Below are 57,671 nucleotides of genomic sequence, written 5' to 3' on the forward strand. Positions count from 1 at the left end.
CGCATTCGGCGATTTCAGGATGAATGAATCCGCTATTGCAGTGCTCGGCAAGAATGCGTATTTCACGGACGACTCGAAGTGTATGCGCTATTTTTAGTTTAATCGGTGCTGAAAAGGTGTTGTTTTGGTCTGAAAAGCGCCCAAGGTAGGTCATGAATGTTTTGTGTAGCGACGAAAAAAGTTGGGCTGTTTCTTGTTTCTGCATCACATCTCCGTTGTGTTGGATCATCCGTAATAACAATAATCGCTCGATGCAGGTAAAAGGTTCACATCTGAACTTCCTATGTCCTACATTACAAAGGATGTGCCGTGTTCACCGAAGTTTATTGTTGTAAACCGGAAGATGATGTGTCGTTTGACTTTTTTTCCTCATATTTTTCTGAAATGTTGTTATAACAATGTGTTATGGATAGGTGTGTATGAACGAGAGTAACAGATTTACGATCAGGATATCTTCCTTGTTACAAAAAACAGTTGCTGTTATTTGCATCGCTACCGCTGTCGTGCTTGTGACCGGTGCCGATGCTTTTTCTAACCCGGAAATCGACAAGATCATGAAAGAGCGGAAAAAGCTCGAGCAGGATCTGACAGGTTTGAAAAAGCAGCTGCAGGAATATCAGACAAAACTCAAACAAACGAAAAAGGAAGAGGCGCAGTCGATACAAGCGCTGGAAAATTATAACACACAACTCAAGTTGCTCGAGGAAATGATCGCAAAGAATAACGCCAAGCTGCACAGTCAGGATATGGAGATCAAACTTCTCAAAGATCAGTATGCGAAAAACCAGAGCAGATATGAGCGGATTGCAGATGATTTCAGGCGTATAGCTGTGGCTGTTTATAAAAGTGGATCGAAACATGATATAGAGTTGCTGTTTGCTGCTACATCCATTAACCAGGCTATTGTCAGAACGCGCTATATCGGTTTTTTTTCCGAGGCTGTTGTACGGACGGTGAGCAACCTCCAGCAGACGGCGAAGGAACTCGAAAAAAACAGGATGGCCCTCGAGAGAAGTTACCGTCAAAGGTCCGGGGTCGTGAAAGAGCAACAGACCCAGGCAAAGAGCTTCTCGAAAAAGAAAAAGGAAAAGCAGGTGGTGCTCAATACTCTGCAGAAAGACAAGAAAAAGTTCACGGGAGAAATACAGGCTAACCGGAACAAACTGCAGAAGCTTCAGGCAAAAATCGAAGAGCTGATCAGAGCGGAGCAGGTTGCGATTGAAAAGGAACAAGAGCGACTGAGACTCGAAGCCGAACGCAGAAGAAAGGCTGGCCAGGTTCCTCTTGACAGTTCTTCAGAAACGGATCTGGCAAAAATCTCCAAAGATTTCGATAAGGCTGTCGGTTTGTTGCCCTGGCCGGTTGACAATGGTGTGGTTGTCAGGAAATTCGGTAAGGTTCATGATCCTGATCTACATATTGTTACGACAAACAATGGTATCGATATCTCGGTACCTTCAGGGGCTCCGGTTCGTGCTGTTTCTGGAGGAAAAATCGCGCAGATTGCATACCTGCCGACCTATGGGAATATTGTTATCATGCGCCATACCAAATCGTATCTGACAGTTTATGCTAATCTTGCTAAAATCAATGTCGCTAAGAACGACGTCGTCGCAAGTCGTGAAATCATAGGTTTATCAGGGTCCATGCCCGAAGGAGGTTCACTGGTTCATTTCGAGATATGGAAAGGAAAAGTGAAGCAGGATCCTCAGAAATGGCTTAAAAAATAGAGTACCATGAATTCACAGTGCCTACATCTCAGTTATGCTTTGGTTGAGGATATGTTGCTTGCATTTATCCGTAACGAGATCAGTAAATTCGGGTTTCGATCGGCAGTTTTCGGGCTTTCCGGAGGGATTGACTCGGCTGTTGTTTGCGAACTTGCTGCAAGAGCTCTTGGGCCAGAAAATGTTCTTGGAGTACTCATGCCTTACAGGACAAGCAGCCCTGAAAGTGTTCGGCATGCTCGCATGATGGTCGAGAAAACAGGGATTCTGTCTGAAGAGGTTGAAATTTCTCCTGTTGTCGATGCTTTTTTTCAGGGGATTCCCGATGCCGGTAACCTGCGAATGGGAAATGTGATGGCAAGGGCGAGGATGCTGTATCTCTATGATATTTCGGCAAGGGATGGCCGGCTGGTTGTCGGGACGAGCAATAAAACCGAGTTGTTGCTTGGTTATGGCACGCTGTTTGGCGATATGGCATCCGCTGTCAATCCGATAGGTGATCTTTATAAAACCCAGATATGGGGATTAGCACGCCACCTGGAGTTGCCTGAGGAGATCGTGGCCAAAACACCATCCGCGGATCTTTGGGAGGGACAAAGTGATGAAGACGATCTTGGTTTCAGTTATGGAGAAGTGGATTTGTTACTCTACCTGATGCTTGAAAAACGAATGGATAAACTTGCAATCCTTCAAGAAGGTGTCGAACAATCATTCTACGATACCGTCAGAAAAATGGTGGTGAGAAACCAGTACAAACGGATGATGCCGGTTATTGCGAAGGTATCCGCTCGAACACCCGGTATTGATTTTCGTTATGCCAGGGATTGGCAGGAGGTGAAGTAATGAATGGCAAAAGTGAGAGGGTAAAAGTCAATGGGTAATGGTGACGGAGAAAAATAGAACTTTGTGAGGTCAAGAGGCTGCTTCAAAAACGTCAAAAAGGCTGTGGGTTGTTTATTTGTCACTATAGATGCCGCATAAAGTGCGGCATGACTTTGGTGGAAAAAGACGCTGTATCCCCGTGAAATCCGAAAACCTGTTTCACGGGGCAGGATGATGAGGGGGGACATTTTCAGAACGATCGCTGCTCGGTGTCTGTGAGAAAATGCTTGTCATCGGTTTTCGGGTAGTCGGTCGTATAGTGTAATCCTCTTGATTCTCGGCGCATGATTGCTCCGTCTATAATGAGGTTGGCCACTTTGATGATGTTGCGGAGTTCGAGTATCTGGGTTGTAACCTTTGTTTTCTTGTAGTACTGCTCGGTCTCTTCCTTGAGAAACTCGATCCTTCGTTTGGCCCTCTGAAGTCTGAGGTCACTGCGTACGATGCCTACATAGTCGTTCATTACCTGCTGAGCTTCTTTTTTGTTGTGTGAAACAAGGATCCACTCTTCCGGGTTGACGGTTCCACTGTCGTCCCAATCGGGGAAAGGCGTGTCGTTATGGAGTGTTATAACAGCTTTCCTGATATCGGTATAGGCACGGTGGGCGAAAACAAGTGCTTCGAGAAGTGAGTTGCTTGCCAGTCTGTTTGCACCATGCACTCCTGTACAGGTTGTTTCTCCACAGGCATAAAGACGGTTGATGCTCGTTCTTCCGATGGAATCTGTTTTAATGCCTCCACATGAGTAATGTGCGGCCGGTACAACCGGTATCATCTCTTTTGTAAGGTCAATGCCATATTCAAGACAGGTTTCGTAGATATTGGGAAAATGCTCGATGGTTTTCTGAGAGTCGAGGTGCGTAACGTCGAGAAAAACACACTCGTCACCGGTTTTCTTCATTTCCGAGTCTATGGCGCGTGCAACGATATCTCTTGGTGCAAGATTTTCCCGTTTATCGTACTTGTGCATGAATTCCTGGCCGTTTTTCAGCTTGAGAACCCCTCCAAAACCACGGACTGCCTCTGAAATAAGAAATGATTTTGCCTTCGGGTGATAGAGTGACGTCGGGTGGAACTGAACGAACTCCATATTTGCTATTGTTGCCCCTGCCCGGTAGGCCATGGCGATGCCATCTCCGGTGGCAATGGAAGGATTTGTCGTATGCAGATAAACCCGACCCAATCCGCCTGAGGCGACCATGGTTATTTTGGCAAGTATTTTTTTCAGTTTCCTTTTTTTCGAGTCGAGCGTATATGCGCCATAACAGTTGATATCGTTGGTTTTGATGCCAAGATGGTGTTCCGTTAGAAGTTCTACGGCGAAATGGTGCTCGAGCAATGTAATGTTCTTATGAGCGTTGACTCTTTCAAGCAATGCCTGTTCGACTTCCTGGCCGGTGAGATCTTTGGCATGGACGATTCTTTTTCTTGAATGTCCACCTTCTCTGCCAAGGTCCAGGTTTTCATCATTCGTTGTCGTGAAATCGACGCCGAGCTCAATCAGCTTTTTGATATGCTGCGGGCCCTCTCTGACCATGAGAGAAACCATTTCATAATCACACAGCCCCGCACCTGCATCGAGTGTATCCTCTATATGAAGCTCGGCACTGTCGTTTTCTCCAACAGTCGCTGCAATACCCCCCTGGGCCCAGTTGGTATTCGAGGCACAGCTTTCTTTTTTTGTGATAATGGTTACACTTGCGTGGTCGGCGATGTGCAATGCAAAATACAATCCTCCGATGCCGCTGCCGATGACCAGCACATCGGTTTTGATTTCTTCTTTCATAAATGGTTATGAGGATATGTTACGAGGAGTAGTCAGCGAGGCTGTTGTGTGTTTTCGCTGATATGTATTCCAGTAAAAACACCATGATCAGTCCTACTGCCATGAATGTCATCGCGGAAATGACCATGGGATCGGATCCGGTAGTTTGAAGGTAGGTTTCCGGCATTACGTTGGATGAAAAGAGAATGGCTTTCTTGCCGTCGACCACTGTATCCGTAACAGCTACTTTCCATGGCCATACTTTTGTTAATGAACCGATCATGATACCGGCAAGCAGCATCATTGTCTGGTCATGGTAACGTTGTAAAAGCTTTGAAAGAATTCTGACGAAACCAAGCAGCCCAACAAGGCATCCCGTCCCAAAAACAGCAATGACGGCTACGTTGAACTCTTTGATGGCTTCAAGAATAAATGAGTACTTCCCCAAGAGCAGTAAAATGAAACTGCCGGATATTCCGGGAAGTATCATGGCACATATGGCGATTGCGCCTGAGAGAAAGACGAACCACCAGCTTTCGGGGGTTGTTACGGGAGAGAGGCTCGTTATTACAAGGGCTGAAAGCATTCCCAGGAGTCCGGCAGTCCAGGCGATGAGGGAATGAGTTTTTACTTTTCGAACGATAACCACTGCTGATGCGATAATGAGCCCGAAAAAAAACGAGAGCAGCAGCAGCGCATGGTTTTCGAGAAGAAAAACTATCGTATTTGACAAGGTGATGATGCTCATGAGGATACCGAGAAACAAACTCAGCAGGAAAGCTCCGTTGATGGTTTTCCAAAAAGAGTGGAACTCGAAACGGGATAATTTTCTCAGTGCCGAGCTGTTTATCGATTTGAGGGAAGCAATGAGGGTTTCATAGATTCCGGTGATGAAGGCAATGGTACCGCCGGAAACGCCAGGAATCACATCTGCCGCTCCCATCAGGATGCCTTTGATGGTTACGGGAAGGTAATATTGTACGATTTTTGAGACCATTTCGTTAACCGGTTCCGGCGCCAGTTCAGGTTGTTGTTTTTTTCTTTCTGATATATTTCAGTGAGTTGGCAACGATGATAATGATACCCACGAGAATAATATAATGTACAAAATCAACCAGATCGGGGAACAAGGCTGCAAGAAAATAACCTGCCGAAGTAAAGCAAAGTACCCAGACGACAGATCCCGATATGCTATAAAAAAGAAAAACCGGATATGGCATGTTGGCAACGCCGGCAAGTGTTGCGGTAAAGCTTCTTACCACTGGAACGAAACGTGCGAGGAAAACCGCTTTTGAACCATGCTTTTCGTAAAACCGTTCTGTTTTGTCGAGGTGTTCTTTACGGAAGAACATCGTTTCCTTTTTATTCAAAAAGGCTCGTTGAAGCTGTGAACCGATAAAGTAGCCGGTTGAATCTCCCATAATTGCTCCGAGACTGAGTGTAGCGATAACAAGTGGGAAATCGAGCTGGCCGGAGGCTGCTATCAGCCCTGCCGTAATAAGCAGAGAATCACCGGGCAGGAAAAAACCTGCAAAAAGTCCTGTTTCTGCAAAAACGATCGCAAACAGAAGTGCGTAGCCTCCCCAGATGATAAGTTCTTCAAGCGTATGAATGTCTTGCATAAAAAATAAGCCGCCATCATGGCGGCTTGGGTTTTGGTTCAACTTTCCGAGGTATCAGGGTAACAATACTGCGCAGGCGATTACGGTTGTCCATAGTCCGTTTTCACCCTCCGCTGATTGTGTGATATTGAATGAATTGATAATTTTGCCGCTCATTTTATAGATTCCTTCCCGTTCATCCCAGTCCTTGTTTGGATCAAACTCGATACCGAGAGTGGTTGCAAGCATTGTTGCGGCTAGATCTTCCGCGTACTCACCAGATTGTTCGGAAGTTTGACCGTATGGGTGGTGTTCCGAAAGGTAGCCGTAAAGTGATTCATCTGCCGGCAGTGCAACGCCAATGGATGATGCTATGAGGCGGCCATGCTCATTCGTGGAATTCCTTGCCATGACTGCAAAGGTGATTTCACCGGGAGAGAGCAGTTTCAATCCTTCTTCGACGTTCAGCCGCTTGCATTTCGGGGGAAAAATGCTCGATACGGTTACCAGATTGCATTTTTCAATTTTTGCATCTCTCAATGCGAGCTCGAAAGAGGAAAGATACTCTTTGTGTTTTCCTACACCTTTGGTGAAAAATACTCTTTCAGGTACAAATGACAACGCCGTTACCTCCGGATAATATTCGTAAATGGTACTATAAAATTCTGCAAGTATAGGAAAAAGCCGGGTTATTCTAAATCATTTTTTCATGGCAACCTTGAAAAATTTTCGTTTTCCTGCTTTCAGCACCTTCGGTTCTTTTTCTAGAGGAACCTCGAAGTTTATGTCATTGATTTTTGCTTCGTCGATCTGGATGGCGTTCTGGCTTATGAGTCTGCGCGCTTCACTTTTCGATGAGGCAGCTTTCAGTTCTACCAGCAGTTCCACCAATGGAACCGACTTGGATTCGAATGCAAATACCTCTATGTCGGTCGGTGCTTTTTTATGAACGAAAACCCTGTCGAAATGATCTTCCGCTTTTCGCGCGAACTCGGCAGAGTGATAGATCGATACGATCTCTTTTGCAAGTGTCCTTTTTGCTTCTCTCGGATTTTGCTTGATAATTTCTCCGAATAACTCGGGTGACTGTTTCGAGCTTGGTAGAAGAAGGGTGAAATAGGTTTCGATCAATTCATCCGGGATAGAAAGAATTTTTCCGTAGATATCTTCAGCGGTATCGTTGAAGCAGATCGCATTGCCGAGTGATTTCGACATTTTTTCCACTCCGAATGTGCCGATAAGCAAAGGCATGGTGATACAGATCTGAGGTTGGATGCCATACTCGCGTTGCAGATCCCTGCCGACAAGCAGATTGAATTTTTGATCTGTTCCACCCAGTTCGATATCGTTACGTAAATGGACCGAATCCATACCCTGGGCAAGAGGGTAAAGAAACTCGTGTATCGAGATCGGCTCACGCTGCTTATAGCGTTTTTCAAAATCATCCCTTTCAAGCATTCTCGCTACTGTATAATGGCTGGAGAGCCGAATGACGTCATCGAATGTCATTCGGCCGAGCCATTCCGAGTTGTAGCAGATGGTCGTTTTCTGGCGGTCGAGAATCGTTGAGGCTTGTTCAAAGTACGTTTGGCCGTTTTGTTTCGCTTCTGTTGCTGAAAGCTGTGGCCTTGTCTTGCTTTTACCGGAAGGATCGCCGATCATAGCTGTGAAATCACCGATAATGAGAATGGCCTCATGGCCCAAATCTTGAAAGTCTCTCAGTTTTCTCAATACGACTGAGTGCCCGAGGTGCAGGTCGGGCCTGGATGGATCGGCACCGAGTTTGATTTTCAGGGGCTTTTGGGTTTCAAAACTTTTGGTCAGTTTCCGTTCGAGTTCTTCTTCGCTTATAACCTCGACGGTATTACTGACAATAAGATCGAGCTGTTCTTTGACAGGTGGGAAACTCATGGTTGAAATCGTTCTTTATCTGGATTGTGACTGGTTTACATTACTCTGAAAACTAATGATAGGAGACGCAGTAATGTTCGTTGAATTACAGAAAAATGTCGGGTCGATCGGTGAAATTGTCTCGTTGTTTCACTGATGGGCATGACGATGAAGAAGATGGGTTACGCTTGGTTCTTTCCATGGTCTTTTCGGGTTTGATCCTGAAAATGACGGTTCCAGGCAGAGAAGGACCACAGGCGACCGCTGAATATTGTATAGCTGCATAATTGTGACTTTTTCGATCATTCGTTACTGATCTTTTGTTATGTTCACGGGTAGTTCCACGCGTATCAGTACTGTTGCTTCAATCTCTGTAGTTGGCGTTCGGTGTCCCGGGATTTCATGCTTTCACGTTTGTCGTAGAGCTTTTTCCCTTTTGCGAGCCCAAGTTCCAGCTTCAGAACACCTCTGTTGTTGAAAAACGCTTTCAGCGGTACCAGCGTCAACCCTTTTTGCTGCAGCTTCAATCTGAGTTTTTCTATTTCATCGCGTTTAAGAAGCAGTTTGCGGCTTCTTTTTGGATCAAGCTGTTCGATATGGTTGTGTTCGTATGCCGATATCTGCATGTTTTCCAGCCAGACCTCTCCCCTGTGAATTATCGCATAACTTTCATTGAGGCTTGCTTTTCCCTGGCGAACGGATTTGACTTCACTGCCTTTCAACGCAATACCCGCTACCATTGTATCGAGTATCTGGTACTCGTGTCTGGCTTTGCGGTTGAGTATCGTTGTTACGTATTGTGCTTTTTTTTGCTCTTTTGTCACGGCTCGGTTTTCAACCTTTCTTGAAAAAATACTGTATTGACAATGCTGAATTCACGGTTCAGGTTTGGTAGTAGTCTTCCGGAATCAGATTTCCCATGTTGAGGACAAGATGCGGGTCGAGAATCTTTTTTATTCTTACCATTTCCTGTATACCATCGTTTCCAAACATCTTGACAAGATATCCCGCCTTGAGCTTTCCAATACCGTGCTCGGCCGAAAGCGTTCCACCCAGTTCAAGGGCTTTTTCGACAAAATCGTGATAGAGTGCTTTTGCAGTAATAAACTCGTCATGGTTGGCCGGCAGAATGTTGAGATGGACATGTGCATTTCCTATATGACCAAAAATTATATAACGAAAACCATGATTTTCACAAGAATGCCGGTAAAAATTGTAAAGTTCGATGAAGGATGTGTCGGGAACGGCCATATCTGTACTGATCTTGCTTTCAGCTTGTGTACTGAGCCACTCGTTGACCTGGACCGGAAGTTCATGCCGAAACGCTTTCATCGCTCTTTGTTCATCGACGTCGAGAGCAATCCAGGACTCATCTGTCATGGCATTGAAACGTTCCATGAGTTCAAACCATGCCTCGAGTGTTTCGTCTTCTCTTTCCTGCGAGGTTTCTTCCTCGAAGAAAACAGCTCCGGCCGTATTTGCAGGGATCTCCGGGTATACCTTGCGAAGAAAACCCAGAGAGTTACAGTCGAAAAACTCCAGTGCTCTCGGGTCGACCCCCTTGGTTTTCTTTTTTGCATTGTCCACAAAATGAAACAGGTCATCAAGAGTGCTGAAATAGACAAGGCACGAGATGATTTTTTCCGGGATCGGAATGAGCTGCAGGTCAGCTTCTACAATAACGCCGAGGGTTCCTTCGGATCCTATGAACAGATCGATGAGGTCCATATCGCGGGTAGAATAATAGCCTGCGTTATGTTTCGAGGTGAGAGGGAGGTTATAGCCGGGAACTTTGATCTCCAAAGCGCCTGCGAAAGGCAGGTCGAGATGGAATGTATCATCTTTTCCGGCGCAATATTTTCCTCTCGGAATATCCACAATGTCTCCGGATGTCAGAACAACGGTAATGCGTGCTATGTGATTTCTCGTAGGTCCGTACTTGTAAGTGCGCGCACCCGATGAGTTGTTGGCGATGGTACTACCTATAAAGCATAATTTTTCTGTAGGGTCCGGAGGATAAAGCCAACCGAAGCTTTCGGCTTTTTTCTGGATATCTTCAAGCAAAGCTCCTGCTCCAACTGTCATGATGGCCTTGTTGCCGTCAGAGGTGACAGGCTTTTCTATCCAGTTGAGCTTTTCCATGGCGATCACATAGTCACCGAAAGGTATTCTGCCTCCAGTGGTGCCTGTTCCGTTACCTGCTATCACGAACTTTTTCCCGGAAGCAGCGCTTTCTCTCAGCAGTTTTGAAACATCCGTGACGTTGTCGGGAAAATACACGCCAGGCGTGTGACCGGTTTTAATATTGCTGGTATCTTCCAGAAACCCTTGAATAAGAGCAGGATCGTTTTTATAAATCATTTCTTTGCGGTTCATTGACACGGCTGTCAGTGTTTTCTGCGGCCAACGATAGACTGTCAACGGCAGTGGTGTCAGGACCGTTAACATAATAATTAATCAGTTTTCCGGCTATAGGTGCGGAAACACTTCCGCCATACCCGGCATTTTCAACAAGTACGACAATGGCAATAGATGGTTCTTCAAAAGGGGCGAATGCAACGAACCATGCATGATCTTCACCGTGCGGGTTCTGTGCTGTACCGGTTTTACCCGCTACCTTGACGTTTTTCACCGCAGCAAGTCTGCCTGTGCCTCTTTCTACAACGCCAAGCATTGCCTTGCGAACCGTTTCAAACGTTTTTTCAGAGATCGGCAGTTTATTCTTCCTGAAATCGAACGTTTCGATAATATCACTCTTGTCAGAAAGGTAGCCCTGAACGAAATGGGGTTGATACCAGGTTCCCTTGTTTGCTATTGTAGCGGTAAATGCTGCGAGCTGGAGTGGCGTAGTGTTCAGTTCGCCCTGGCCTATAGCCAGACTGACAAGATAACCCTTTGTCCATTTCCCCTTTCCATATCGCTTGTCGTAATAGTCAACCGACGGTAGGGGAGATGAACGTTCTCCGGGCAGGTCGATACCGCTGGTTTTTCCGAATCCGAACATTCTTCCATACTCGGTCCATTTTTCAAATCCGAGATCGAAGATCAGATTATAGTAATACGTGTTACATGACTCGATAATCGACCGTTCCAGATTGACCGGACCGTGTCCCTGGCCTCCATGGCACAGAAAGCGGCCTCTTCCCAATTTGAAAACTCCTGAGCAGTAAATCGTTTTTTCAGGTGTTATGGCTCTTTCTTCAAGAGCGGCAATTGCAAGCAGTAGCTTGTATACGGAACCCGGTGGATACGATGCCTGCATCGCGCGATTGAACAGCGGTTTGTCCGGGTCACGAACGATCTCGAGCCATTTTTTGCCGTCTGTCGTGCCGTTCAGAATTTCAAGGTCGTAATCCGGCTGGCTCACCATCGCAAGTATCCCGCCGTTACGGGGATCAACGGCTACCACGGCTCCTGATTTTCCGGTTTCTTTCAAAAGATCTTCGGCGAGTTTTTGAAGGCCGGCATCGAGAGTTAGATACAAGTCGTTGCCTTTGATGAACGGTCGATCCCTGGCTCCGTTTTCAAATTTTCCCGCGGACTTGCCGATTGAATTGACCAGTTCGAACCGTATGCCTTTTTCTCCTCTCAGATAGTCCTCGTATTTTTTTTCCAGCCCTTTGCTGCCTGTTTTGTCATCGGGTGTATACCCTTTTTGAGACATTTCTTCAAGCTGGTTTTTGGAAATGAAGTTCAGATACCCGAGGATGTGCGAGGCTCCAAGTTCCAGTGGATATTTTCTTTTATTTTCAACCTCTATCATCACTCCCGGCAGCTGCCAGAGATTTTCGCTAAGACGCATCATCTCCTGCGGTTCTATATCCCTTCCAACAGCAACAGGTGCGAAACGGTTGTACTTGAATCCTTTCTGTATCCTTTCCGAGAGTTCTTCGAAGGTAATGTCCAGTAGACCGGCAAGCATATTTTTTTTCAACGAGTCGGTAAACTCGGCAGGGACGACCTTAACCGAATACAGCGGTTGATTGTCGACGATCACTGTACCGTTTCGGTCGATCATCCGCCCTCTCGGGGGCTGTATCCATACTCTTCTCAGGCTGTTGGCATCCGAAATGGAACCAAGCTCCTTGTATTCGAAGATTTGAAGATAAATGAGGCGCATAAACAGGACAGCAAAGACCGCTATGACAACCAGCGAGACAGTGAGTGCTCTTTGCCGAATTTTATCCATGAGTTAAACCGTGCATTTCATTTTTTTTGAAACAGAGTAACAAACGAAGGGTAACGACATGACCGGTACAGTAAGTTGGTCAGCGTTGACCATGAATTGTCACCGCTTTCATCGTTTCTTGGATATGAACTAATTGTTGACAAGGATTTTCTTGAAAAACATTTGATAGGCAAATACTGCAACAATCATCGTCAACAACGTTGCGACTCCTATGGAATAGGTCATATGCAATGTTGTCGGTAACGACAGTACATTGATCATGAGTGTATACAATACTCTGCCGATCACGGAGGCAAGCAAAACGCCTTTGTAGTACATTTGTTTTTTCTGCCGTGAGGAGGCATGACTGTCCTCCGGGATGTAAAAATAACCGGCAACGAAACCTTCTATGGTTTTTGTAAGTGTTTCGGTTCCGATGCTGCCGCTCAGGATTCCGGTTGCGATACCTGCCATGAAACCGTAGGTTGTGCCCTGTTTCTGACCATATCTGATAGCCGTGAAAGCGATGTAGATGGTAACTATATCGGGAAAAACACCGAAAATAACCAGGCGTGATACCGCATACTGTTGTATTATGCAGAGCACGATGAGCAGAAAGGTGTCGAGGATGGTATGTTTAAACACTTTTTTCTTATTGTTTCATACGTTTAATGATCGTTTTCCACAGCTTACTGGTTCAAGGATTCGTTTGGTCAGTCTGTGAACTGTTTATCCCTGTATCCGTGGCTTCTCTCATCAAGTCAACTTTTTCCGAATCCACAGTTTTTTCGGCTACCATGACGTGAGTCAATGATGAAAAATCAACGCCCAATTCGATATTGATTCTGTAAAACTGTTTTTCAGGAATGACTTCAATGACTTTTCCCACAGGTATACCTCGAAGGGCAAACGTGCTGAAATCGGCAGTAGAGATCTTTTCTCGTTTATACATCGAGCTGCTGAGTGGAACGTAATGCATTTGTGCAATCTGTTCCTGTTCTCCGTTCCATCTGAGTATGCCATGTGTATTACTGCTGTCGGATACCACGCTGACGCTGAATTCAGAGTGAATCAACGGCATTACCTTTGCATAATTTCTCGAAACCTGAATAACCCTTCCCACCAGGCCATCGGGAGTAAGTACCGCCATATCTTTTTCTATACCCTGTTTGTCGCCAACATCGATGATCATTACGTTTTCACTTGTGTCGAACCTCCGTTCAACGACTCTTGCAGGAATAAGGTGAACAGGAGCATTATTCATAAAGGATGCTGCACGGTCGATACTGGCCGTATCCCGCAAGGCGTTGCCTTTGACAATAACGTCGGCAAGCAGTGCCGAGTTCTGCAGCGTCAATTTTTCGTTTTCCTGTTTGAGATTGATATACAAGCTTATTTCGCTCAAACCTTGTGACAATGTCGCTCTCACTTCAGTTCCTCTGGACAAGAGGCTTTTCAGTGAGTAATGTTCCTCGAATTTGATGAGGAGGCCCGCTATACCGCAGTAAAGCAGGAGCAACAGGTATGCGTTGTTGTTACTGAAAAATTTAAACAGATTCGGCACGTTATCGGAAGGTTGCTCTTGTTATTCTTTCGTCTTTTCTTTAACGAACCGTTCGTCTTCGAGCTGGATCGTTACATGATCAATATTATACTTTTCCTTCAACTCTCTATGGATGGGAGTCAGAAGTTTCTGACCTTCCTGAAGATTGTCTACCTGAAGGTGGCAGCTTAGTGCATTGATGCCGCTCGTGAGGGCCCAGACGTGAAGGTCATGGAGGTTTTGAACATGATCGAAGTTCAGTAACGTGCTTTCTATATCTCCAATGTCCAGTTCTTTCGGGACAGATTCCATAAGGACATTGACCGCTTCTTTTATGATGCCGAGTGAACTTCTCACAATGAGTACTGCAATGAAGAAACTGATAAAACTGTCCAGTGCCATCCAGCCTGTCAGCTGAATCAGAAGTGCTCCTCCGACGACACCGACCGATCCTGCAAGATCACTCACAATGTGAATATAGGCGGCCTTTACATTGACACTGTTACTCTTTTCTTTTCTCAGTGAGAATGCATTGATGCAATTTGCCGTAAGACCAATCACACCGAAAAAAAACATCTCTATTGTTTGGATTTCTTTCGGCATTGCGATACGCTTCCAGGCCTCTATGGTGATAAAGAGTGCGGTGACGCAAAGGATCACTCCGTTTATCAGTGCCGCAATGATTTCGAGCCGAAAATAACCATATGATCGTTGTTTTGTCGATGGTTTCACACTGAATTTAATGGCAAGAAAACTGATCAGTAGAGCGAAAAGATCAGTAGCCATATGCCCGGCGTCAGCTATGAGAGCAAGGCTTCCGGAAAGCCACCCTCCGACAAGTTCAACAAAAAAAATAACAGCAGTGATTACAACTGCATATTGCAATCCTTTTTTAGCTTTACCGCTCCTGAAGGTTTGTTCCGAGCGAACCCTCTCGTTATGTTCCATTCTAGATCAGAAGTGGCTTTCAACAATACGGTTGCGGGAAAATGAATATTCGAGTCATGTTAACCCGGCCGATTTGGCTGGCACCTTGATTTTATTAAATTTACCGGTTTATAGCAGTATTCAGGAATGAATTAAAATTATGAGTTTACACGTAACTGACAAATTTGTTGTTGTCGGAGACCGGGTGCTGATCAAACCTCGATCAGGCGATGAGAGAACGAAATCCGGAATCTACCTGCCGCCCGGCGTTCAGGAGAAAGAGAAGATACAAAGTGGTTACGTGCTGAAAATCGGGCCGGGATATCCTGTCGGCCCCCCTCCGGAAAGTGATGAGCCATGGATGGAGGAGATTTCAAGTCCTCAATACATTCCCCTGCAGGCAAAGGTCGGTGACCTGGCGATATTTATTCAAAGCAGCACTCATGAAATCGAGTACGAGGGGGAAAAATATCTCATTGTTCCTCACGCGGCGATATTGTTGCTCATCAGGGAAGACGATGAGCTCGAGTATTATCTGAAGTAACTGAACCTCCGATTTGAGTTTCACGTTTTTTTGAGTTGTATCGAACATAGCCGCTCCGGAAGGACCGGGTTCTGAAGAATTTTTTTTGGTTTATCATGATAGCTTTTGGTGGAAATAACGATATATCAACCGATGCGCAGGCAAAAGAGTTCGTTCGGCGCATTGAAAAACTGAAACAGGAAATGCGGGCAATAATTCTTGCCCACTATTATACGGTTCCCGAAGTGCAGGATGTAGCGGATATCGTCGGGGATAGTCTTGCTCTTGCCCGTGCTGCGGAGAGTACCAAAGCCGATGTGATTGTTTTTGCAGGTGTGTATTTCATGGGAGAAACGGCAAGTATTCTCAATCCCGGCAAGCTTGTGCTCATGCCGGATGACCATGCAGGGTGTCCACTTGCAGACAGTTGTCCAATCGAGGAGTTCAGGGCGTTCAAGAGTGAATATCCTGAGGCATTGGTCATAAGCTATATCAACTCAACTGCTGAAATCAAAGCTGAATCGGACATTATCTGCACCTCTTCCAATGCAGAGCATATCGTTCGGCAAATTCCTGAAGATAAGGAGATTATTTTCGGCCCGGACAGGAATCTCGGCAGTTACGTCATGAGGAAACTCAACAGAAAAATGATTCTCTGGCAGGGCTACTGTTATGTTCACGAAGCGTTTAGCTGGGGGGTCGTTAAAGAAACGGTCGAGGCACATCCCGGAGCTGAACTTATCGCTCATCCTGAATGCCGTGAGGATTTGCTGCAACATGCTGATTTTATAGGATCTACCAGTGGATTGCTCGAGTACGCAAGGCGGAGTTCGAGCAAAACGTTCATTGTTGCCACAGAGCCGGGTATTGTCCATGAAATGCAGAAACGTTCACCTCAAAAAACATTTGTTCCTGCTCCCAAAGATGCTTCTCAGCCCTGGAGTACCTGTACACAGATGAAACAGAATACTCTTGAAAAACTTTGGCGCTGCATGGAAACCCGTCAACCGGAGATAGTCGTTGAAGAATCTCTGCGCCAAGCAGCCCTGAGGCCCATCCGGCGTATGCTCGAAATGTCCTAGGATTCCTTGAAAATGGTCCTTTTTGCCCATTTTTGTGTCGTGTTCAGACTTCCTTTCCAACGCATTCAAACATACGCTCTGCTTCGTCGTCTGAACACTCTTTGATCTTGAACGAAAAACCTCATTTTTGAGGCATCCTCGCTCATTGTGCACTACGGACTATTTTCATGTCACTTGTTTCTCACTTGCCCTTGAACCCTTCGCTGCTGTTATTCAAGGTGATCGTTTTCATCTCGTCACTTTTCATTTGTTTCTGCTTCTCCATGCGCATAAACGAAACCACCTCTGCCGAGTGTATCGACGACCTGCTGGATTTTAGCGGGATTGACCACAAAGCAGCCGTTGCTTCGGCCGATTCTGGGCCCGTTGAACGTCAGAAGGTTCTCGAAAATGACGGGTATGGAGACGTAGCTTGCCGAGTGGAAGACAATGTCTCTTTTGAACGCGTTGCTGTTTTTCAATGAGTCGAGCCCGTGAAGCCTTATGGCAAGTCCGTGATCTCCCTTGTACACGTTTCCTGTTTTATAGAGGCCGAGGCTACTCATGTTCGAGCCGGAGATGTTTGAAAATTTCCGTGCTTTGAGAGTGCCGCTTTTTGCTGCATGTGCAACGTGATAAAAGCTTTTCGATTCGAAGCTCGTGTCGATAATGAGCATACGTTTGAATAGGGATGGCTTTGTATAATCCACGATAGCCAGGTACTGTGGGGCACTATCATGGGGATGAGTGCTTCTGTATTGAGATACAGCCCTGTATGCCGACTGGATTGCTTCATCCGAAACAGCAGGTAGGGAGAACAGGAGCCCGAAAAGTATGACTGTGGAAAGAAGGACAGTTGCGAAACCGAATGCAATGAGCTGGGTTTTTCTTGTCATGTGTCTGTCTGGTGTTCCTTGAGGAATGTTCCGTTACTGTACTCTTCAAATGCTGTTTGCAGTTCTTTGCGGGTATTCATGACAATCGGCCCATGCCAGGCGATAGGTTCGTGCAGAGGATTGCCTGAAATCAGCAAAAATCTCACAGGACTGTTTTCGGTCGACACATGTACATGATCTCCTCCGTCACTATCGTAGAGAACCAGAGTTTCATTGTCCATAAGCGGCCCGGTTTCCATATCAAAGTAATTCACGCCTGCTGTGTCAAAAGAAAACGGTTCTGTATTGTGACTGAAATAACCTTCTCCGGCGATGATATAGGTGAAAGCGGTATGACCTTCTTGTATAGGATGACTCCAGGTTCTTCCGGCAGGCAGTGTGACATCGAGGTACTCCGGGTCGGTAGTAATTCCTTCGACCGGTCCTGTGACTCCTTCTGCTTTTCCACAGATAACGCGAACAGATACGCCGCTTTGCAGGTGTATCTCCGGAATTATCTCTCTGGTAATGTTCCTGTAACGGGGCGGTATCATTTTTTGAGAAGCAGGAAGATTCGCCCAGAGTTGGAAACCGGCAACACCGCCCTGACTATTGCCGAAGGGCATTTCTTCGTGGATTATTCCGCTGCCGGCGGTCATCCACTGAACTTCTCCCGGATGGATCACACCTTTGTTTCCTATACTATCATGATGCTGAACGCTTCCGTCCAGAAGATAGGTGATGGTTTCGATACCTCGATGCGGGTGCCATGGGAACCCTTTGAGATAATCCGGTGGATTGTCGGATCGGAAATCGTCGAGAAGAAGAAACGGGTCGAAAAGGGGGATCTGGCTGAACCCGAATGCACGTTTAAGCGTAACTCCGGCCCCTTCGGTAACCGGTGTGCTTTTAAAAACTTTTTTTATTGCTCTTGGCTTTTCCATGTCAGCTTTTCCATTCTTTCGGCGAAACATGTCATATAAAAAACAATGCATGTGTTTCATTCGTTCAGCCCGATATTTTTCGGGCGTAATGCATGTATCTACAATAGATTGTGTAAATTCATCCAAACTACAGGTCGGTATCCGGTCTTGAAAAATTGTATAAGCTTATCATGGGAAAAAAAACTGCTACTATTCTGTTTATTGGAGATGTCGTCGGTAAACCCGGCCTGCAAATTGTCGGTCATCTTTTGAAAGGACTCATTTCGAAGCATTCCATAGACTTTGTTATCTGCAATGGTGAGAATACTCATAACGGTAAGGGAATCAGTAAAGAAGCCTTGCACCAGTTGAAAGAAGCGGGAGTCGATGTTATTACCGGCGGTAACCATACATGGAATAATTTCAACTTTTTCGAAACACTCAAAAGTGATCCTTCTGTCATACGTCCCCTGAATTATCCAAGAGGGGTATACGGAAAAGGGTATGGTATTTTTCGTATGGGTAACGGCCTTGGCGATATAGCTGTAGTGAATCTTCAGGGAAGAACATTCATGTCTCCGATCGAATGTCCTTTCAGAACGGCTGACTGGGTGATAAAGCAACTCAAAGACAAGGTTTCCAGTATCGTTGTCGATATGCATGCAGAGGCAACAGCCGAAAAAATTGCATTGGGCTGGTACCTCGATGGAAGAGTATCGGCAGTTCTCGGTACACATACGCATGTGCAGACGGCTGACGAGAGAATATTACCAAAAGGAACGGCGTATTGCTCGGATGTCGGTATGACGGGGCCTTTCGAGTCGATTATCGGTATGCAGATCAAAGCGGCAACGGATCGCTTTCTCTACCAGACGCCTCATAAATACGAATGTGCCGAAAATGACGTTCACCTTTCGGCCGTACTTCTCCAACTCGATGTTGAAACGGGAAAAGCTACCGGTATCAGCAGAATTTTCTATCCGGACTTCAATCGGGGAAATCTCTGACTTTTACCTTTTCCCCTGTTCGAACTCTTCGGCAATGAGGACGTCATTTTCACTGCCGATATACAGCGGGGTCCTCTGATGCAGTTCTGCGGGATCGATATCGAGAATGCGTTCTCTTCCATTGGTGGCTCTTCCTCCAGCCTGTTCGCAGATGAAGGCAAGTGGATTTGCTTCGTACATCAAACGGAGTTTCCCTGCAGGATGCTTTTTCGTTGCAGGATAGACAAAGATGCCGCCAGTAAGAAGGTTGCGGTGGAAGTCTGCGACGAGTGAGCCTATGTATCGTGTGCTGTAAGGTCTGCCGGTTTCACTATCCTCTTCTTTCAGGTAATCGATATAGTTGATTGTGGAATCATGCAGTTGGTGCAAAGAACCTTCATTGATCGAGTAGTATTTTCCCTGTTTCGGTGTCGTGATGTTTTCATGAGAAAGCAGGAACTCGCCGATGGTTGGGTCATAGGTAAAACCGTGCACACCATGTCCGCTGCTGTAAACCATCACCACGGACGATCCGTAGATCACGTAACCTGCAGCAACCTGCTGTGAACCTTTCTGTAAACAGTCGTTTATATCCGCTTTTTTGGGGTTGTCGCCCGTCAGGCGGTAGATTGAGAAAATTGTACCGACACTGACGTTGACGTCTATGTTGGATGAACCATCGAGCGGATCGAAAAGAAGAACATATTTACCTGTTTCGTTTCTGGGCGGAGCAATCGTCCCTTCGTTTTCCTCAGAACCCATGATCGCAAACCTGCCATGCTGGCCGATCGCATTGATGATTTTATCATTTGCAAACAGGTCGAGCTTTTTTACCTCCTCTCCCTGGACATTCGTCGTTCCGGCCATACCGAGGATATCGACCAGTCCGGCACGAACCACCTCTCTTCTGACAAGCTTCGCGGCAAACGCTACATCGTATAGCAAATCAGTCAGTTCCCCGGTAGCGTGGGGATTGAGTTTCTGTTCTTCGACAAAGTGTCGTTCGATGGTGATCAGTTTGTTCATCTGTTCTTGTCTGGATGGATTCGGAAATGTTTCTCTCTATTCGGTCGCTTGCTAATGTACTGTTTTTTTCCAGGCATTTCAAGGGTTGACGCTGAAGCGAAGTAATGCTGCGGAAGTCAATTCCGATGCACGACTTCTGTGGTAAGGCAATCGTTCGGAAAAAGCAATTTGTCCTCCCGTAATGAAATGGTTATATAAACCGGTGGTAATTGATACTAGAAGTTCATCACCCTGATCTCATGAAACGATATCGATGGAATATTCTCGTGTCGGACGAGGAGAAGTCGGCAAAACTTTCACGTGACATTAATGTCAGTCTGCCAATAGCAAGAGCGCTGTACAACCGTGGAGTTATTGATTTTGATGATGCGAAAGAGTTTTTCAGACCGAGTCTCGATTCGTTGCCGTCACCGTTTCTTTTCAAGGATATGCAGAAAGCCGTCGAGCGGGTTCGAAAAGCTGTGGAAACCGGAGAAAAGATTCTCGTCTATGGCGACTATGATGTGGATGGTACCACCGGAACGTCGCTTCTTTATCTCTTTTTGCAGTCATTGGGAGCAGAGGTATCATTCTATATCAATGACAGGTTTACGGAAGGATACGGTTTGTCCGAAGCAGGGGTTGCTCAGGCCGTGAAGCTTGAAACATCGCTGGTCGTTACGGTTGATTGTGGCATACAGGCATACCGTGAAATAGAAATGCTGGCTGCGGAAGGTATAGAGGTGATTGTCTGTGACCACCATGAACCCGAGCCCGAAACACTGCCTCCGGCACACGTGATTCTCAATCCAAAAGTACCGGGCTGCGGTTATCCGTTTCGCGAACTCTGCGGTTGCGGAGTAGCCCTGAAACTGATCCATGCTTTTGCCGAGTCCATGAGAAAACCATCAGAAAAGTGGCTGCAGTATGTCGATCTCGTTGCTATTGCAACTGCAGCAGATATGGTGCCTCTTGAAAAAGAGAACAGAATATATATGCACAAGGGAATGGAACTTCTGAAGAAAAAACCACGTGCAGGGATCCAGGAAATGCTTTCCTTGATGGGAATAGATGCCGGCTTGCTGGGGACGGGGCATATCGCTTTTGGAATCGCACCGAGAATCAATGCCGCCGGCCGTTTGCATACGGCGAGAACGGCAGTCGAGTGGCTTATCGCCGGCTCAAAAGATGAAGCACGGGTTCATGCAGCAGAGCTTGATCGTTTGAACAAAGAGAGGCGACAGATCGATAGCGGTATGCTTAAAAGTGCCGAAGCTATGGTTGAGGGTCACTTTGCCAGTTTCTGTTCGTCGATCGTGCTGTATAATGAAGAGTGGCATCTCGGTGTTCTTGGGATTGTTGCGTCCCGGTTACAGGACAAATACTATCTGCCGACAGTCATCATGGGTGGAAGTGACGGGGTGGTTAAAGGGTCGGTGCGAAGTGTTCAGGGACTCAATATTTTTGAGGTTTTGCAGCGATGTGACCGTTTTCTCGAAAAGTTCGGAGGTCATGATGCTGCGGCGGGCATCACGCTCAAACCGGAAAATATTCCCGGGTTCCGTAAGCTGTTTGACAGGATATGTTCTGAAAAACTTTCACTCGAAAAGCGGCAGAAAGAACTGCAAATCGATTCCCGTTTATTGCTCGAGGATGTTACCGGTAAATTTCTCAATGTTTTGAAACAGTTCGGCCCCTTCGGGCAGGGTAACCGGGAACCCTTGTTTTACAGCTCGAATCTCAGGCTTTCGGGATTGCCGAGGTTGTTGCAGGGCAAACATGTTAAGTTCGCCGTGAAAGATATATCAGGAGGGATTCACGATGTTATTGCTTTCGGCAGGGAAGACATTTATCGTGAACTCGAACGGGGTTCACGCAGGATGTTCTCCATGGTATATTCGCTTGATGAAAATGAGTGGAACGGTCGAAAAAACGTACAGCTCAAACTCAAGGATATTGGATTCGATGAATGAGTTTCTCTTCGATGTCTTTGTGATTCATAAACAGTATACTTCATTTTTTCCCTCTATGTTGGTGGAAGACATGGCTGATAATTATCGTCTTTTCACTTTTGTTTTTCATTTGTTTTTGTACAATGTTTTGTTTTAATGTGAAATACGCGTATTATTAGTGTGTTATGAATATGATTTATATTGCTTCGATATATTATCAGTATTCGTCTTGAGCACCTTGGTTCCCCATTAGTACCCGTTATAAGTGTGTATCTATGTATTCTGTGCATCACTGAAAAGTGAATACACGGTATGTGGCTTTGTATGTTTACCTGCAAATTGGGAGACATCATGAATAATTACGTTTTGCACATCAAAAACCAGCATCCCATTCATGTGACTTTTAAAGACAAGGCACAGAGGAGCAATTTCCTGAGAGAAAGTGAGAACATCTTGACCTTGAACACAGAAAAAGGTTCGATTTTCGTTTCTACTTCGAGTTTTGTGGCATTGATTCCACAGACTATAGAGCATAAGGCAACAACTGAAACGAAAAAAGATGACAACGAATGATCACGACGATCGTACAATGCCTTGATTGCTGAGGTTCACTATGGTAATATAGTGTTATATTCCGGTGAAGAAGGTTTCGTTATATCGGTATGGTCGTACCAGAGTTGCTGCCCGATTAAGAGATAAGTACAATCGAAAATGCACGTCGAAGAGCTTCTGAAAAAAACACGTTCAGGTGATGTACTATCCCGCAAGGAGCTGGTGTATTTGCTTGATTTGGCACCGGATTCCATGGAATCCTCTATGGTCATGGCTGAAGCAAACCGCTTTTCAAAGGAATTGTCGGGAGGGAAAGCCGAGGTTCATGCACAATTTGCCGTTAATCTCGCTCCCTGCCCGTACGATTGTCTTTTTTGCTCTTTTGCAAAGGTGAACGGTGTTTTCAACGAAGCAAAAGAGCTGAGCCCCGAAAGAGCGGTGGATCATGCTTGTCAGTTCGAGCGTGATGGGGCAAATGCCGTATTTTTGATGTCGACGGCTACGTACCCGTTCGAGCGCTTTATCGAAGTGTCACAAGAGGTGAAGAGGAATCTGCAGCCGGAAACAACCCTGATTGCAAATGTCGGTGACCAGACGCTCAAGCATGCTTTTAAACTCAAGGATACAGGATTTTCGGGAGTGTATCATGCGGTTCGTCTACGTGAAGGCAAGGATACCCGTCTATCGATAAAGAACCGAAAAGAAAGTATCCTGAATTTCAAGGAAGCCGGTCTTGAAGTGGGGACATGTGTCGAACCGGTTGGGCCCGAACATACAAATGAGGAGTTGGCCGAGATGATAGAATTCACGGCCTCTTTCGATCCCGCTTACAGCGGAGTAGCCAGAAGGATTCCCATACCAGGTACGGTTATGGCCAAAGGAGGAATGATCAGTGAACTTCGTATGGCTCAGATCGTCGCGGTAACCAGGTTGGGAATGCCGCAATCGGTCATGGGAAATTGTACGCATGAACCCTGCACTCTGGGAGCTATCGGCGGGGCTAATCTTTTTTGGGCGGAAGTCGGAGCCAATCCAAGAGATACAGAACAAAATACAGAACATGGCAGGGGAGAGACGGTCAGTAGCTGTCATGCTATTTTCAAAGAAAGCGGCTGGGATGTCGACAATGGTCCGTCACGTTATTACAGGAGTAGCTGAACTGGACGTTGAGCGAGATGATGGAGATTCTCTTCCTCATAACTCTTTTTCCCTATTTTCATATTTTTCGCCCGGTCTACCTTGCAGGAACATGCCGATAAGTGCTGAGAGAGCGCCAATTGCAAAGAAAATAAGTGAGAGGGCTACGCCGGCATTCGTGTCGAGTCCGAGAGGCTGCAGCAGGTAGAAGAAGGTTATTTCCCTTGCTCCGGCACCGCCTACGGTAATCGGCAGAACTACGGCAACCGTTGAAACAAGGAAAACTGCAAGGTAGTCGATATGGTTAGACGGCACGGAAAGCGCCAGAAGAATGAACCAGGCCGAAAGCGCTTGAGCAGCCTGAATCAGTATGGATTCCCCTGCGGTAATCAAAAAGATACTGTTGAATTGCCTGTAAAGAAGTCTTGTAAGCAACCACGATAACGGGTAGGAAAGTGCGATGACAGCGTAGGTTGCAGGAACATACTCACCATAAAGATTTGCGAAGCCACTCGGTATGAGAAATACTGCTGTCAGAAATGCCAGCGCGACGACTCCGGCAACCCGGTCCCAGAACACCGCGTTGAAAACATTGACCATTTTGATGCTGTGGTTCTTTTGCAGGATGTAAATCTTGTAGCCGTCACCCCCTATGCCGCCAGGAAGAAACATGTTGTAAAACATCCCAAGATAGTAAAGCTGAAGATTATAGAGCTCCCTGAGTTGCAGACCGATTGCCCTGAAAAATCTGTTCAATCTCAGTGCGTTGAGAATTTTCGAGATGTTGAATACCACGAAAGCAAGCATCAGATAAAGCGGGTTGGCCGTACTGATGATTTCCAGAAGCTTTTCCGTATCGGTTTTTATCAGGACTATGGACAGCGCGATACACGATATGAGGAGTTGAATGATTGTCCTGACAAGTTTTTTCTTACTGATGCTCTTTTTTATCAACTATTTCTCTTATGATATAGGGTTTCTTGTTCTGGGATTCATAGTAGGTTCTCATAATAAACTCTGCAATGAAACCCGTTGTGATCAACTGGAGGCCGGTGAATGTCAGAATCACGCCGAGCATCAAGAGTGGGCGTCCTCCTATCTCTTGCCCAATGAGCTTGACGACGAGAAGGTAGAGGTTGATCGCGATGCCCAGAAAAAGAGCGAGAAAGCCCAATGTTCCGAATAGGTGCATCGGTTTTTGGCCGAATTTCTGGAAGAAGACCATGAAAAGAAGGTCGCTCAATACCTTGAAAGTTCTACCGATGCCGTATTTGGAAATACCGTACTGCCTTGCGTGGTGTTTGACATCCATTTCGGCCATGCGTGCGCCGTAAAGCTGAACGAGCACAGGAATGAAGCGGTGAAGCTCTCCATAGAGCCCGAGGTTTTTGGCCACCTCTTTTTTGAAGACTTTCAGGGTACAGCCGTAATCCCTGATATGCACGTCCGTCATGGTCCTGATAAGGGTATTGGCGATTCTACTCGGGATTTTTCGGAGAAACATACCGTCTTTTCGACCTGCTCTTCTGCCTGCTATGACGTCGAGATCGTTATCTTCAAGATAGGAGATCATGGCCGGTATATCGGTCGGATCGTTCTGCAGGTCGCCGTCCATAGTCGCTATCAATTCGCCTCCGGCGTGGTCGATGCCTGCAGCGAGGGCCGTTGTCTGCCCGTAATTTTTATTGAAAATCAAAATTTTCGTGTTCTTTGGAGCGAATTTTTTTACCGTCGATACGGTTGCGTCTGTCGAGCCGTCATCGACAATGATGATTTCGTGTTCGATACCGGACAATGCTGATTCGAGTGCTTCAAAAAGCGATTCGATACTTTCTTCCTCGTTCATCAACGGTATGACAACCGAAAGTTTCATAAAGCAGGGTTTATTGAGCCGCCTCAAGTGGCGGAATCGGGAAGTTTTGCTAAAACAATGCCGTTTTTTTCATAAATGACGATAGGGTTTTGGAGCTTTTGGAGGTATTTGACATTCGTAAGGACAATTTCCCCAGGCTCCGGTCTCCGTCTTTCGGTCAAGGTTTCGGAATATACTAAAAAAGAAGGGTTATTGATTTTCCACATAACGATTTTATAACCGCTTTCTTTTGCGATATATGCGGCTTCTTTTACCGGTTCCTGCAGGAGTCTCGCAGCAAGAGGCATGATGTGGAAATTGATTGTAAGGCAGAAAACAATCCCCCCCGCAATAAAACGGTTCCGGACAGATATACCGGGGAGAAATGAGCATCCGATGACTGCAGCGGCTGCGACTGAGAGCAGTAACAGGTGTCCAGACTGTTTCATGAGCACGGTTGCGCTCTCGAGAAGAGCGGAAATATAGAGGTCATCGGTATGTATATGAGAAATAAGCAAGGGTACACATGCGAGCAGGAGAAGGATGGTTGCTGGCCACAGGTTGATCAGGAAGGCCCGGCGGATTGAATGCAACCCCTGAGCCATAAGAATGAACAGAGGGGTATAGCCGTAAATGATGTAGTGGGGCAGTTTTGTTCCCGAAAAGGAGAAAAAGATAAAAACAAAACTGAACCATGTCAGCAGATAGCTGTTGAGGGGATCGGCTGTCAGGGACCGTATTTTTCGGAAAACCGGCCCGAGCAACCCCGTAGCAGGTGAAATGCCGAGAAGAAGGACAGGGATGTAATACCAGAGTGAGCCACCATGTTGTTCCATCGGGCTGCTGAATCTGCCGATGTTGTGCTTGAAAAAGAAGCCTTCAATGAACGCCATTCCCTGGTCCAGGTATTCAAGAGTGTACCATGGTAAAACGATAATAGTGAAGAGGAGTATTCCTGCAGGGTTGAAAACTGCTTTCAACCATGTTCGAAGGTCTCGCTGGAACAGAAAAAAAATAAAGGAAACAGCTGTCGGTATCAGTATTGCAACCGGTCCTTTCGTCATGAAGCCGATACCTATAGCCGCAAAGGTAAGCAGAATATATCCCTGTTTCCGTTCCTTGTAGTAAAGAAAAATGGAAAACATACCAAGGGCTAGAACAGCGTTGAGCAGTGCGTCGGCAATTGCTGCTTTACCGATAATGGTCACTTGAAGGGAAAGTGCCATGGTAGCGGTAGCGGCGAAGGCTGTGGATCTGTCAAACGTTCTGCGGGTGAAAAGATATATGGCGCTTCCCCAGGCGGTGGAGGCGATCGCTGAAGGCAGACGGAAAGCGAATTCACTGAGCCCGAACAGTTTGACGCTCAGTGCCTGCAGCCAGTAGATCAGAATCGGTTTGTCGAAACGTGGCTCTCCATAGAGATAGGTCGTAAGGTAATTACCGCTTGCCAGCATTTCACGGGTTGCTTCGCTGAACGCTCCTTCATCGACGTCAAAAAGGGGTGCTGAACCCAGCCCTGCAAAAAAACTCACTATGAAAAGAGCTGCCAGTAGAAGAACGTCCCATCGGGAAGAATGTTCAGAATGGTTTGTCATACATGGTTTTCCGGAAATATTTGTTGTAAAGCAGGATGGTTGTGGCCAGACCGAGGATTGAGCCGGCAATGACATCACTGAGCCAGTGTTGGGCAAGAATGATTCTGCTCGCCGCAACAATACCCCCTACGATATAGAAAAATATTTTGTAGCGTGGGAAAATCAGAGCCATCGCAGAGGCTGCTCCCAGCGCTGTGGCTGAATGTCCGGAAGGAAATGATTGCCAGGCATACTCGATGTGAAAAAAATCAAATCCATAGATTTGATGGTGATCAAAAAGCCGTGGCCGTGCTCTGCCGAGAAGGCTTTTAAGAGTATAGGCAATGATTCCCGACAATGCAACGGAACTCAGGAGCAGCAGGCCGCCACCCGCATTGAGCGGATCTTTTTTTCTGTAGAACAGCCATAAGAGTAATCCCCCGGCAAGGTACCATTGAGATTCACCAAGCCGTGTGATCTGCTTGAAGATCTGGTACAGCATGCTTTCCCGGAGATCGAGAAAAAAATCGGTAACAGGACGGTCAAGCCAGATATAGCTTGCAGTACAAACGAGGATCAGGGTAACAAGACCTGTGATTGCCGAGACGGTTTTTGACATGAACAAATTAAGTAAAAAGTCGGGTATTCTACCAATACGGTAGGATAACTGCGAGGGTTTTCTTCAACGATGTGCCGAATTGTCAGAAGTTTTCTCTCGTACGGGACACGACGCTATGACAAGACACGATACCTCCGTTTTTTGAGAGTAGTATAAGGATAAGCATAACTCGTTGCAAGCGGGGAGTTAAGCGTTTACTCGTTCGAGTGGAGGTGTGTTCTTCTCATGTCGAGAGGCAGGTTTCGGGTTGAAGTGCAGGGCGAACAGAGAACAGAGACTGGCGTTTAGGGGGTATGAGGATTTCGATCCCGGCTTGTCGGGACCAACGAAGTAATCGAGGTGCAGGAAACAGAGAGGAGCCTCTATGAGTCGGTCAGGAGTTCAGAAGGGGTCTGCCGGTGCTGCAGTGACCACATTGAAGCGTAGAGACCGTTTTTTTTCAAAAGCTCATGATGAGCACCCTGCTCGACGATACAGCCTTTTTCAAGAACAACTATCTTGTCGAACTGTGCCATGTTGCGCAGGCGATGAGTGATAACGAGCAGAGTCTTTGCGGGTTGTTTGTTGCATAGTCCCAGAATGCTCTGTATCACACTTTTTTCAGTGACCGTATCGAGATTTGCCGTTGCTTCATCAAGAACGATAATCGGTGCATCCTCTAAAAGCATTCTTGCAATTGCCATTCTTTGTCTTTCTCCACCGCTCAGTTTCATGCCGTGTTGCCCTACCCATTGATCAAGCTTGGTTGTAAACGATGAGAGCCCGGCGTATGTCAGTGAATTTTTCAGTTCTTTGTCATCTGCATCCGGTTTTGCCAGAAGCAAGTTTTCCCTGATAGAGGTGCTGAAAAGATAGGTTTTCTGGCTGACGATACCGATGTTTTTGCGGATTGTTTCCGCATCGAGGTTCCGTATGCTTCTATTGCCTATAAAGATGTTTCCCTGTGACGGTTTCCAAAAACCCAACAGTAAGCCGGTTATGGTCGATTTTCCCGCTCCACTTGGTCCGATAATAGCGACTTTTTCTCCTGCTTCGATCTGTAACGACAGAGATGAGAGCGCAGGGGAGAATGTTTGTGGATAGGTGAAAGATATGTTTTCGAATTTGATGGAACAGTTGGCCGGAAAGGGCTCTTGGTGAAGAGGGGATGGAACAGCAGGTTTCGTGTCTACAATTTCAAAAAGTCTTTTTCCGGCTGCAGCACTGGTTTCGAGATGGTGAGTGGCATCCGGCAAGGGGAGAAACGCTTCGAAAGACGCCATGACAGCGATAATGATGACAGCAGTATAAATTCCATCGATGGTGCCGTTGGATACCTGTGGCGTCAGGGTCCATAAAAGGGCAAGAACGGCACTGTTCATCAGGAGCCCGATCAGCGGTTCATGCAATCGTTGAATGAGTGCCTGCTTTCTTTGCAGCTTCAGTTCATCTGTTTTCAGTCGATACAGTTTTTCCATATGATCATCGAGCCGGTTGAAAAGCATCAGGTCGCTAAGGCCCTGCACAAAGTCGATAGTCGTACTCTGCAGTTCTGCCTGGATTCCGGCTATCTTTGTTGCCGTTCCCCGGTTGATGTGCCCGGTAAAAAGCGGAATACCTACTGCTGCAAACGCATGAAAACAAAGTAGTGTAATGGAAAACATCGGAGAAAAGCTCCCCAAAAGAAACCAGAGCAGGGCCGAGATCATGATTGCTGTCAACGGGGGGGCGATGACACGTGAATAGAGGTTTTCGAGTGAATCAATGTCTTTTGTTATTCTTTGCAGAAGATCCCCGCTTTTGTATTGAAGAAGTCTTGCCGGGGCGAGAGGTTCGAGGGATTCATAAAACCAGACCCGTAATCCCGAGAGGATTTTGAAGGTTGTGCTATGAGAAACAAGTCTTTCTATATAACGGAGAACACCTCGTGCCAGACCGAAGAGTCTGACTCCGGCAATACCGAGCTGGAGTTCGTGAAATGGCGGTTGCAATGCAGCTTTGGCGATTATATACGCTGAAGACATAAGCAAGCCTATACCGCTTCCGATTGTGGCGAAACCCAGAGTGGCGGCAAGAATCATCCACCAGTGATATGTCCGAATGATACCAAGAAGCCTCAACAGTTCTTTCATGATGTTGAATCCTCCTCGAAAACCAGTAAGGCGCTTTTGTAAAAACCTTCTTCTTGCAAAAGGGAAGAATGTGTTCCGGATTGTATGATAGATCCTTTGTCGAACACAAGGATTTTGTCGGCGTTTTCAACCGTGCTCAAGCGGTGAGCGATCAGTATGGTTGTTTTGCCTTCGACAAGCTGGTTCATCGATGCAAGAAGCTGCCTTTCAAGGCCAGGGTCGGTGTGAGAAGTAGGTTCATCGAGAATGAGGATCGGTGCATTTTTCAGGAATGCACGTGCAAATGAGAGGCGTTGGGCTTCTCCTCCGCTTATTCCGGCTCCCTGTTCACCTACAGGCGTATCGAGTCCTTTGGGAAGAGAGCTGATAAAGGGGCCGAGGCAACTGTACTCGATCGCTTGCATCAGCTCTTGTTCAGAAGCATCCTTGTTTGCAAGAAGCAGGTTTTCACGCAGACTTGTATTGAAAATATACGGGTGCTGTGGTACCCACGATATCATTTTTTGCCATTCATTACGACCGATCTTTTGCAGATCGGTCGTTCCGAGCGTGATGTTCCCCTTTTGGGGATCGATGAAGCGCAGGAGTATATTGATGAATGTGGTTTTACCCGCTCCACTAGGGCCGGTCACTGCCGTGACGCCGTCAGGAGCTATCCTGCAGCTGACATTTTTCAATGTGTACGAACTGTCTCCGGTATAGGAAAAAAAGACTTTTTCGAAAATAATCGGCTCCTTCGATATGGCCGGTAAAGATGAGGGAGTGGCTACTGATGTTTTCTGAAAACCTTTTTTTTCGAGCACGTTGAAAATATCTTTTGCAGCACTCGTTCCTTCCATTCCTGCATGAAATTTTGTGCCGAGCTGACGAAGTGGGAGATAGAAGTCAGGGGTCAGTAGAAGAATAAAAAAAGCGGGCTTGAAGGCTATCGATCCTGTGAGGAGCCGCAAACCGATTTCTACAGCAATGATTGCCGTACTGATGGTGCTTACAAGTTCGAGGGCTAAAGAGGAGAGAAACGCGACTTTCAGGACCTTCATAGTGGAATGACGGAAAGATTCGCTTATTTCGGATATGGAGCGGACTCTTTCTTTGCTTCTTCCAAACAGTTTCAGCGTTGTCAGTCCCTGGAGTACATCCAGGAAATTACCGCTCATTCTCGAGAGGGTCTGCCACTGTTTTTCAGTTGCTATCTGTGCGGCTTTTCCTATGAGTACCATAAAGACCGGAATGAGAGGTGCTGTCACAAGTAAGATGAGCGCTGTCAGCATATCTGCAGGAAATACCGCGAATACGATGAAAAGAGGTACAAGGATGGAGAGTGCTATCTGAGGAATGTACTGGCTGAAATACGGATCAAGAGCCTCTACACCTTTGAGGAGTTTCGTGCTGAGTTGTCCACTCCCGATCGATTCCGTGTATGGAGGCCCAAGGTCGGAGATTTTGTGAAGCAGCTGTTGATGAAGCAGCTTTTTTATTTTCAGGGTTCCCCGGTTTGCTTCGCTCTGGCTGGCCCAGTTTATAACGGTTCGACAAATGCTTACGATTCCAAAAAGCCCGAGTAAGCCAACAATATGAACAAGCTCGACGTTTTCCAGAAAAACGGCACTGATAACACTGCTCAGGAGGGCTGCCTGGCCGATCAAGAGAGCACCTCCAAGAGCACCGAGTACTACCGATGCGATAAAGGGGAGCGGATATTGCTTTACCAGCAGAAGAAGCCGTCTGTCAAGATTCATGATGATGTCTCGTTTTGCTTCGACTAATGGTAAGCAATTAATTTGGAGTGTACAACGGGAGCCGGAATGGTAGGCCGAAGAGCACAGAAGGTTTCCGGTTGAAAGTCAACCGCATGCTTCGCTTCTGACACTTTTGTCAATACTCGAGTTCCGAATCGGTCCCGAGCCTTTTACGAAAAATCCAGTATGTCCATGCTTGATAGATCAGCACGATTGGGACGAATATCAGTGCGACGATGCTCATAATGCTCAACGTATATGCAGATGAAGAAGCATTGTAAATAGTCAGGGTCCATTCCGGGTCAAGGCTCGATACCATGACTCTCGGGAAGAGGCCGAGAAAGATGGTAATGGTTGAAAAGGCTATTGCAGCGCCGGTCATGGCGAATGCCCAGCCGCTTGCATTGTTTTGCAGAAGAACAATGACCGAGGCAAGTGCAACGACACTGAAAACCGGTACAATGCCGGGGTTGATTCCGAGTCGTGCGAACAGATCGGTTTCTAGAAACGTATAGACGGTAAAGGCAAACGACAACAGTGTGGCAGGTGCCCAGCATTTTTTTGCGAAACTCATCGCCCTTTCATGTAATGCGTCTTTTGTTTTCAAGGTGAGAAACACCGAGCCATGAAGAGTGAAAATGCTGAAGGAAGCTATACCGCATATGAGAGCGTATGGGTTGAGAAGATCGAGAAATCCTCCAACATAATTCATGTTCCGGTCTATTGGAACTCCCCTGATGATATTGGCAAGAGCTATTCCCCACAACAGGGCCGGGACGGCGCTACCGAAAAAAATCCCCCAGTCCCACAGGTTTCGCCATGTGGGATTATCGCTTTTACTGCGGAATTCGAAGGCTACTCCCCTGATGATGAGTGCGACAAGCATCAGTATCAAAGCGAGATAGAAGCCACTGAAAAGGGTTGCATACCAATGTGGAAACGCGGCAAACATTGCTCCTCCCGCAGTAATCAACCAGACTTCGTTTCCATCCCAAAAAGGGCCAATGGTATTGATGACTGTACGACGGTCGCGATCATCTTTGCCGAGAAAGGGGAGCAGGATACCTACGCCGTAGTCGAATCCTTCCAGAAAGAAGAATCCGGTGAAAAGTACTGCAACGAGAACAAACCAGATCGTTTGTAAGGTTTCGAGATCCATCATATTCTCCCTTCGGTTGTTTCCAGAGACGGAAGTCCGGCCACTGCAGATTTTTTAATCAAATAAATGTCGGCAAGAGTCAGGGCGCTGTAAATCAATACAAAAACAATCATCGAAAACATGACTTCGCTACTACTGACAACAGAGGCCGGAGTGACGGCGTCTTCGGTTCTCAGTAATCCGAAAACAATCCACGGCTGACGTCCTATTTCAGCTAGAATCCACCCGGTGGAGTTTGCAAGGTAGGGAAACAGAAAAGACCAAAGCAGCAACTTTTCTACCCATCGAGGAAACGCATAGTTATTTCTGATCACATACAGTAGTGTCAGAGACGCTATGATGAGCATCAATGTTCCTGCTCCCACCATCAGGCGGAAGCTCCAGTATGATATGGCTATGGGAGGGATGTAGTTCCCCGGTCCATAGGTGATTTCGTATTCAGCCTGCAAATCCTTGATCCCTTTGACTTCGCCTTCGAACGAGTTGAAAGCCAGGAATGAAAGCAGGCCTGGGATTCTTATGGAAAATACGTCCCTGAGCTCCTCTTCGTTTCCGATTGTAAAAAGCGAGAAACTGGCGGGGTTTTCAGTTTCCCAGAGAGCTTCGGCGGCAGCGACCTTCATTGGTTGTGTCCTGAGCAGATCTTGCATCTGGGTGTGCCCGGCTAGTGTGACAAGTATGGTACCGACAAAAGCATAAACCGCTCCGTATCTGAGTGATTTTTTAAAAGGCTCGTTGTTCCCCTTGTTTCTTGCAAGATGGAAGGTGCTTATGGCGATAACAAGAAATGCTCCGGTTGTAATTCCCCCGGCAATGACATGTGGAAACTGAACCCAGACGTGCGGGTTGAAAAGAAGAGCCCAGAAATCGGTCATTTCTGCCCTTGAACCGTCTTCAGTCAAGCGATATCCGACGGGAGACTGCATGAACGAGTTCGCGACAAGAATCCATAAAGCAGACAGGTTCGATGCAATCGCTACGATCCAGATGGTTGTGGCATGAAGTTTTTTGGAGAGTCTGTCCCATCCGAATACCCATATGCCGAGAAAGGTTGATTCGAGGAAAAAAGCCAGCAAGGCTTCGATGGCCAGAGGGACTCCGAAAATGTCTCCTACGAATCGGGAATATTCCGACCAGTTGAGTCCGAACTGGAACTCCATAACAATTCCGGTAACGACTCCGACTGCGAAATTTATCAGAAAAATATTACCCCAGAATTTAGTCAGTCGTTTATACATTTCGTTGCCGGTTTTCACATAGGCAGTTTCCATAATGGCAACGAATATCGAAAGACCAAGGGTCAGCGGGACAAAGAAGAAATGGAATACTGAAGTCAGAGCAAACTGCAGCCGGGCCAGAAACAGTGCTTCCATGAGAGTGCTTCTTTATGAAATGTTACAGAAAATGCGCGCAAGGTTCCAATGCACAAGAAAAATATGAATTTAACCGGATTTTTTTTGCACCGTTTCTCTGATCACTTTTTTAAGGGTTTCTATATTTTCGAGAAGTGTCGGAAGAAGTGCCTCTTGCTCTGTCCGGTCTTGCGTTTTTCCGGATTTTTCCATTGCATAAGCGCTTTCATACAGGGCAGGTGCACTGATGTTGCCTGATTCGCCTTTGATCATGTGCCCAATCTGCCTGATTGTTTCATGGTCACCCGATTCAACGGCTTGCCGGAGCTTTTCGGCGTGTTCTCCGATTAGCTCGGTAAATTCTTCCAGGATACTCATGGCGAGTTCTTTATCTCCCATGACGCGATCGAGAAAATCGTTGTAATTGAAAACCTGCAATGAATGACCGGATGACTCGCTGTGTTGAGATTCCTGTTCTCCGGTTTTGTCTTTCTTTAACCAGTGTTTCATCTCTTAATTGAATGTTCTGGGTGCAAAGCCTGCTTCTGTGTGCGACAACCCTTCTACGGGGAAGGCTCTTTCCGAACGTCTCATGATCATTATTGCAAGAAAATTAAAAGTGTAGGGGGCTGTGGGATACAACATAACGCTTGATTTCCTCAGTACAGAAGGTTTTCAGCTGTAAGAAAAAGTATAACGAACAATTTTGGAATAACAAAGGGGAGCTCGCTCCCCTTTGTTAGATTGTTTAAAAGAAGGTTTAGGCTATGAGCTTTTGCAGATCCTCGACGTAATTGCCAACCACAGCTTTTTTATCTGTGACGATGCCACGGATGTACTGGTTGGGGGTTACATCGAATGCATAGTTCAGCACAGGTGTGGAAGGTGTTGCAACCTGGGTTCCGAAAATTGTTCTGAGTTCATCGGCACTGCGTTCCTCGATTGGAATGTGTGAACCGTCTTCGATGGTTATGTCGATAGTCGATACCGGTGCGGCAATGTAGTATGGAATGTTATGAGCCGCCGCGCTGACAGCATGGGCGAATGTCCCTATTTTATTGGCCGTATCACCGTTTGCCGCAATTCTGTCGGCTCCAACGATACCGAAATCAATCATACCTTTCTGCATGAGAAACGCTGAGGATGAATCCGAGATCGACAGGAACGGGATGTCTTCCTTTTCGAGTTCCCATGCGGTCAGGCGAAGTCCCTGGAGCAAAGGCCGGCTTTCTGCCGTGATTACTTTTTCAATCAGACCTTCTTTCCATGCCTGCTTGATGACTCCCAGAGCTGTCCCTGAACCACCTGTGGCGAGTGTGCCTGTGTTGCAGTGTGTCAGGACGTTGAGTTTTCTGGTGTTGAGTGTTTCTGCAAGATCCTGTCGAATGAGTTCCACACCGTATCGAGCCATGGAATCGCAATTGGCGATCTCGTCAGTATGTATTTTTCTTGCAGCAACAAGCATTTTCGCAAACAACTCTTCAAGGGTGTCCGAAGTGAAGCTGGTGTCATAAACAGCTTTCATACATGCAGTTGCGAAAAAAAGATTCACAGCGGTTGGCCTCGACGCCTCGACGTCTTGAATGAGTTTTTCGAAGTAAACCGGAAATTCTTCCTTCGTTCCCTGATAACTGTTCAGGCCAAGCACCACGGTATAGCCTGCGACTATGCCGATGAGGGGGGCGCCTCGTACAGCGAGAGTTTTTATGGCTTCAATAGCGTCAAGATGGCTTTTTGTTCTGATATACTCTTCTTTCAATGGCAGAAATCGCTGGTCGAGGTAGCCGAGAGTATTGTTTTCGAAAGAAACTGCGTCGATCATTGTTATTGCGTATTTATAGGTTAAAGTCGTTCGACAACGTTCTTGAAAATGGTTGTCATTTTCGGTTCCGCTTCATTTGATACTTCAATGATTTCCTCGATGCTGACCGGTTGGAGGCTGTCGGGAAAACATTCATCGGTAATGATCGACATACCGAAAACCTCGGTTCCCTGGTGAACGGCGGCGATGACTTCCGGTACGGTTGACATGCCAACAACATCCGCACCTATGGTTCTGAGCATGCGATATTCTGCACGGGTTTCGAGACAAGGACCTGAAAGAGCGACATAAACTCCTCGCTGAACCTTGATCTTGTTTTCAAGGGCGATCTGCTCTGCCAGATCGAGAATTTTAGGAGAGTATGGAGCGCACATATCGGGGAATCTCGGCCCGATTTCCTGATCGTTCGGTCCGATAAGAGGATTTGTTCCCAAAAGGTTGATATGATCATCGATGAGCATGATATCGCCTTTGTTGAATGCTGGGTTGAGACCGCCGCAGGCGTTGGTGATGCCGAGGGTTTTGACACCGAGATGTTTCATGACTCTGATGGGGAACACGATCTGGTGCATCGAGTAGCCTTCGTAAAAGTGGAAACGACCCTGCATGGCGACTACCTTTTTTCCGGCAAGTGTTCCAAAGATAAGTTTGCCATGATGGGTTTCAACTGTCGATATAGGGAAATAAGGGATATCTCCGTAATCAAGCGACAGTTCTACATCTATTTCTTTGGCCAGTGCGCCGAGACCGGTTCCCAAAACAATTCCGACAGGATATTCTTCACTGGTTTTCGAACGGATAAACGAAACAGCTTCCTGGATTTTGGCACGTTGTTCGATCATGATAGATAGTTTGGTTTTATGGTAAAATGTTGGTGAAAAAAGGTTATTGATATTGTTTTATGAAATCGCCGAGGTCACTGTAGACTTTTTTCAGCGTTGAAACATCGGGCAAAAAAACAACCCTGAAAAATCCCTGTAAAGGGTCGGTTCCGAACCCGGAGCCATGCACGAAGAGAATTTGTTTTTCCTGTAGAAGCTTCAGTACGAATTCTTCATCGGAACGGAACGGAAGCATATCGAGATCGACTTTTCCCATAACGTAAAACGCTCCTTTCGGATTGTTACAGCTGATACCAGGGATTGCATTCAGCATATCGACTGTAACATCCCGTTGAGCGTACAAACGTCTCATAACGCATTCAATATAGTCCTTTCTCAGTTTCATGGCGGCTTTTATGGCATATTGCGGAGACATCGGGGCACAGAGTCTTGCATCTGCGAGTTTGATAAACGCGAAATGCACATCCGGAATAAGATGGCTGTTTGTAATTGCGAGCCATCCGATTCGCCATCCCGGCGCCATATAGTTTTTAGAAAGGCTGTCGATAGTGATTACCGCGACATCGCTCTCTGCCATCGAAGCAAGAGGAATGTGTTTTTCTTCATAGACAAGCTTGTGGTAGACTTCATCGGTAATGATAAGCAGGCGGTGTTTGCGGGCTATCGCGACCAACTTCCCGATCAGTTCAGGAGGATACAGTTCACCTGTCGGATTGTTTGGATTGATAACGACGAGAATCTTGGTCCGAGGGGTTATCTTGCTTTCAATTTCCTCCGGATCAGGGTACCAGTTGTTCGCCGGATCGAGTTTATATTGAATTTCCCTGGCGTTCAGTTTGGCGATTATCGCGTTGTAGAGTGGATAACCGGGAGAAGGGCAAAGTACTTCGTCTCCAGGATTCAACATCGCAGTGCAGACAAGATCTGCAGCCTCTGATGCGCCGAAGGTTATGATGATGTTTTCAGGAGAGGTAGGAATGCCTCTTGAAAGAGCATCTTCAGCAATCGCTTCAACCGCATCCTTTTTTCCGCAAGAAGGTGAATAGCCGTTATGTCCCTGCCTCAAAGCCAGTACCGTAGATTCTATGAGTTCTTCGGGTGGCTGAAAACCATACAGTATCGGGTCGCCTATATTCAGGTAGGTAACTGTTTTCCCTTGCTCTTCCTGGTCCCTGGCTTTACTGACAATGTTACGGATCGCATAATGATAATTCTGGACACGCTGCGCTGGAATAAAGACAGGTGAATTTGAATAAGGCATATGGTAACAGAACCCAGACGTTTAAGAACTTCCGTTCGAAAGCAAAGATCTTGCAAAATAATCAATCTTACAATATAAAATCCTGAATCGATCGATTCAAATCGTGCCTGATAATAAGTGATCGTTACAGTGCAGGATTCACATGCGGGAAACAGTACCGTCCCGCAAAACGGATGTTTTGATCCTGCAGGGATCAATTCGACAAGTCATTGTCGATGAGTATTCGTTTTCCCTTTCGGTAGAACTCTCCAGACAGCAAGCCATCAAGCAGTTCAACAATTTTTTTATCGTTGCCGTGAACCGAAAATAGCGGTGCCAATGCGGATCATGGTTGCCCCTTCCTCTATGGCGATGTCATAATCCTGACTCATACCCATGGAGAGTTCTGTGAGCAGGTCCGGCTCAGGAGAGGTTCTCCTGAGCTGTTCAAGCAGATCTGCCAACATGCGGAATTCGTGTCGGGCTTTTTTTCTGTCAGGAGAGGCTATGGTCATGAGTCCTCTCAAACGAATGTTCGGTAGATTGAAAAAGTGAGCCGCCTCGGGAAGAAGTTCAGCAGGAGGCAAACCAAACTTGGAAACTTCTCCGGAAGTATTTATCTCGACGAGATAATCGACAATGACGTTTTTTCGCGTTGCCCGTTTTGAAAGTTCTTCGGCTGTCCCAAGTCTGTCGATGCTATGAACCAGAGATACTTTTCCGACAATTTCTTTAACCTTGTTAGACTGAAGGTGTCCTATAAAGTGCCAGTGCAACGGTAATTCCGAAAGCTGATCGGAGCTTTCTTTTGCAATGAATTCCTGGACATAACTCTCGCCGATATCCAACTGTCCTGCATCGTAGGCTTCTTTTATGAGGGCTGCCGGCTTGGTTTTCGAGACAGCGATCAAACGGATTGCCGAAGGATTACGCCCGGATTTCTTACAAGCAGATCGGATTTCTTCATGTATCTGTTCGAGATTATGCGCTATGTTGTTCAATGTATTCTCGATTATGCAGGATCATTGATTATCTCAATGGTCTCGATGGTTACAGGATCCAGAGGATTGTCGTTGAAATCTTTTTCAACAACTGCGATGTTGTCAACAACATCGATCCCCTCGACTACAGTGCCGAATACGGTATATTCCCCATCAAGAAAAGCATTGTCAGCCTGATTGATATAAAACTGACTGCCGGAAGACGCTTTTTGCGGGTTGTTGTCTCTTGCTGCAGCAAGGGTTCCCTTGACATTCGGGTGTTTGATTTCTGCCGGGATGCGGTAGTCAGGGCCGCCAGTGCCATGCAGCATACGGTTGTCATCGTTTCGTGACAAAGGGTCACCGGTTTGGATCATGAAACCTTCAATAACGCGATGAAAGCGAATACCGTCATAGTAGTTTTCACTGACGAGTTTTTCAAAGTTTTGTTTATGCTGAGGGGTATCATCGAACAATGATACGGTGATATCGCCGAAGTTGGTTTTAATCTTGTACTTGGTCCTCATTGTGACTGCTGTTAGTGTGGAGTTGTCGAAGAGAAAAAATAGAGATTTCTTTTGCTCTATAGATCTACGTTTCCGGTTTTTCCGGCAATTGCCAGCAGGGACTCCTGTACTTTTGCCGTTGCGGTGAAACCGGGATATTTTCTGATGATCCGTTTATAGAGATCGACAGCCATGTCTCTGTTGTTCAGCAAAAGATAGGTGTCTGCCGCATCTGAAAGGTACGATGCTTTCAATGCATGGTTTAGAGCTGTTTCCGATGCTTTTTCAAATGCTGCAGCTGCTTCGGAATAAGCCTTTTTATGAAGAAGGCTGGCGGCTTCACCTGCTTTCGCGGAAGCTGCCAGGTCACGGTTTTTCCCTGTATAGGTCCGATAGTATGTCATGGCGGAATCTGCCTCCTGTAGAGCCAGAAAGCTGTCTCCGATCAGCACTTTTGCATGGTTTCCACTCGGCGTCGATCCGTATTCCCGGATGATTTTCCGCAGACCGGTCATGGTGCTGTCTCCGTCAACGGCTTGCTGCCAGTTTCCGTTATCGACATGTGACTCGACTTGTGAAAGTAGGCGATAGGCGGCAATTTCGTCTGAATTGCGTTGTTGCTGATAGAAAAAAAGGCCCCCGGCAATCACGATGACACCCAGAGTCGCCCCGATTATCAGGTTTTTATTGAAGATAAAAAATTCAAGTAGACGATCAGCCTTTTCGGCATGGTCGTCGGTTTCAATTGGCGGTATCTGTCCTTCCGGTCTTTGCTCTGACTGTACCATATCACGTGTCGTTGTTTTAACCTGCTAAACGATAAGTCCCGGTCACCAACCTAAGCAAGTCTTTGCGTATTTCAAAGTTTCATCTGTCTCTTTTTTCCTCAAATTTCTTTGTTGCTGTGGGTATGGCGAACAGGTTCATTGCTGTGCGTTTTATTGTTTCAGCCGTTGTTTCGAGAGGAAGCTCTTTGATCTCTGCAATCATTTTTGTTACGAGCCCAACATAAGAAGGTTCGTTGCGTTTTCCCCTGAAAGGAACGGGCGAAAGCCATGGGGCATCTGTCTCTGTTAGAAGGTCTCCTGTATCAAGAGCCTTTACGACGGTGGGAAGCGTCGATTTTTTATAGGTAAGGGTGCCGGGGATGGATATCTTGAATCCAAGCCCGATGCATTCACGGGCAATTTCGGTATTGCCTGAAAAACAGTGCATGATGCCTCGGAGGTTCGAAGCTTTTTCCTCCCCGAGTATGTTCAGGGTATCTTGCCAGGCATCTCTGCTATGAATTACAACAGGTAAATCAAGCATTTTCGCCATCCTGAGCATTGTACGGAATGCGGCTTTTTGCTGTTCAGGGTCGTATTCATCATAGTGATAATCAAGGCCTATTTCACCAATGCCTACTACCTTCGGTGAAGCGGCAAGCGTTTCGAGTTCACTGAACGTTGTTTCGGTTACGATGCCGGTGATATCGTGCGGATGCAGTCCAACCGTCGAGTAGATGAAACTGTTACGGGCAGCCAGTTCGATCGAGCGTTGACTTGTCACGGCATCGGTGCCGGGATCTATAAGCAAGGATACTTGTTGTTCCTTCAACCTTTTAATGACCGCATCCCGATCGTTGTCGAAATCGGGAAAGGACAGGTGGCAGTGGACATCTACGAACATGGTTCATTCATTGGTTGAAAATACGGTTGTACAGAAACAAAAGAAGACAGGCTCCGATGGTAATTGCGGAGTCGGCGATGTTGAAAACAGGCCATAGTGATACCCAGGATCCGAAGAGATATCCTTGATAAATATCCACATGAATGAAGTCGACTACTCTGCCTACTGTCGCACGATCGATAAGGTTGCCTATACCGCCACCTAGAATAAGTCCGAAAGTCACAAAAAAAGAGGGTTTGCGATTTTTCGACAAAACGACATAAACGAGCAATGCCGCAAGGATAAGTGTGGTAATGGTGATAAGCACCGCCTGTGAACCAAGAGATACGCCGAACGCTATGCCTGAATTTTCCGTGTAGGTCAGCTTCAGCCAGTTGGCGATGAGTGTGATGCTGCCCTCGTTCTGCATCAGATAATCGACAGCAAGTTTTTTTGTGAACTGGTCGAGAGCGACAACCAGAATCGCAATCAAGAAAAACAATAACATGATTTGTGCAGGTAAGGTATTATCAAAAAGAATAGAGGATGGTATTCGAAATATGGTCGTAGGTATGACATGTTTTTCAAGAAAGCCGGCTATCTTCTGCGAGCATTTTCCGAAGACTCTCTTTGACCGAAGCTGCCGGCATTTGTTTGCCGGTCCAGATCTCGAACGACCGTGAAGCCTGGGCGACAAGCATCTCGATTCCGGGGATGGTCACTGCACCTGCATGAGAAGCCATTTGCAACAGCCGGGTGTCTATGGGATTGTAGACCATATCGAAAATAATCTGATTCTCGTGAATTGCTCCCGTACCATCAGGGATGATGCTGTTGTCATGTTCCGAGTTCAGCCCCTTCGTGCCGATTGGAGTCGCATTGATCAAAAGCTTACAGTGACCGATCGCCGGATAGTCATCGAATGGGTGGATTGAGAATGGTATCGGCGGAACCTTGTTCAGGAAATGATGACAAAGCGCCTTGCCTTTTTCCCTGTTTCTTGAAAACAGGCGGATGACCGAAGGATTGAAATTGCCGCTTAGTGCCTCAACAGCGGCCATGGCAGCGCCGCCATTACCGAAAATCCCTACAGGCTGTCCTATTATCATGGATTTGTATGGCTCGAGAGGTGTAGCGATTCCCGCAATATCCGTATTATACCCTACAAGATTTCCTTTGTCATTGACGATGGTATTGACTGCGCCTACTGTTCGTGCTTCGGGAGAGAGTTTGTCCATACAGGCAACAACATCTTGTTTGTACGGGATCGTGACATTGAAACCTGCTATACCGAGTACTTTCGCTCCTTCAAGTGCAGAGGGGATCTGTTCAGGTGACGGAATATTGAAAATCGTATAATGATAAGGCAGCTGCAGGATTTCCGCAGCTACATTATGAATAAACGGCGAATAGGAATAATCGACGTTTCTGCCGATCAGGCCAAGAATTTTTTTTGCGCTGTACATACAGTCAGGTACCGATGCTCAAATTATGCCAAGTATTTTGCGAATGGAGTCCTGATTGTACAGCTCAGGAAAAGTGCTTTTGAAAAGTTGTTTTTTCCCTGGATCGATGGTGAACGCTTTTGTCAATGCACTGATGGTACTTTTTTTATCACCAAGAGCGAAATAGGTTGCAGCTATTTCAAAATGTGCTTCAGCAGATTGAGGTTGAAGTTGCAATGATTTTTCAAGTGCATTTATGGATTCAGTATACAACGATGCTTCTCGAAGAACAAGGGCGTAATCAACCCATATTTGCGGTGATTCAGCTTCCAGCTCAAGGATTTTCTCATACGTTTGAATCGAAAAATCAAGCTGCTCCATATTATAATAGGTCTCGGCTTTCAGCAAAAGAAAATCGACCGATCCAGGAATATACTCGAGCGCATGATTGATGGATTGCAACGCCTTGTCGTAAGCTTTATCGGCCTCATAACAACAGGCGAGAGCAAACCATGCGTCGGCAAAATCCGGCTTCAGTTCTATACAGCGTGAGTAATGGGAGATAGCGCTGTCGTATTCTTCAAGTTCTTCGTAAGCGATTCCGAGGTTGTAGAGCGCATTGATGTCGTCGGGTTCGAACTCGATTGTTTTAAGGTAACTCTCAGCAGCTTCTTCTATTTTACCTGTTATCGCCAGCACGTTTGCCCGATTATACCATGCGGAACTGAAATCATCCGCGATGGCTATTGCCATATCGTAACAATCGAGAGCCTCGTCGTATTTTTTTAGTTTACTGAGGACAAGTCCCTTGTTATACCAGGCATTGACGTTATATGGGTCCTGATCGATGGTTTTCTGATAACAGACAGAGCTTTCCTCCATTTTTCCAAGGACATCCTTGCAGAAGGCCAGTTCATACCAGGCTTCGGAAAAATCAGGTTCAAGTTCAAGGCATTTTTCCAGGTATGTTTCTGACTCTGTGTAACGTTCCAGTTTTTGTAAAATCAAACCGCGGTAAAAATACAGCTCTTTTTCCAGAGACGAGTCGAAAAAAATTGAATCGAGTTTCTCGAGAGCTGCCTGGTAATCGGCAGTATTGAAATGTGCAAGAGCGAGGTTCAGCATCATTTCACTATCCGCTGGACTGAGCAGGGCAGCTTTGGCGAACGCTGTCTTTGCATCATCAAAAAAACCGTTTACCGTCAAACAGTTTCCTAAATGAAACCATGATTCGGCATTATAGGAAGCGATTTCGGCCAAATGACGGGCGACAGTCAGTGCGTCCTGATGTTTTCCCTCATCATTGAACTGATTGATTATCTCAATCAGTTGCTCACTATCGTATATGGATGATAAATCGAGATCGTCAAGTTGAACTTTTCCGAAAGAACCATTCGTGTCGTAATTGCCGCCTTCATCAAAGAAGTCAAGGAAGCTCATAGATGTGGAGTATATTTTCTTCTTCGTTACCCTCTACTACATGTCAAAATAAATATACGAGATTTTTTGCAAAAAGAGAGCTTCACAGAAAACCCTGCCAAACAATCCTTCTGTCGCTCGGCGGTGTGCCGTATTGCCGTCATGTGTCATCGTTTTTTTCTGATTTGTTCCTTTCGTAGAAGAATTTCATGATGGATTCCGCCATTTTGGGGCCGATCACTTGCTGCAGCTCTTCCTGTGAAGCATGTGAAACCCGTTCGGCCGAACCAAAATGTTCCAGAAGCTTCATGGCGCTTTTTTCACCAATTCCCGGGATATCGGTCAGAGACGTTGTAAGCGTGCGTGTCGTTCGCAGTTTTCGATGGTAGCTGATCGCGAAACGATGAGCTTCATCGCGGATTCGCTGTAAAAGTTTGAGCGCCGGTGAGGTTTTAGGCAGATTGAAAGGATCTCCGATTCCCGGTAGAAAGATTTCTTCAAGGCGTTTTGCAAGGCCGATGACCGGTATGTTGATTTGCAGCTCGGCAAGGGTTTTCCAGGCAATGTTAACCTGGCCTTTTCCGCCGTCGATAACGATGAGGTCCGGGGACGGGAGTTCCTTGGAGAGTTTACCGCTGTAGCGGCGAACCAGCGCCTCGTGCATGGCGGCATAGTCGTCGGAACCTTCGACACTCCGCAATTTGAATTTCCTGTATTCGGATTTTCTCGGTTTTCCATCGGTAAAACACACCATTGAACTGGTATAGTCACTGCCTTGAAAATGAGAATTGTCGAAACATTCGATTCTTTTCGGGAGACGTTCGAGATGGAGTGTCTCCTGCAGGGCTTCGAGAGCAGGATTTTCCCGGGCAATTTCGCCGCGTTTTTGTTTTTCTATCAGGTATTCCTGTAAATGATGGCGGGCATTTTCCTGACACATCTCTACAAGTTTCGCCTTTTCTCCTCTTTGCGGAGTAATGAAGCGTATCGATTTGATAGCCGAAGCTTCTTGTTTTTTTTTGTTGAAGAGCAGTGTGTGAAGAGCTTTTCGGTCTTCTTCAGGAAGCGCGGCCTGTGTGAAAATTTCCTGCGGAATAAGGTCCGGAGTCTCCAGGTAGTATTTTTCAAGGAACTTCGACAAGAGGTTTGCCGCCGGTTCTTCTTCAGTATTTGAAAAATACATTCTCTGCGACCCGAGCAGTTTGCCTTCTCGAATCTTAAAGACGATTCCGCATGCGTCGTCCCCTTGCCGCGCTATTGCGAAAACATCACGGTCAACCGGGTCGTTCGTTACAACTTTCTGGCGTTCGGCATATTTTTTCAAGCCTTCAATCTGCAGTTTCAATTCGGCAGCCTCTTCGAACTTGAGTTGTTCGGCACATCGGTACATCTTTTTGCTCAACGAGCGAACCAGGTCGGAAGTTTTGCCTTTCAGCAGCCTGATAACTTCATCGATCATACGATTGTACTCGGTTTCGGATTGAAAACCTTCACACGGTCCCTTGCACTTTCGAATGTGGTAGTCCAGACAAACCGTGAATTTTTTTTGTCGGATGTTTTCTTCGTTCAACTTGAGCTTGCAACTTCTTACCTGAAATATCGAACTGATCAGCTCGAGCACTGAACGGAGCTGTCGGGCTTCGGTGTAAGGCCCGAAATATGTAGAACCGTCTTTTTTTACATGCCGTGTAATGAATATCCTCGGAAATGGTTCATTCGTTATTACCAAATAAGGGTAGGTTTTATCATCCTTGAGATTGATGTTGTAGCGGGGCTTGAGCTTCTTGATGAGGTTGTTTTCAAGAATGAGCGCTTCGACTTCGGAAGAGGTGATGATGACCTCTAGATCGGCAATATGATTGACCAGAATCCGGGTTTTTCCATATACCTGGTTACCGCTACCGAAATATGACCGGACTCTCGAACGCAGGCTTTTTGCTTTTCCGACGTAGATAACGTTTCCCCTGGAGTTCATAAACTGATAAACACCCGGGGTGTGCGGCAGGGCGGCGACTTTTTTGTCCAGCTCTGCTTTCGGGTTCGGATTTTTTCTCTGATCAGCGGAATTTAGCATGTAAGGTTGTGTCTGCACCTCTTGAAATCTGGCTCTCGAAAACCAAAAGTAAAAAAATAAACGGTATTACAGCCATACGGGTAGCTTTGCGGGGTAAAACGTTCGAACCCGTGAGGACATTCGCACAGGTTGCCGGTGGTGGTTTCAGGGATTTTCAAGGATGTCGATGAATTCCCCCGTGTCGAGCCCGGTGATGACGCAAAGGGAGAGTCATGCAGGGCTCGATCCAACATCCTTAGTGAACAGCAGGAACACGAATGGATTTCAGGGTAAAGTCAGCAGAATAATTGTTTTGGATTTCACATGGCGGGTCCGATGAGCACAGTCATGAAGGGGAGTCGAACTGTTACGATTGCTGGTTCACAATAAAAAAGGCGCGAGAACATCGCGCCTTTTTTCGAGCATTTCCTCAAAATACAACAATCAGTGCATGGAAGCTTCACCTGCCCCTTTTGGATACCTGAGGCTGTCGACCAGTTCCTGAATGTCTTCCGGCGGTGCCGGAGTGATTTTTGCAACAATGAAGCTTACGGTGAAGTTGATAATCATCCCCACGGTACCGATTCCTTCTGGTGAAATACCGAGGAACCAGTTTTCAGAGGTATTCGCAGCAGGGTTGATGAATTTGAAATAAATAATGTACGCGGCAGTGAAGATAATGCCGGTTAACATGCCGGCAATCGCGCCTTCCTTGTTCATCCGTTTGTAGAAAATGCCGAGGATGATGACCGGGAAGAACGATGACGCAGCAAGACCGAATGCGAAAGCAACGACCTGCGCGACGAAGCCCGGAGGATTGATCCCGAAATAACCGGCTATAACCACAGCAAAAGCAACGGCGATGCGGGCTATCATAACCTCCAGTTTCTCGTCCAGGTCGGGATTGATCTGTTTCTTTATCAGGTCATGCGCGACGGATGTCGAGATAACCAGAAGCAGACCGGCTGCCGTGGACAAGGCTGCAGCAAGTCCGCCAGCTGCGATGAGTGCGATGACCCAGGCCGGAAGGTTGGCGATTTCAGGGTTTGCCAGAACCATGATGTCCCGGTCGATATAGAGTTCGTTGCCGTTATCGGTGAGCTCGTTCGAGATAAGCCGTTGACCTTCTGCGCCTTCACCTTCTGCAAAAACAGGTTTGCCGGCGAAAGCCTTGCCGTTGACATACTGGATGGCGCCATCATCGTTTTTATCGACCCAGGCAATGAGGCCGGTGCCTTCCCAGGTTTTGAACCATGAGGGAAGCTCGGCGTACTGTGTGTTGCTTACGGTGTTGATGAGATTGAAACGTGCAAATGCCGCAACAGCCGGAGCGGTGGTGTAGAGCAGGGCGATGAAAAGCAACGCCCAGCCTGCGGAAATACGGGCATCACGTACTTTAGGAACCGTGAAGAAGCGTACGATAACATGCGGAAGCCCGGCGGTACCGACCATCAGCGCAAAGGTGATGAAGAAGACGTCGATCATAGGTTTGCTACCGTCGGTGTAGGCCGTAAAACCGAGTTCCTGGTGTAGGCCGTCGAGTTTGTCGAGCAGATAGCCGCTGCCATCGGTAAGCATACTGCCGAAACCCTGCTGGGGAAGAGGAGTGCCTGCGATCAGCATCGAGATAAATATTGCCGGAACCATGTATGCGAAAATAAGCACACAATACTGGGCAACCTGGGTATAGGTGATGCCTTTCATGCCACCGAGAACCGCATAGAAAAACACAATGCCCATTCCGATGAGAATGCCGATGTTGATCGGGACTTCAAGGAATCTCGAGAACACCACCCCTACACCGCGCATCTGACCTGCGACATACGTAAACGAAACGAAAATCGCACAGATAACCGCAACGGTTCTGGCTGTATTCGAGTAGTAGCGGTCACCCACGAAATCTGGAACGGTAAACTTTCCGAACTTTCTGAGATAAGGGGCGAGAAGCAGGGCAAGTAACACGTAACCGCCTGTCCAGCCCATCAGATAGATGGAGCCGTCATAACCCATGAAGGATATAAGACCGGCCATTGAAATGAATGACGCTGCCGACATCCAGTCAGCTGCCGTAGCCATGCCGTTGGCAAGAGGGGGAACGCCTGCGCCGGCGACATAAAACTCTTTTGTAGATCCGGCCTTTGCCCATATCGCAATCCCGATATAGAGTGCAAATGTCAAGCCGACAATAAGATACGTCCACGCTTGTACATCCATAATTGTTAATAATTAGTTGAAAAAAATTGCAATGGAATGGTTAATCCTCGTGTACGTCATACTTTTTGTCCAGCCGGTTCATCAGGCTGACATAAACGAAAATCAGGACAACAAACACATAGATGGAACCCTGCTGTGCAAACCAGAATCCCAACTTGAAGCCGCCTCCACCCGTCCATTCAGGAAAGCGGATGGTATCGAGTGGTTCGGCAAGTAAAATTCCGAAGCCGTAAGAGACAACAAACCATACAACAAGCAGTCCTATCAGATACTTGAGGTTTGTTGACCAGTACTCCTGTAGTTTTCCTTTTTCCATGACATCAATGGTTTAAGGTTGTTTGAATAGCGTCTTAAAAAAAAGAAGCACAACAATTTAAGAAGCATAATAATTTAATGAAAGAAACAATCCTTCGGAAGAACATGTCGTTGACGGTCGTTCCATAAAAAAAAGCCGCAGGTTTTCCTGCGGCTTTGCCGATCGACGATCGAAGTATCGGAGATCGTTTAGAACTTGACCTGTGCCCAGAGCTCCGTTCTCAGACGGTTGAATTCGATGGAATCGTTGTTGAATTCAGACGAGAGATAGCGGACAGTCGGTGACAGGGTGAAGCTGCCCATTGCAGACTCGTATACCTTGTAGTTGTACTGTGCCCAGACGAACATGTTGGCGTAGTTGTCCGAACGGCCATAGCTTTCGTCTTCCGTGCTGTTGTAATCAATCCAGGCTGTTACCGGACCGTGTTGCGCTTTGACTCTGAAGAGGTAACCGTCATAGTTGATATCATCTTCGTCAACGTAGGTGTAGAAACCGCTCAGTGTGAATTTGGTATCACCGGCCGGGATGACGACATTGGTACCGAATGTCCACGGCGTGACGTTTTCATAGTCTCCCCTGTGATCGACGCCTGAAACAATCTGTACAGGATTATACATGGAGTGAGATCCGATGAGATCGGAATCGGTTATGGCTGCAAGAACCTGCGGATCGATAGTGATGTCACCGATGTTTGTTTTGTAGATGACGTGAATAGCGTAAGAATCTTCGAAAACATCGTCTTCTGTCATGTCGTTGTCAAGCACGCAGAGCGTTGCGTTGAGTTCGCCGGGGCCGACCTTCGTACCATAGTTGAGCGCGAAAACGCGATCATTGTTGTACAGGAAGTACGGGATTTCGAGAGGCTGGAAAGGATAAACCGCAAGGTCGAAGATTGGATTGTTGAGACTGTTCAGCGGCATTTTTCCCATTGTGTAATGAGAGTGCTCCATCATACGGCCGAAGTAGAACTGGCTGATGCCGAAGTCTTCTGCAAGTGTTTCTGGAAAAGAATCGCCTTTTCCACCAACAGCGGCGAACCAGCCTGGCGATTCGCTGGCAAGCATGGCTTTGGCATAGTAGCCTTCACCGAGGTCGGCCGCTACATGCAAACGGACTCTGTAGAGCCAGTAGAGGTCGTCAGCCTGTTTGTTGAAATCACCTTTGAATTCGTAGCTTTCATACCTCGGGCGGACCATTGCGTCGCCGCTGAATTTGACGCTTGCCTCGGATGTGGTCACGAACGTGGCCATCATCGCGAGTGCGAAAACAAGCGATACTAGTTTTTTCATTGCTGCTTTTCTCCGTTAGGTTTTGTGTTGCTTCGAAAATAAAAGCATCTTGCCTGACGTGTTTGTGCAGGGTACAATGCTTTTCGGAAAGAACATGTACATGTAAACTTTTAATGTACATAAATTGGATAAAAAAAAGAAGTTACTTTTACCATCACATCGCATGGATAAACTGCTAAAGTACTCTGAAGTAATGGTGAGCGGAATAACGATATGTTGACCTGTAAAGTGACATGCTGTACTCGAGGGGGATTATAACGTTGCAGAAAATACTATGGTAATTTATGGAACAATGTTACATCGTGCAAACATGATACATGCTGGTTCCATACCGTTTTTCCTGCGGATCTGAAGCTATCGCTTACAGATCTACAATAAATCCGAGGGAGCTGAAACTTTCGTCATCGTAAAAATACATGCCGTGACGGCTCATCCCGTTGTAATAATTATATGCGATGCGGACGTTTTCAAGGCCAAGGCCGGTTAACCTCCAGCCTGCCTGCAGGTTCCAGGTTCCATGGAACCCGTCGGTTTTATCGAGTTCGTCATTCCATTCAGGAAGCAACTTGAAATCCGCCGCCAGGTAGGTGTTGCCCGGTGTTGAAAGTTCCAGTCCTGCCTGAAGCGAATGTCGGCTGATGTCGTCGGGTATGGTATGGAAAAGGTATTGATAGCCGAGATAGACCCGGTAGTCTTCCGAAGAGAGTGCAAGGACGAGATTTATGAACTCACGACTGTAGGTGAACGGGATACCGAAAGGGCAATCATCTTCGTTTATCCATTCATCGGCTTCCTCATCGTAGTGCCCGTCTTCGAAATGAGCCGAGATATGACTGACTCGGAGCCTTGCAGAGAGATCGTCGAACGGCAGGCTGTCGTTTTTCAACGGGTGTTTCCAGGAAAAGCTGACCCCGAAGAGGTAATCGATGGTGTCTACCGGAAACTTGAAGTCGTCGTCTCTTCCCAGGAGGGAGAATGTCGCGAAGTCGATGCCGACAGCGAAACGATCGTCTTCACTCTGGTACAGATCTGCGGAAGTGCCGATGTCGAGCTGAAGGAAATCGTCATCGAGCCACGGCATGACTGCAATTCGTGGTTCAAGAGGATCTGCAAGCAAGGGAGTGAACAACGTCCGTAATGTCGGTCCGGCAAATACTGTTTGAGAGGATAGAAAAAGAATCAGTAGAACGATCGGCGTAACACATATTTTTCGCATGGGTGTACTATGTTATTTTAATGATTTTTTATCGTTGTACCACCGAGCAGCATTTCCAGGACAGCGGTTCTGACTGCAACTCCGTTGGTTACCTGTTCGAGGAGCACGCTTTTCGAGTAACCCGGTGGTTGGATACGGTCAGCAACGTTGCTCGATATCTCGATCTCCCTGTTGATCGGACCGGGATGCAGAACAAGCATATGCTTGCGGATCTTCTCGAGCCGTTCATCGGTGAGACCGTAGTTCAGCGAATAATCTTCGAGAGACGGCAGGTAGCCGCCGGTTGTTCTTTCCAGCTGTAAACGGAGTACGATCGCGGCGTCGGCCCATCTTATGGCATCGTCTATGGAGGTGAAAACGCTAACGCCAAGGGACGCGGTATCGGCAGGAAGAAGCGACACGGGGCTGCATATCCCGACTTCGGCACCAAGTGTGGTAAGGCCGAAAATATTCGACCGGGCTACGCGGCTGTGCAGGATATCACCAAGAATCATGATTTTGGCGCCTTGCAACGACCCGAAATAGTCTCGTAATGTAAATATGTCGAGAAGTGCCTGAGTTGGATGTTCGTGCGTTCCGTCACCTGCATTCACCACATGTTTATCCGTTATGCGGCTTATCTGTACGGCTGACCCTGAAGAGGGATGGCGAATGACAAATGCATCGACCTGCATCGCTTCAAGGTTTTTTATCGTATCTACAATACTTTCCCCTTTGCTGACGCTGCTCGAAGAGGCGCTGAAATTAAGGGTTACGGCACCGAGGTTGCGTGCTGCTATTTCGAAAGAGAACCTTGTTCGTGTCGAGTTTTCAAAAAACGCCAGAACAATGCGCTTTCCCTCGAGCGTTCTGGGTGTAACGCTTTCAGCTTTCAGAAACAGATCTTTATGAACAGCAGCCTTGTCGAGAATCTCCATAATTCTTGCCGCCGATATGCCGGATAATCCAGTGAGGTCTTTCAATGCAATGATTTTTCCAAAAGTGTCAGTAGCCCCGTGTGAAAACACTCTGCAAATTTACAAAAAATATAAACTTAAAATGAGTAATTGTTCGCACTCGTGGTCACGTTGACCAGCGGGCGGGTGAGCGTCGACGATCGATAATGGAAAGGGCCGGAACGGTGCTGCGAATGTACCTGCTGTATCGGTAACTTGGTGATCGTTTTTGTGCGTTCGATATTCATATCAACATTTGGATACAGACCTTTTATCGGTTAGAGGAAATGATTTTGATCGGTATGTTGTTACTTTTCAACGATGAGATGAGTCTATGCATGAAATGTCAATAGCGTTGTCTATCATCGACGCCGTAGTAACAAAAGCCAGGCAAGAGCAATCTCGAAAGGTCAGCGAGATCGAGTTGGAAATTGGCAGGGTTGCCGGGGTTCAGCTCGAATCGCTGAAATTCTGTTTTTCTGCAGCTGCAAAAAACACCATTGCCGAGGGGGCTGAACTTACGATTCGTGAAACAGCGCCTGTTGGGGAGTGCCAGGAGTGCGGTAAGAGTTTTCCCGTCAGTGACGTGTATGCGAAATGCGAAGTTTGCGGGTCTTTGAATGTCAGAATTGTTTCAGGCAGGGAACTGCTGATAAAATCAATTACGCTCGAGTAGAGCGAGGGAAATACCGGAGTGCAAAGAAAAAAATGTGGTGTCGGACAAAGTGGCTTTCATGTTACCGTCCTGATGACATCGATTCAGTCAATCAACGATTCGATTAATAAATTAAACATAATATCCTATGTGTGATTCTTGTGGATGTTCATCCGGCAATGGTGCCGTTATCTATAAACCGGGCGATGCTGCATATCATGTTCATGTCAGTGGCGATGCTCATCATCATGATCATGCTTCCGGTAATCATGACCATACCCACAGCCGTCAGGTAAAGGTCGAGCAGGATGTATTGTTGCAAAACAATCTTCTTGCCGAAAGAAACCGGGGGTTTTTCGAGGCGAAGAATATTCTTGCGCTCAATTTTCTCAGCTCACCGGGTTCGGGGAAAACTTCTTTGCTCGAGAAAACTGTGCCGTTCATAAAGCCTGATTGTCACGTCAGTGTTATCGAAGGAGACCAGCAGACTACCAGGGATGCTGAACGGATTCAGGCTCTCGATGTTCCTGTTTTACAGGTCAATACCGGTACCGGGTGCCATCTCGACGCCCTGATGATAAACAGGGCGGTCAAAGAGATGAATCTTGCAGACAACTCTCTTCTTTGTATCGAGAATGTCGGTAACCTTGTCTGCCCTGCGCTGTTCGACCTTGGAGAAGCAATGAAAATCGTTGTGATCAGCGTAACGGAAGGGGATGACAAACCGCTGAAATATCCAACGATGTTTGTCGAGGCCGACATCTGTATTTTGAACAAAACCGATTTGCTCCCGCATGTTCCCTTCGATGCTGCTGTATGCAGGGACAATGCTTCGAGGGTCAACCAAAAGCTCGAATGGTTCGAGCTTTCTGCGGCGACGGGTGAAGGTTTTGACGCATGGATAGAATGGCTGAAGTCAAAACTGAAAAAAGACTGAGATTCTTTATCAATGGCGTTGTGCAGGGGGTCGGGTTCAGACCCTTTGTTTTTCGTCTTGCAAAAGAAGCGGGTTTCAGGGGTTTTATACGCAACACCTCTTTGGGGGTCTGTATAGAGGTGCAGAGCGGCAGTGCCGAGAAGCTTGGTCTTTTCAGACGGGAACTTTTCGAGAAAGCACCTCCTCTTGCAAAAATTACGTCATGTGAGGTTACGGAGATTGCTGTGGAAGAGGAGAGTGATTTTTTCATTGTTCCCTCCGATGACACAGGAGCAATTCAGACTATGGTATCCCCGGATTTTGGTATTTGCGGGGATTGCCGGATGGAGCTGCTCGATGTTTCCAACCGGAGGTATGCATATTCTTTCATCAATTGCACGAACTGCGGACCGCGCTATACCATTATTGAAAGGGTTCCTTACGACCGTCCTTACACCTCGATGAAGCAGTTCACGATGTGCCCTGATTGCGAGGCCGAGTATCGGGATCCGATGAACAGAAGATTCCATGCGCAGCCAAACGCATGTCCTGATTGTGGGCCGGTACTCGACATGCTTGATCAGAACGGTAAAACGGTCGATTGCATCGATCCTTTGGAGTTTGCTCTCGACATGCTTCGAAAAGGATCGATTGTTGCGGTGAAGGGTATCGGAGGATTCCATCTTGCCGTAAACGCTTTTGATGCTGCTGCTGTTTGCCGTCTGAGAAAGCGAAAAAGGAGGGAAGAAAAGCCTTTCGCCTTGATGGTAAAGGATATTGAAACTGCTGAAAGGTTCTGTAGAATCAATGATGAGGAACGCCGGGCACTTCTTTCTCCACAAGCACCTGTTGTTCTCCTGAAACAAAAGGAAGCTTTTTTTTCGGATGATGTCGCACCCGGTAACGACCGTTTGGGTATCATGCTGCCGTATTCACCTCTTCATGTTGTAATGATGGAACGGGGCCCTTCGGTTCTTGTCATGACCAGTGCAAATTGTTCCGATGAACCCATCGTTATCGAAAACAGCGAAGCAGTCGAACGTCTCGGCGGAATTGCCGACGGTTATCTTGTACACAATCGCGCGATTTATCTCAGATGCGACGATTCCGTAGTGGTTCATATGTCAGGAAAAATACGGCCAATAAGACGTAGCCGAGGGTATGCGCCCTCTCCGATTCTCCTTTCTGCAGATGGTCCGCCGGTTTTTGCTGCGGGAGCCGAAATAAAGAATACCGTTTGCCTGCTTAAAGGGAAAAGTGCAATAGTGAGCCAACATATCGGAGACCTGAAAAATTACGAGGCTTACAGTCATTTTCTCAAAGTCTCCGAACACCTTCAGAGTATTTTTCAAGTTTCTCCGGAACTACTGGTCTGCGATATGCACCCGTCCTATCTATCGACTCGCTGGGTTTGGGAACAGAACGATTTGCCGTATTTGCAGGTACAGCACCACCATGCTCATTTGGCATCTTGCCTTGCCGAGAACCGCTGCGATGATCCTGTTATCGGGCTTATTCTCGATGGGGCAGGGTATGGAACGGATGGGACAAGCTGGGGCGGTGAAGTGCTGATTGGAGATGCGGCCGAAGTTTTTCGCTTCGCCTCTTTTGAGCCGGTTCCCTTGCCCGGTGGCGATGCCGCGGTGTTCCATCCCTGGAAGGTTGCAGTCGGATACCTTTCCTGCTGTTTCGACACTTTTCCCGAGCTTGCTTTTCTGAAGGGTAAGGATACTTCGGGTGTGATTCAATTACTTGAAAAAGGTATCAATTCTCCTCTTACAACAAGCTGTGGCCGGCTTTTTGATGCTGTCGCCGCCATAACCGGATTGCGGATGGATATCAGTTATGAGGGGCAAGCGGCAATTGAACTCATGCACGCGGCTGGAACAGTCGAGGGAGAACCTTATTCATGTGAAATGGTTTCGACAGGTCCTGACAGATGGATGCTTTCGGTTTCATCTCTGATCCACGGCATAGTCAATGATGTTCGTTCTGGGAGGAGCGTTTCGTCTATCAGCAGAAATTTTCATGCTTCACTCGTTGTTTTGCTTTTGACTGTCATAGAAAAGGCCACGGCTTTTTCCGGAATTCGCAAGGTGGCGCTCAGTGGAGGTGTTTTTCAGAACATCTTGCTTTTCGACGCTCTTGTTTCAAAACTCGAGAAAAAAGGTTATACAGTTCTTGCCCATACTCAGGTACCTTGTAATGATGGAGGTATTTCTCTCGGACAGGCGGTGATCGGCAGGGAGTATCTCAAGGGCAAGTATAAGGGGATCATGTAAAAGCCGGATGTGCCGGAATGCCATGAGTTCAGATCAGAAGAGACTGTATTTTCGGTCGGGACAGCATGGAAACGAATTGGTGATTCACAAGTCCAATAAATCGGAGAGTGACAATGTGTTTGGCTATACCAGGGAAAGTTGTTGCGATTAGCGATGAAAACGGATTGAAAATGGGAACTGTCGATGTCAACGGTTCTCTGATAAAAGCTTGTCTCGAGTATGTTCCCGATATCCGGATCGGGCAGTATACTATCGTCCATGCCGGATTTGCTTTGAAGATAATCGATGAGAAAGAAGCTGCTGAAAGCCTCGAAATTTGGGATGAACTGTTACGAAAATAAAGGGGTGTCCTGATAGATAAACTACGGCGGCTCATCGTTCCTCCGGTTGGAGGAGGTATCGAGTCATCAAACGGTACATTATGAAATTCATCGACGAATACAGGAACAGCGACAGGGCTCGAGGCATTCTCGAGAAAATCGAGGATACTGTGACAAAGCCCTGGACGATCATGGAAATCTGTGGGGGGCAGACTCATTCCATTATCAGAAACGGGATCGATCAGCTCCTTCCCGATGAAGTCAGGTTGATTCACGGGCCGGGTTGTCCGGTTTGTGTTACACCTCTCGAGATCCTCGATCGTGCATTGTCGATTGTATCGAAGCCCGGGGTTATTCTTGCAAGTTTCGGTGACATGCTTCGCGTGCCTGGAAGCAGAGAGACTCTTTTGGCTGCAAGAAGCAGGGGGGCCGATGTCCGAGTTGTATTTTCTCCTCTGGAAGCGTTGAAAATCGCAAGAGAGAACCCGCACCATGAAGTTTTTTTTCTTGCCGTAGGTTTTGAAACAACCGCTCCTGGAAATGCAATGGCTGTGAAACAGGCCGCAAGAGAGAATCTGCAAAATTTCAGCGAACTTGTCAGTCAGTTCATGGTGCCTCCTGCAATGCGGACAATACTTTCCTCTGAGAATAATCTGGTTCAGGGGTTTCTCGCTGCAGGGCATGTTTGTACGGTTACGGGTTACGAAGAGTATGAACGCATCGGTGAAGAATTTCATGTCCCGATCGTTCCTACAGGCTTTGAGCCGGTGGATATCCTTTCAGGAATATTACGGGTAATACAAATGCTTGAATCAGGAGTATGCGGTGTACATAATGAGTACGGTCGGGTTGTGAGTCGAGAAGGGAATCCGGTGGCAAGGAAGGTTGTCGATGAAGTCTTTCACGTTACGGATGGACTCTGGCGTGGCATAGGGGTCATTCCGCGAAGCGGCCTGCTGCTGCGTAAAGAATTTTCCTCCTTCGATGCAGAAAAGAAATTCAACGTTGTTGGCATACAGTCGGACGAATCACCGTTATGCAAGAGCGGGGAAGTGCTGCGGGGTATGATTACACCTGAGAGTTGTGAGGCTTTCGGCAAGGAGTGCACTCCTTCGATGCCTCTCGGTGCACCTATGGTTTCAGCTGAAGGGGCGTGTGCAGCATATTATAAATATCATTGGAAAGCGTTGTGATGCCGGGGTGCGGAGCACGTGAGAAAAAAAGCTGCAGATGAAGATCCCGGTTCGAATCATTCATCAAATCAATATTTCTTATGTCCTTCGAATTACAGTGTCCGGTTCCTCGTTTCAATCATGAAACCATTCAAATGGCTCATGGGGCAGGAGGTGTTCTGTCACGTGAACTGACCCGAAATGTTTTTCTCCCCTGTTTTGGTAACAGCGCGCTAGATTTACTGGATGACCAGGCAAAACTTTCAATCGGGGCTGAGAGGTTTGCCTTTACCACCGATACCTTCGTTATCAGCCCGATATTTTTTCCGGGAGGTACAATCGGTGATCTTGCCGTCAACGGGACCGTCAACGATTTGGCTGTAGGCGGGGCGATGCCGCTTTATCTCAGCGCAGGTTTCGTCCTTGAAGAGGGGTTTCCCCTTGTGGATCTCCAAAAAGTTGTAAGAAGTATGGCC

55 protein-coding genes (2 of these 55 cut by a window edge) are annotated in these 57,671 nt (G+C 46.8%); 15 read left to right on the plus strand and 40 right to left on the minus strand.

Going from position 1 to position 57,671, the window contains the following annotated elements:
- A protein-coding gene (locus QZ209_RS05095) for an HD domain-containing protein (RefSeq protein WP_294345247.1) crosses the window boundary here: on the minus strand, positions 1-154 show its start. The gene continues 617 nt to the left of window position 1, outside the view; 154 of the gene's 771 nt are visible here — the first part of the coding sequence; its start codon is at positions 152-154; its stop codon lies beyond the left edge, outside the window.
- A 265-nt stretch (positions 155-419) separates the two neighbouring features.
- On the opposite strand from QZ209_RS05095, the gene QZ209_RS05100 reads away from it, so the two are divergent.
- A complete protein-coding gene (locus tag QZ209_RS05100; RefSeq protein WP_294345250.1) occupies positions 420-1,730 on the plus strand; it encodes a peptidoglycan DD-metalloendopeptidase family protein in 1,311 nt (436 codons plus the stop codon).
- Between the two features lie 6 nt (positions 1,731-1,736).
- The gene (locus QZ209_RS05105; protein WP_294345252.1) at positions 1,737-2,570 is read left to right on the plus strand and encodes an NAD+ synthase; all 834 of its coding nucleotides are present in this window, start codon (positions 1,737-1,739) and stop codon (positions 2,568-2,570) included.
- Positions 2,571-2,799: 229 nt separating this feature from the next.
- On the opposite strand, the gene nadB is transcribed toward QZ209_RS05105, so the two are convergent.
- From nadB to QZ209_RS05160, 11 genes are all read right to left on the minus strand, one after another.
- Positions 2,800-4,395: an L-aspartate oxidase gene (gene nadB / locus QZ209_RS05110; RefSeq protein WP_294345254.1), complete on the minus strand. Its 1,596-nt coding sequence runs from the start codon at positions 4,393-4,395 to the stop codon at positions 2,800-2,802.
- A gap of 19 nt (positions 4,396-4,414) precedes the next feature.
- Complete coding sequence (locus QZ209_RS05115) at positions 4,415-5,371, minus strand: DUF368 domain-containing protein (protein ID WP_294345257.1); 957 nt, start codon at positions 5,369-5,371, stop codon at positions 4,415-4,417.
- A gap of 25 nt (positions 5,372-5,396) precedes the next feature.
- Positions 5,397-5,996, minus strand: coding sequence for a DedA family protein (locus tag QZ209_RS05120; protein WP_294345259.1), 600 nt, complete (start codon positions 5,994-5,996; stop codon positions 5,397-5,399).
- Between the two features lie 54 nt (positions 5,997-6,050).
- On the minus strand, positions 6,051-6,596 hold the full coding sequence (locus QZ209_RS05125) for an arginine decarboxylase, pyruvoyl-dependent (protein ID WP_294345263.1): 546 nt from the start codon (positions 6,594-6,596) through the stop codon (positions 6,051-6,053).
- A gap of 78 nt (positions 6,597-6,674) precedes the next feature.
- The gene (gene tyrS / locus QZ209_RS05130) at positions 6,675-7,886 is read right to left on the minus strand and encodes a tyrosine--tRNA ligase (RefSeq protein ID WP_294345265.1); all 1,212 of its coding nucleotides are present in this window, start codon (positions 7,884-7,886) and stop codon (positions 6,675-6,677) included.
- Positions 7,887-8,215: 329 nt separating this feature from the next.
- Complete coding sequence (gene smpB / locus QZ209_RS05135; protein ID WP_294345267.1) at positions 8,216-8,689, minus strand: SsrA-binding protein SmpB; 474 nt, start codon at positions 8,687-8,689, stop codon at positions 8,216-8,218.
- A 58-nt stretch (positions 8,690-8,747) separates the two neighbouring features.
- A complete protein-coding gene (locus QZ209_RS05140) occupies positions 8,748-10,226 on the minus strand; it encodes an FAD-binding oxidoreductase (protein ID WP_294345431.1) in 1,479 nt (492 codons plus the stop codon).
- Positions 10,216-12,054 (minus strand): penicillin-binding protein 2, encoded by a 1,839-nt coding sequence (mrdA, locus tag QZ209_RS05145; protein ID WP_294345270.1) that lies wholly within the window; start codon positions 12,052-12,054, stop codon positions 10,216-10,218. Before mrdA ends, QZ209_RS05140 begins: the two co-directional genes overlap by 11 nt.
- 129 nt (positions 12,055-12,183) lie before the next feature.
- Positions 12,184-12,678: a rod shape-determining protein MreD gene (gene mreD, locus QZ209_RS05150; protein WP_294345273.1), complete on the minus strand. Its 495-nt coding sequence runs from the start codon at positions 12,676-12,678 to the stop codon at positions 12,184-12,186.
- Between the two features lie 52 nt (positions 12,679-12,730).
- Positions 12,731-13,597: a rod shape-determining protein MreC gene (mreC, locus tag QZ209_RS05155; protein WP_294345276.1), complete on the minus strand. Its 867-nt coding sequence runs from the start codon at positions 13,595-13,597 to the stop codon at positions 12,731-12,733.
- A 21-nt stretch (positions 13,598-13,618) separates the two neighbouring features.
- On the minus strand, positions 13,619-14,524 hold the full coding sequence (locus QZ209_RS05160) for a cation diffusion facilitator family transporter (RefSeq protein ID WP_294345279.1): 906 nt from the start codon (positions 14,522-14,524) through the stop codon (positions 13,619-13,621).
- A 139-nt stretch (positions 14,525-14,663) separates the two neighbouring features.
- On the opposite strand from QZ209_RS05160, the gene QZ209_RS05165 reads away from it, so the two are divergent.
- Positions 14,664-15,047: a co-chaperone GroES family protein gene (locus QZ209_RS05165; RefSeq protein ID WP_294345281.1), complete on the plus strand. Its 384-nt coding sequence runs from the start codon at positions 14,664-14,666 to the stop codon at positions 15,045-15,047.
- 95 nt (positions 15,048-15,142) lie between these two features.
- Complete coding sequence (gene nadA, locus QZ209_RS05170; protein ID WP_294345283.1) at positions 15,143-16,108, plus strand: quinolinate synthase NadA; 966 nt, start codon at positions 15,143-15,145, stop codon at positions 16,106-16,108.
- Between the two features lie 236 nt (positions 16,109-16,344).
- Here nadA and QZ209_RS05175 read toward each other — a convergent pair whose 3' ends face one another.
- Positions 16,345-16,983, minus strand: a complete 639-nt coding sequence (locus QZ209_RS05175; protein ID WP_294345286.1) for a murein L,D-transpeptidase catalytic domain family protein — start codon at positions 16,981-16,983, stop codon at positions 16,345-16,347.
- Positions 16,980-17,906, minus strand: a complete 927-nt coding sequence (locus QZ209_RS05180; RefSeq protein WP_294345289.1) for a pirin family protein — start codon at positions 17,904-17,906, stop codon at positions 16,980-16,982. The genes QZ209_RS05175 and QZ209_RS05180 overlap by 4 nt, the downstream gene beginning before the upstream one ends.
- A 170-nt stretch (positions 17,907-18,076) precedes the next feature.
- Here QZ209_RS05180 and QZ209_RS05185 point away from each other — a divergent pair, with 170 nt between their 5' ends.
- Positions 18,077-18,892, plus strand: coding sequence for a TIGR00282 family metallophosphoesterase (locus QZ209_RS05185; RefSeq protein ID WP_294345290.1), 816 nt, complete (start codon positions 18,077-18,079; stop codon positions 18,890-18,892).
- Positions 18,893-18,895: 3 nt separating this feature from the next.
- On the opposite strand, the gene fbp is transcribed toward QZ209_RS05185, so the two are convergent.
- Positions 18,896-19,897: a class 1 fructose-bisphosphatase gene (fbp, locus tag QZ209_RS05190; RefSeq protein WP_294345293.1), complete on the minus strand. Its 1,002-nt coding sequence runs from the start codon at positions 19,895-19,897 to the stop codon at positions 18,896-18,898.
- A 239-nt stretch (positions 19,898-20,136) separates the two neighbouring features.
- Between fbp and recJ the strand changes: the two genes are divergently transcribed.
- Positions 20,137-21,849 (plus strand): single-stranded-DNA-specific exonuclease RecJ, encoded by a 1,713-nt coding sequence (gene recJ / locus QZ209_RS05195; protein ID WP_294345295.1) that lies wholly within the window; start codon positions 20,137-20,139, stop codon positions 21,847-21,849.
- 690 nt (positions 21,850-22,539) lie between these two features.
- A complete protein-coding gene (locus QZ209_RS05200; protein WP_294345297.1) occupies positions 22,540-23,538 on the plus strand; it encodes a radical SAM protein in 999 nt (332 codons plus the stop codon).
- Positions 23,539-23,574: 36 nt separating this feature from the next.
- Here QZ209_RS05200 and QZ209_RS05205 read toward each other — a convergent pair whose 3' ends face one another.
- The 12 genes from QZ209_RS05205 to QZ209_RS05260 form a co-directional block, all read right to left on the minus strand.
- The gene (locus QZ209_RS05205) at positions 23,575-24,471 is read right to left on the minus strand and encodes a lysylphosphatidylglycerol synthase transmembrane domain-containing protein (RefSeq protein WP_294345299.1); all 897 of its coding nucleotides are present in this window, start codon (positions 24,469-24,471) and stop codon (positions 23,575-23,577) included.
- Complete coding sequence (locus QZ209_RS05210; protein WP_294345300.1) at positions 24,449-25,390, minus strand: glycosyltransferase family 2 protein; 942 nt, start codon at positions 25,388-25,390, stop codon at positions 24,449-24,451. Before QZ209_RS05210 ends, QZ209_RS05205 begins: the two co-directional genes overlap by 23 nt.
- 23 nt (positions 25,391-25,413) lie before the next feature.
- Complete coding sequence (locus QZ209_RS05215) at positions 25,414-26,964, minus strand: glycosyltransferase family 39 protein (RefSeq protein ID WP_294345302.1); 1,551 nt, start codon at positions 26,962-26,964, stop codon at positions 25,414-25,416.
- A complete protein-coding gene (locus QZ209_RS05220) occupies positions 26,948-27,562 on the minus strand; it encodes a phosphatase PAP2 family protein (RefSeq protein WP_294345304.1) in 615 nt (204 codons plus the stop codon). The genes QZ209_RS05215 and QZ209_RS05220 overlap by 17 nt, the downstream gene beginning before the upstream one ends.
- A 362-nt stretch (positions 27,563-27,924) precedes the next feature.
- Positions 27,925-29,673 carry a thiol reductant ABC exporter subunit CydC gene (gene cydC, locus QZ209_RS05225; protein WP_294345306.1) on the minus strand — a complete coding sequence of 583 codons (1,749 nt, stop codon included), beginning with the start codon at positions 29,671-29,673 and terminating at the stop codon, positions 27,925-27,927.
- Positions 29,670-31,412 carry a thiol reductant ABC exporter subunit CydD gene (gene cydD / locus QZ209_RS05230; protein ID WP_294345308.1) on the minus strand — a complete coding sequence of 581 codons (1,743 nt, stop codon included), beginning with the start codon at positions 31,410-31,412 and terminating at the stop codon, positions 29,670-29,672. Before cydD ends, cydC begins: the two co-directional genes overlap by 4 nt.
- 136 nt (positions 31,413-31,548) lie before the next feature.
- The gene (cydB, locus tag QZ209_RS05235) at positions 31,549-32,571 is read right to left on the minus strand and encodes a cytochrome d ubiquinol oxidase subunit II (protein ID WP_294345434.1); all 1,023 of its coding nucleotides are present in this window, start codon (positions 32,569-32,571) and stop codon (positions 31,549-31,551) included.
- Positions 32,571-33,944: a cytochrome ubiquinol oxidase subunit I gene (locus QZ209_RS05240; protein ID WP_294345309.1), complete on the minus strand. Its 1,374-nt coding sequence runs from the start codon at positions 33,942-33,944 to the stop codon at positions 32,571-32,573. Before QZ209_RS05240 ends, cydB begins: the two co-directional genes overlap by 1 nt.
- A 69-nt stretch (positions 33,945-34,013) precedes the next feature.
- Positions 34,014-34,433, minus strand: a complete 420-nt coding sequence (locus QZ209_RS05245) for an Hpt domain-containing protein (RefSeq protein ID WP_294345312.1) — start codon at positions 34,431-34,433, stop codon at positions 34,014-34,016.
- A 250-nt stretch (positions 34,434-34,683) separates the two neighbouring features.
- Positions 34,684-35,745: an S-methyl-5-thioribose-1-phosphate isomerase gene (gene mtnA, locus QZ209_RS05250; protein ID WP_294345314.1), complete on the minus strand. Its 1,062-nt coding sequence runs from the start codon at positions 35,743-35,745 to the stop codon at positions 34,684-34,686.
- 20 nt (positions 35,746-35,765) lie between these two features.
- Positions 35,766-36,587, minus strand: a complete 822-nt coding sequence (locus QZ209_RS05255) for a purine-nucleoside phosphorylase (RefSeq protein ID WP_294345316.1) — start codon at positions 36,585-36,587, stop codon at positions 35,766-35,768.
- Between the two features lie 43 nt (positions 36,588-36,630).
- Complete coding sequence (locus QZ209_RS05260; RefSeq protein ID WP_294345319.1) at positions 36,631-37,848, minus strand: aminotransferase class I/II-fold pyridoxal phosphate-dependent enzyme; 1,218 nt, start codon at positions 37,846-37,848, stop codon at positions 36,631-36,633.
- A gap of 142 nt (positions 37,849-37,990) precedes the next feature.
- Here QZ209_RS05260 and QZ209_RS05265 point away from each other — a divergent pair, with 142 nt between their 5' ends.
- A complete protein-coding gene (locus QZ209_RS05265) occupies positions 37,991-38,158 on the plus strand; it encodes a hypothetical protein (RefSeq protein WP_294345321.1) in 168 nt (55 codons plus the stop codon).
- On the opposite strand, the gene QZ209_RS05270 is transcribed toward QZ209_RS05265, so the two are convergent.
- The 8 genes from QZ209_RS05270 to uvrC form a co-directional block, all read right to left on the minus strand.
- A complete protein-coding gene (locus tag QZ209_RS05270; RefSeq protein WP_294345324.1) occupies positions 38,133-38,828 on the minus strand; it encodes a YggS family pyridoxal phosphate-dependent enzyme in 696 nt (231 codons plus the stop codon). The two genes, QZ209_RS05265 and QZ209_RS05270, sit on opposite strands and share 26 nt — an antisense overlap.
- Positions 38,829-38,839: 11 nt before the next feature.
- Positions 38,840-39,334 (minus strand): peptidylprolyl isomerase, encoded by a 495-nt coding sequence (locus QZ209_RS05275; RefSeq protein WP_294345327.1) that lies wholly within the window; start codon positions 39,332-39,334, stop codon positions 38,840-38,842.
- Positions 39,335-39,390: 56 nt separating this feature from the next.
- Entirely contained in the window at positions 39,391-40,101 is a 711-nt protein-coding gene (locus QZ209_RS05280; RefSeq protein WP_294345332.1) for a tetratricopeptide repeat protein, read from the minus strand.
- A gap of 79 nt (positions 40,102-40,180) precedes the next feature.
- Entirely contained in the window at positions 40,181-40,984 is an 804-nt protein-coding gene (locus QZ209_RS05285; protein ID WP_294345335.1) for a TatD family hydrolase, read from the minus strand.
- Positions 40,985-40,991: 7 nt separating this feature from the next.
- Positions 40,992-41,471, minus strand: coding sequence for a signal peptidase II (lspA, locus tag QZ209_RS05290; protein WP_294345338.1), 480 nt, complete (start codon positions 41,469-41,471; stop codon positions 40,992-40,994).
- A gap of 76 nt (positions 41,472-41,547) precedes the next feature.
- Positions 41,548-42,429: a shikimate dehydrogenase gene (gene aroE / locus QZ209_RS05295; RefSeq protein ID WP_294345342.1), complete on the minus strand. Its 882-nt coding sequence runs from the start codon at positions 42,427-42,429 to the stop codon at positions 41,548-41,550.
- A gap of 18 nt (positions 42,430-42,447) precedes the next feature.
- Positions 42,448-43,848, minus strand: coding sequence for a tetratricopeptide repeat protein (locus tag QZ209_RS05300; RefSeq protein ID WP_294345345.1), 1,401 nt, complete (start codon positions 43,846-43,848; stop codon positions 42,448-42,450).
- Positions 43,849-43,987: 139 nt separating this feature from the next.
- Positions 43,988-45,901 carry an excinuclease ABC subunit UvrC gene (gene uvrC, locus QZ209_RS05305; RefSeq protein ID WP_294345348.1) on the minus strand — a complete coding sequence of 638 codons (1,914 nt, stop codon included), beginning with the start codon at positions 45,899-45,901 and terminating at the stop codon, positions 43,988-43,990.
- 135 nt (positions 45,902-46,036) lie between these two features.
- Between uvrC and QZ209_RS05310 the strand changes: the two genes are divergently transcribed.
- On the plus strand, positions 46,037-46,174 hold the full coding sequence (locus QZ209_RS05310) for a hypothetical protein (RefSeq protein ID WP_294345350.1): 138 nt from the start codon (positions 46,037-46,039) through the stop codon (positions 46,172-46,174).
- A 150-nt stretch (positions 46,175-46,324) separates the two neighbouring features.
- Here the strand turns inward: QZ209_RS05310 and QZ209_RS05315 are convergent, their stop codons facing one another.
- From QZ209_RS05315 to QZ209_RS05335, 5 genes are all read right to left on the minus strand, one after another.
- Positions 46,325-48,094, minus strand: a complete 1,770-nt coding sequence (locus QZ209_RS05315) for a sodium:solute symporter family protein (RefSeq protein ID WP_294345353.1) — start codon at positions 48,092-48,094, stop codon at positions 46,325-46,327.
- A 40-nt stretch (positions 48,095-48,134) separates the two neighbouring features.
- Positions 48,135-48,410, minus strand: coding sequence for a DUF4212 domain-containing protein (locus QZ209_RS05320; protein ID WP_294345355.1), 276 nt, complete (start codon positions 48,408-48,410; stop codon positions 48,135-48,137).
- A 188-nt stretch (positions 48,411-48,598) separates the two neighbouring features.
- Positions 48,599-49,699 carry a hypothetical protein gene (locus tag QZ209_RS05325; protein ID WP_294345358.1) on the minus strand — a complete coding sequence of 367 codons (1,101 nt, stop codon included), beginning with the start codon at positions 49,697-49,699 and terminating at the stop codon, positions 48,599-48,601.
- Positions 49,700-50,060: 361 nt separating this feature from the next.
- Complete coding sequence (locus QZ209_RS05330; protein WP_294345360.1) at positions 50,061-50,915, minus strand: hypothetical protein; 855 nt, start codon at positions 50,913-50,915, stop codon at positions 50,061-50,063.
- A gap of 17 nt (positions 50,916-50,932) precedes the next feature.
- Positions 50,933-51,877, minus strand: a complete 945-nt coding sequence (locus QZ209_RS05335; protein ID WP_294345362.1) for an aspartate carbamoyltransferase catalytic subunit — start codon at positions 51,875-51,877, stop codon at positions 50,933-50,935.
- A gap of 307 nt (positions 51,878-52,184) precedes the next feature.
- On the opposite strand from QZ209_RS05335, the gene hypA reads away from it, so the two are divergent.
- From hypA to hypE, 6 genes are all read left to right on the plus strand, one after another.
- Entirely contained in the window at positions 52,185-52,526 is a 342-nt protein-coding gene (hypA, locus tag QZ209_RS05340; RefSeq protein WP_294345365.1) for a hydrogenase maturation nickel metallochaperone HypA, read from the plus strand.
- 127 nt (positions 52,527-52,653) lie between these two features.
- A complete protein-coding gene (gene hypB, locus QZ209_RS05345) occupies positions 52,654-53,442 on the plus strand; it encodes a hydrogenase nickel incorporation protein HypB (RefSeq protein ID WP_294345368.1) in 789 nt (262 codons plus the stop codon).
- On the plus strand, positions 53,412-55,703 hold the full coding sequence (gene hypF / locus QZ209_RS05350) for a carbamoyltransferase HypF (RefSeq protein ID WP_366515750.1): 2,292 nt from the start codon (positions 53,412-53,414) through the stop codon (positions 55,701-55,703). The genes hypB and hypF overlap by 31 nt, the downstream gene beginning before the upstream one ends.
- A 113-nt stretch (positions 55,704-55,816) precedes the next feature.
- Positions 55,817-56,044 (plus strand): HypC/HybG/HupF family hydrogenase formation chaperone, encoded by a 228-nt coding sequence (locus tag QZ209_RS05355; protein ID WP_294345375.1) that lies wholly within the window; start codon positions 55,817-55,819, stop codon positions 56,042-56,044.
- An 80-nt stretch (positions 56,045-56,124) separates the two neighbouring features.
- Complete coding sequence (gene hypD / locus QZ209_RS05360; protein WP_294345376.1) at positions 56,125-57,216, plus strand: hydrogenase formation protein HypD; 1,092 nt, start codon at positions 56,125-56,127, stop codon at positions 57,214-57,216.
- Positions 57,217-57,296: 80 nt separating this feature from the next.
- On the plus strand, positions 57,297-57,671 hold the 5' portion of the coding sequence (gene hypE / locus QZ209_RS05365) for a hydrogenase expression/formation protein HypE (RefSeq protein WP_294345379.1). 675 nt of this gene lie beyond the right edge of the window; only the first 375 of its 1,050 coding nucleotides appear in the window; it begins with the start codon at positions 57,297-57,299; the stop codon falls past the right edge of the window.

Source organism: Prosthecochloris sp., from assembly GCA_015482705.2.
Lineage (GTDB): Bacteria > Bacteroidota > Chlorobiia > Chlorobiales > Chlorobiaceae > Prosthecochloris.

Bases quoted from the DNA above. Each gene is read 5' to 3' on its own strand.
- QZ209_RS05100 (WP_294345250.1), top strand. From the start codon at position 420: ATGAACGAGAGTAACAGATTTACGATCAGGATATCTTCCTTGTTACAA.
- QZ209_RS05105 (WP_294345252.1), top strand. From the start codon at position 1,737: ATGAATTCACAGTGCCTACATCTCAGTTATGCTTTGGTTGAGGATATG.
- nadB (WP_294345254.1), bottom strand. From the start codon at position 4,395: ATGAAAGAAGAAATCAAAACCGATGTGCTGGTCATCGGCAGCGGCATC.
- QZ209_RS05115 (WP_294345257.1), bottom strand. From the start codon at position 5,371: ATGGTCTCAAAAATCGTACAATATTACCTTCCCGTAACCATCAAAGGC.
- QZ209_RS05120 (WP_294345259.1), bottom strand. From the start codon at position 5,996: ATGCAAGACATTCATACGCTTGAAGAACTTATCATCTGGGGAGGCTAC.
- tyrS (WP_294345265.1), bottom strand. From the start codon at position 7,886: ATGAGTTTCCCACCTGTCAAAGAACAGCTCGATCTTATTGTCAGTAAT.
- QZ209_RS05140 (WP_294345431.1), bottom strand. From the start codon at position 10,226: ATGATTTATAAAAACGATCCTGCTCTTATTCAAGGGTTTCTGGAAGAT.
- mrdA (WP_294345270.1), bottom strand. From the start codon at position 12,054: ATGGATAAAATTCGGCAAAGAGCACTCACTGTCTCGCTGGTTGTCATA.
- QZ209_RS05160 (WP_294345279.1), bottom strand. From the start codon at position 14,524: ATGGAACATAACGAGAGGGTTCGCTCGGAACAAACCTTCAGGAGCGGT.
- QZ209_RS05165 (WP_294345281.1), top strand. From the start codon at position 14,664: ATGAGTTTACACGTAACTGACAAATTTGTTGTTGTCGGAGACCGGGTG.
- nadA (WP_294345283.1), top strand. From the start codon at position 15,143: ATGATAGCTTTTGGTGGAAATAACGATATATCAACCGATGCGCAGGCA.
- QZ209_RS05175 (WP_294345286.1), bottom strand. From the start codon at position 16,983: ATGACAAGAAAAACCCAGCTCATTGCATTCGGTTTCGCAACTGTCCTT.
- QZ209_RS05180 (WP_294345289.1), bottom strand. From the start codon at position 17,906: ATGGAAAAGCCAAGAGCAATAAAAAAAGTTTTTAAAAGCACACCGGTT.
- QZ209_RS05185 (WP_294345290.1), top strand. From the start codon at position 18,077: ATGGGAAAAAAAACTGCTACTATTCTGTTTATTGGAGATGTCGTCGGT.
- fbp (WP_294345293.1), bottom strand. From the start codon at position 19,897: ATGAACAAACTGATCACCATCGAACGACACTTTGTCGAAGAACAGAAA.
- recJ (WP_294345295.1), top strand. From the start codon at position 20,137: ATGAAACGATATCGATGGAATATTCTCGTGTCGGACGAGGAGAAGTCG.
- QZ209_RS05200 (WP_294345297.1), top strand. From the start codon at position 22,540: ATGCACGTCGAAGAGCTTCTGAAAAAAACACGTTCAGGTGATGTACTA.
- QZ209_RS05210 (WP_294345300.1), bottom strand. From the start codon at position 25,390: ATGAAACTTTCGGTTGTCATACCGTTGATGAACGAGGAAGAAAGTATC.
- QZ209_RS05215 (WP_294345302.1), bottom strand. From the start codon at position 26,964: ATGACAAACCATTCTGAACATTCTTCCCGATGGGACGTTCTTCTACTG.
- QZ209_RS05220 (WP_294345304.1), bottom strand. From the start codon at position 27,562: ATGTCAAAAACCGTCTCGGCAATCACAGGTCTTGTTACCCTGATCCTC.
- cydC (WP_294345306.1), bottom strand. From the start codon at position 29,673: ATGAAAGAACTGTTGAGGCTTCTTGGTATCATTCGGACATATCACTGG.
- cydD (WP_294345308.1), bottom strand. From the start codon at position 31,412: ATGAATCTTGACAGACGGCTTCTTCTGCTGGTAAAGCAATATCCGCTC.
- cydB (WP_294345434.1), bottom strand. From the start codon at position 32,571: ATGGATCTCGAAACCTTACAAACGATCTGGTTTGTTCTCGTTGCAGTA.
- QZ209_RS05240 (WP_294345309.1), bottom strand. From the start codon at position 33,944: ATGGAAGCACTGTTTCTGGCCCGGCTGCAGTTTGCTCTGACTTCAGTA.
- QZ209_RS05245 (WP_294345312.1), bottom strand. From the start codon at position 34,433: ATGAAACACTGGTTAAAGAAAGACAAAACCGGAGAACAGGAATCTCAA.
- mtnA (WP_294345314.1), bottom strand. From the start codon at position 35,745: ATGATCGACGCAGTTTCTTTCGAAAACAATACTCTCGGCTACCTCGAC.
- QZ209_RS05255 (WP_294345316.1), bottom strand. From the start codon at position 36,587: ATGATCGAACAACGTGCCAAAATCCAGGAAGCTGTTTCGTTTATCCGT.
- QZ209_RS05260 (WP_294345319.1), bottom strand. From the start codon at position 37,848: ATGCCTTATTCAAATTCACCTGTCTTTATTCCAGCGCAGCGTGTCCAG.
- QZ209_RS05265 (WP_294345321.1), top strand. From the start codon at position 37,991: ATGCGGGAAACAGTACCGTCCCGCAAAACGGATGTTTTGATCCTGCAG.
- QZ209_RS05275 (WP_294345327.1), bottom strand. From the start codon at position 39,334: ATGAGGACCAAGTACAAGATTAAAACCAACTTCGGCGATATCACCGTA.
- QZ209_RS05280 (WP_294345332.1), bottom strand. From the start codon at position 40,101: ATGGTACAGTCAGAGCAAAGACCGGAAGGACAGATACCGCCAATTGAA.
- QZ209_RS05285 (WP_294345335.1), bottom strand. From the start codon at position 40,984: ATGTTCGTAGATGTCCACTGCCACCTGTCCTTTCCCGATTTCGACAAC.
- lspA (WP_294345338.1), bottom strand. From the start codon at position 41,471: ATGTTATTGTTTTTCTTGATTGCGATTCTGGTTGTCGCTCTCGACCAG.
- aroE (WP_294345342.1), bottom strand. From the start codon at position 42,429: ATGTACAGCGCAAAAAAAATTCTTGGCCTGATCGGCAGAAACGTCGAT.
- QZ209_RS05300 (WP_294345345.1), bottom strand. From the start codon at position 43,848: ATGAGCTTCCTTGACTTCTTTGATGAAGGCGGCAATTACGACACGAAT.
- uvrC (WP_294345348.1), bottom strand. From the start codon at position 45,901: ATGCTAAATTCCGCTGATCAGAGAAAAAATCCGAACCCGAAAGCAGAG.
- QZ209_RS05315 (WP_294345353.1), bottom strand. From the start codon at position 48,094: ATGGATGTACAAGCGTGGACGTATCTTATTGTCGGCTTGACATTTGCA.
- QZ209_RS05320 (WP_294345355.1), bottom strand. From the start codon at position 48,410: ATGGAAAAAGGAAAACTACAGGAGTACTGGTCAACAAACCTCAAGTAT.
- QZ209_RS05325 (WP_294345358.1), bottom strand. From the start codon at position 49,699: ATGAAAAAACTAGTATCGCTTGTTTTCGCACTCGCGATGATGGCCACG.
- QZ209_RS05330 (WP_294345360.1), bottom strand. From the start codon at position 50,915: ATGCGAAAAATATGTGTTACGCCGATCGTTCTACTGATTCTTTTTCTA.
- hypA (WP_294345365.1), top strand. From the start codon at position 52,185: ATGCATGAAATGTCAATAGCGTTGTCTATCATCGACGCCGTAGTAACA.
- hypB (WP_294345368.1), top strand. From the start codon at position 52,654: ATGTGTGATTCTTGTGGATGTTCATCCGGCAATGGTGCCGTTATCTAT.
- hypF (WP_366515750.1), top strand. From the start codon at position 53,412: ATGGCTGAAGTCAAAACTGAAAAAAGACTGAGATTCTTTATCAATGGC.
- QZ209_RS05355 (WP_294345375.1), top strand. From the start codon at position 55,817: ATGTGTTTGGCTATACCAGGGAAAGTTGTTGCGATTAGCGATGAAAAC.
- hypD (WP_294345376.1), top strand. From the start codon at position 56,125: ATGAAATTCATCGACGAATACAGGAACAGCGACAGGGCTCGAGGCATT.